We start from the raw sequence: 47,433 nt of genomic DNA, 5'->3' as shown, positions 1-47,433 counted from the left end.
CGCGATGATAAAAGCGTTGAACAAGCTCACTGGGTTAGGTATGCCTGAAACTTGCCGTATTGACTAAGAAACGCACGAAATGGGGCTGCTCTGTCTCTAAACTGAATTACGCAACAAAGCCGCTCTGCGCCGACATTCTCGTATGATTGGAATAAGGATCAGGCGGAAATTCCGTTGAATATAAGCGTAAGCAAGACTACTGTGTTGAACGGACGTCCTTGGAAGTTTGGCATTGAAGCGAACTATTACCTTGAGAAAGACGAAGAAACGCGTCCAGATTTTATGTTGAGCTTTAATATCAGCCCAGTTGTTGAAAATAAGCTGGCGTCTTTGTTCGATTAAGCCGTTATTTGAAATACAGTTTTAGAAACGAAAAAGGCTGAACGATCATCGTTCAGCCTTTTGTGTTATTGGATTGAAGCGATTCTATTAACCCGCAGCAGCCTGCATGATGAGACCACAGATGTAAGCGCCGTATGTACCTAGCGCGTAACCCAATACTGCCATTAGGATACCTACTGGCGCCAGTGCTGGGTGGAATGCAGCTGCTACGATAGGAGCCGATGCTGCGCCGCCAACGTTAGCTTGGCTACCGACAGCCATGAAGAACAGTGGTGCACGGATAAGCTTCGCCATCACAATCATTAGAATGGCATGGATAGTTAGCCATGTGATACCAATGAAGAAGTAGCCTGGATTGTCTAAGATAGCCGTCACATCCATTTGCATACCGATGGTTGCAACTAGGATGTAGATGAACGCTGAACCAACTTTAGACGCGCCGCTGTGCTCAAGGCTGCGTGTAGATTTGAAGCATGAAGCGATGAGCGCGAACGTTGTCACCATTACGATTAACCAGAAGAAGCCTGATGTAAGGCTGTATTTCGCGAGTTCTGGAGCGTTGGTCGAGATCCAAGGTGCGATTAGGTCACTGAATAAGTGAGCTAGACCGGTAAGACCGAACGCAATTCCCGTGATCTTCATTAAATCTGTTGTGGTTGTTGGGCGAGCGTTCTCTTCTTGGTATTTAGAAACCGTCTCTTTTAGCTCTTCAATAGATGAAGTATCAGCTTTTAACCATGCATCAATCTTCTTCTGACGGCCTGCCATGATAAGCAATACAGCCATCCAAATGTTCGCACAGATAACATCAACCGTAATCATTGCAGAGAATAATTGGTCATCAACCTCGAACACTTCTTTCATTGCTGCTTGATTTGCACCGCCGCCAATCCAAGAGCCAGCCACTGTTGTAAGGCCGCGCCATACATCGCCAGATACAAGGTCAGGGTTAACTTGGCCGATAATTAGAATCGCTAAAGGCCCGCCAATGATAATGCCGACAGTACCGGTTAGGAACATGATGACGGCTTTAGAACCAAGACCAAATATTTTACGAAGGTCTGCTGAGATGATCAGAAGAACGAGTGCACTCGGTAATAGGTAGCGACTTGCAACGAAGTATAGCTTTGAGTTTGACGCATCGATGATGCCTAAACTATTCAATAGAGAAGGAACAAAGTAACAGAGCAATAGACCCGGAACGAACGAGTAGAATTTTTTCAGTGCGCTATTTTGGCTACTTTCCGTGATAAAAACACCGCCAAGAATAACAGCTAACATGCCCATTATTACTGCATCATTAGTAATCATTATTATATCTCCTTTAAGGTGAGCGCAACCGCCTCACTTTTTGAAGTGCAGGACTATACCGACAACTGGCATTCGTTACAAATTGTAACGATAGACATACTTTGAAATGTTTGTGTTAATTTTTATGGTTTGAATTTGTGAGTGCGGAGCGTTAATTATTGGCGATGTGAATGCTTTAGTGGCGACTTGTGGGGCGTGTTTAGATATATGCAATGTAACTCAAACGTTAGAGGATGGTCGCTACGAATTAGAACGACGACTGAAGGGCTTAAAAGAATGCATATATACCCCATTGACGGTATGGTTTATGTGGAGAGGTAATGTTTTATAAATGTAAAAAGTGAATTCATTTTTTACGGGTAGCTTGAGATTGAAAATTATAACTGGATCACATAAATGTCGTGGTTCATCTGATTTAGGTTCCGTGTTTTGGCTTCATCGGTCGTGCTATTCGTATTTAGAGAATGAAAAAGCGACCCGAAAGCCGCTTTTTGAGTGGTTGTTAACCTCGAATTTGAGCTCTGCTTAGGTTTGTTCTTCCTCAAAGCCACCTGCATAGCCTTTCGGTGGCGGTGTCCAACCTCGTTCTGAGCGAGAGTGCTTGTCTGAACGGTCTTTTTTCATGTCTTCTTTCATTGCTTCTTCAAGGTGAATGAAGATTTGTCGGTAGTTGTTGTCGTAACGTGGGTTCTCTTCCGCTTCAGACCAAGCTTGGTATAGTTTTTCAGACTTACGGCTTTCAACACGTTGATACGTTGATTTTTGCTGTTCAACGAAGAATGGATGGTGCCCTAAAGAACGTAGAGCTTCTGCGCCCATTTCGAGTGCCGAGTGGTACGTTTCTGAGACTACAGAATCTGCACCAGCTTCTCGTAGGCGGTAACTGTGACCACGGTCGAACGCACGCGCTAAAATTTTCACTTTAGGGTAGGTGTGTTTAACGTATTTTACTAATTCAACGCTTGAGTCTTGGTTATCGATAGCGACGACAAACATTGCGGCTTCTTCGATCCCTGCTGTATGCAATAAGTCATGACGAGTCGCATCACCAAAGTAAGATTTGATGTTGATAGAGCGAAGTAAATCGACTTGGTTGGCTTGGTGATCCAAAACCACAGTCTTGACATCATTCGACACCAATAAGCGGTTAACGATTTGACCGAATCGGCCAATACCAGCAATGATCACCGTACCTTTCTCTTCGATAGTATCGGCTTCTCGGTCGTTAGACTTTTGCTCGTAACGAGGAAGTATCACTTTATCAAATAGAATGAATAAGCCTGGTGTTAGGAACATTGAAAGAGCAACAACCAGCGACAGAGTTTGGACTATATCAGCAGGCAATACGTGGTTTTGAGCCGAGAAGCTCAGTAGTACAAAACCAAATTCACCGGCTTGCGCCAAGCTCAACGTAAACAACCAACGGTCGCTATTTCTAATTTTGAAGATCAACGCCAATGTAAACAACACCAAGGCTTTAAGTAGCATAACGCCAAGAGTGAGGCCAATGATCAAACCAAAGTCGTTGAATAGAACATCAAAGTTGATGCCCGCACCTACCGTAATGAAGAACAAGCCAAGTAGCAGCCCTTTAAACGGGTCTATATTAGACTCAAGCTCGTGGCGGAATTCACTGTTCGCCAATACCACACCTGCAAGGAAGGTTCCTAAAGCTGGTGAGAGGCCGACTAGGCTCATTAGTGCAGCAATACCAATAACCAACATCAGTGCGGTTGCAGCAAAGATTTCTCGCAAGCCTGAGCTCGCCACAAAGCGGAACAGTGGACGACTCAAGAAGTGCCCGCCGACCACAACAATCGCAATAGATGCTGTGATCACAAGGCCATAAGCCCAGCCGGGTAGGCCAGCAACAAGACTCAACTCTTCATGGTGATCAGAAGTCGAAGCGACCGCGCTTTGTGCAGCTTCGATTAATTCTGGCAATGCCAATAGAGGGATAAATGCCAGCATCGGAATGACAGCGATATCTTGGAACAGTAAGACCGAGAAAGCATTCTTGCCGCCTTCTGTCTTGGAGAGCCCTTTCTCATTAAAGGTTTGGAGAACAATCGCGGTAGATGACAGTGCGAAGATCAAACCGATAGTCAGCGCGATCGTCCAAGGTTGCCCGAAGAACAGAGCAATCCCCATGACTATGGCCGTTGTGCCACCGACTTGTAGGCCGCCGAGCCCCATCAGGCGGTTTCTCATTGCCCAAAGCATCTTCGGCTCAAGCTCAAGCCCGACCAAGAACAGCATCATTACTACACCGAATTCGGCAAAGTGTTGAATGGTCGTGGTCTCTTCACCCACTAAGCCGATGATTGGGCCAATCACCACACCGGCAATCAGGTAACCAAGCACAGAGCCGAGGCCAAGCCTTTTGGCGATAGGGACGGCGATGACTGCCGCGAGCAAATAGATAAATGCTTGTAGAAAATATCCTGTCATGATCTAACCTCTGCTCATCATTTCATCGACATAATGGTTTAGCTTTTCAGCCTTGCTTGCCTTTTTAAGATCGACTTCGCCCGCAACAAAAGCCTCCAAAAGCGATTTGTAGCTATTTACATGATCTTGAATTCGGCCTTCTTCTAACGCAGTACGTGAACCAAACAAAGCCAATGGAGCCAAGTAGTTCATGCCGCACAAAGACGCCGTTTGTTCGATTGGGTGAAGCAGTTCACGGATGGTGAAGTGGTTATAACCGTCAGTTTGATAAGCCTCTTTTTTGCCGCCAGCGGTGATACTGCATAACAAGCTCTTACCTTGCAGTTCATTACCGTCGGTGCCGTAAGCAAATCCGTATTCTAGGACGAGGTCTTGCCATTCTTTAAGAATCGCGGGTGTTGAGTACCAATATAGTGGGAACTGAAAAATGATGATGTCATGGTCCAACAGGCGTTTCTGTTCACGATCGATATTGATCTTGAAGGTCGGGTATTCAGCATAAAGATCGACACAGGTGACGCCTTCAATACGCTTGGCTTGCTCAAATAAGGGTTTGTTCGCTTCAGAGCGATGCTGAGAAGGGTGGGCGAATAGCACCAAGACTCGATTTTTCGACATATAGCCCTCTTTGTCCATTAACGAATAATATTTATTGGAATTATAGATATACAATAATAGAAGAATGGTTGAACAACAACGAATTAACCCATACTTATCTAGTTAGATGCGCGTGTTTTTAGGGACTTAATTATATAAAACACCCGTCAATTTGAGTATTTCCGGCACACGCAGCCGATGACTGCGCAAAACTAATTATTCGCTAATAATAAAAGCGAAGAGGTGCACTTTATGTCACCGTTGAAGGCTAACGTAAATAATTCAATCACCCTACATAGAACGACAATGAATAAAGGAAAAGGTATGAGCACGGACTTGCGTCAACAATGTAATTTGCTGCTTTCTGGTCACTTCGATCCAACACCAGCACAAACCTTCGCGCAAATGGCTGAATGGTGCGAAACACATGATGTGGCGCACGACACCTACGGTGATGGCGATTTTATTGAGAGTTTTGAAAGCAAAGTGGCTGATTTGCTCGGCTATGAAGCCGCCGTGTTTGTGATTACTGGCACAATGAATCAACCGACAGCGTTAGAGATTGCTTGCCAAGAAAAAAGAAATCCTTTGGTGGCGATGCACGAATCCAGCCATATTATGCGCCATGAACGCCAAGGGTATCAGCTCCAGAACCGTTTCAATATACTTCCGGTTGGTAATGTATTTCGCACTTGGAATGTCGACGATTTAAAGGCTTGGCCTGATGAGATTGCCGCGGCATTGTATGAACTACCGATGCGAGAGATTGGTGGTCAGCTGCCTGAGTGGGAAGAGCTTGAAGCGATAAAGCAGTACTGCAAAGAACAATCGATTCATCTGCATATGGATGGTGCTCGTTTGTGGGAGTGTGGCGCGTATTATCAAAAGCCATATAGCGAGATTGCTAAGGGGTTCGATACAGCTTATGTTTCGCTCTATAAAGGATTAAATGGTCTTGGGGGGTCACTCCTACTAGGTGATAAGGCTTTCGTAGCAAAAGCTTCAGCATGGATGAAGCGTCAGGGCGGAAATGTTTATCATCGCACGCCTTACGTGGTTTCGGCAGCAATGCAGTTTGATCAACGGATCGAGTTGATGCCAGCATTGTATGAGCGTACCAAGCAAATCTATCAAATCTTACAAGATTACCCGCAGTTCAAAGTGAACCCGCAGCAACCCCAAGTAAACATGCTTCACCTCTATTTACCGGTGAGTTTTGAGGGTGGCATTATCCTGCGCGACAATATAGCTAAGAAGCACAAGGTTTGGATAGGAAACCCAGCGATCAGCGAACTGCCTACCCAATGTAAGATTGAATGGTATGTGGGTGATAACTTACTAAACTTGCCAGATCATGAGCTGATCGACATTCTAGACTTTATTAACGAAGAGCTGATTTAATTAACTAAGAGTTGATTTGATCGCAGAAGAATTGAATTAATTACAGTAGAAGTGATTTAACTGAGATGAATACAGGACATGTTTCCTGTATTCATTTTTACGCCGATAGGATGGCGGGGTCTTGTTACATGTATTGGTTGATGTACACGTCGACTAAAAACATGAATACAGGCACCGTGCTGAGAAGTCCGAAGAAGACGATTGGCACCCAGTTTTTCATTTTCTTTTTAGGTTGCTCAGTGTTGCTCATAAATTCGGCCTTAAATTAGTTGTTGTAGTTGTTGTAGTTGTTTAGCTTTGTGATACTAAAAATCTACGAACATGGTATCAAATAAAATCGATGATCCCTATGCGGATTTGGCGTTTCGTGGTGTGTATCAATCACAGGAAATGTAGGCGATTCATAAGCGGTTCATAAAGACTCAATAATAATGAACCTATTAGAACAAGTATTGCCTTACTCGGCATATGAAATAAACAGTATTCAAAGGTTTGGAGAAGACAACATGAGAACAATAGGAAACATCATTTGGTTTCTGTTTGGTGGCGTATTTATGGGGTTGGCATGGTGGTTCTTCGGACTGCTCGCATTCCTCACCATCGTTGGTATTCCATGGGGTAGAGCGTGTTTTGTAATGGGTAACTTCTCATTCTTCCCATTTGGTCAAGAAGCGATTTCACGTGATGAATTGACCAATGAAACTGACATCGGGACCAGCCCACTTGGTATGATTGGTAACATCATTTGGTTCTTATTTGCTGGAATCTGGTTGGCGATTGGTCACATCATGTCAGCAGTAGCGTGTTTCATTACTATTATCGGTATTCCGTTTGCGATTCAGCACCTTAAGCTCGCGGTTATCTCATTGGCGCCAATCGGTAAAACCGTGGTCGACAAGCGTGAAGCAGAAGCGGCACGAGTAAGAAACTACAAGGGTTAAGACTACAGCTTAAGCCTTATATAGAACTGAAAAAGCACATCACATGATGTGCTTTTTTGTATCCATGTTTTTATCTCACGATGCCCGCATGTCACAAACACTCACTCACTAGATATTGTTCGACTAGACATTGTTGAACAAGACTTCAAGCCTAAGGGTGATGTTGGCTTCTTCGGTATGTTCCTCATAGGGCTTTCGTTCCCATTGATAGCGCGGAATCAATTCGTAGAACAGCCACTCTTTCCAAACGTTTTCTCGGTAGGTTATCGACACTTGTGAATATTCGTAGTGGTTATACGGCTCGCTGGTTGCTGTAATCGTCGCGCTGTATTGCAGAGCTTGGTCTTGAGAAAGGTAGTGATACAAAGTCAGCCCCGTACCGTACTCCCAGCCTTTAAGGTCGTCGTTATAACCTGCAAAGTTCGACCATCGCGCTAAGAAGTCATCACTCAAAGAAAGATCAAAATCGATATCGGTGATCTCGCCAGTTTCTTGCTTTTCTTGATACACACGTTGGGTCAGCCTGAATACGGCATCGGTAGTGAGAGGGTAGGTAAAGCGATAACGAGCTTCAATACGCGGACGCAGTGTCGCTTTAATATTGAAGCTACTGTAACCCTTCGCATAAGCATCGTAACGAAGGCCGAGTGCGCTCTCTAATTCCTCTGAATCTTGTGGAAAGAAATCAAAGAACTCTTCATCGCTGACAGATTCGTAGATTAATTTTAGGCGCTTACTCGCAAAGGGAAGATGTAAACGTGCGTTGAGCTTGGTTGAGTAGTCGACGTCACCACCTTCTGAGTAAATAAAATCGTTGTACCAACGCACAGACGTGCCCGCTCGAGCATCTTCGGTAATGCGGTCATCGACAAAGAAACTGTCAAACCATAATGCGGGTTGGCAAAATTTACTGTTGAGGTAGTGGTAGGCTTTTTCAACAGGGGCGTCTTCTAGCGGCTGACTGTGACACTCATTTTGATCCTCTGCTTGAGCGGAGTGGGCAACGAGTGAAGCTAATAATGAGGTGCTAACTATCCAACGACTCAATGGAACCTGTTTGTCATTCTATATATCAATAGTTTGACTATAACCAAGCGATCGCAACAATGCGACTTTTTAGTGGTGAGTAGCTAGTGATTCGTCGTTCTTGGTTGGCTATGAAGGCAAAGAATTGAAAGAGACAGGAAGAAAAAAAACGGGCTCAGAAGGTGAGCCCGTTTGTGTTAGCTATTTGTTTTTAGCAAGAGCCGCGTGTTTCTAGCTCGAATAAATTGTCGCTAGATTACATTGCCGCTTCGAAGATCGCTGAGATTTCTTCGTGAGTCGCTTGTTTAGGGTTAGTGAAACCACAAGCGTCTTTAAGAGCGTTGTCAGACAGAGTCGGGATGTCTTCCAATTTAGCACCCAGTTGAGCAATACCTGTTGGGATGTTCACGTCATTTGCTAGTTGAACAATCGCGTTGATAGCTGCTTCTGCGCCTTGCTCTGCTGTCATACCTTCAACATTCACACCCATCGCTTTTGCAACATCACGTAGACGATCAGACCTTTTTTGAAGCCTTGAGACTGAATGCTATCAGCAGCATCTTTCAAACAGCCAGTACCCATGAAGTTGATTGTAGGGATGTAAAATGCAGTAGACATTGGAAAACTCCGTTAATTATGATTTTTTAATTTCCTACATGTTGTCGGCAATCAACTGGTCGACCATTGATCTGGAACAACTTTGATTCCGAACTACCACTTTGTGATTATGTGTTGTGATAGGGCTCATATAGCAATCGTTTTTATGGTTTTCTTATGTGTTTATTGTCAGTAATGGAAAGCGAACTATTGATTGATTTAATAACAGAATTGCGTTCCATGACCATGAAAGTAAAGGCTATTCACTCAACGTCGGTTCAAGTTCAGTTTGTGTCGATGGTTTGCGTGAGTCATCGTTAGCTTCAATTTGAGGTTGCTGAGACTCATCGGTATCTAAGGCGTCAGAGGTGTCTTCTGGTTGTTCATCATAATACTTAACAAGGAATGGGGTGAGCATGACGGATGACGGTAAGAAGTGCTTCATGGTACCTCCCGGTACTTAAGTGTATTTCTTGTATGGTATTGGTTTAATATGTGGCAAAATTTGCGATATATCATGACTTGTTGCTTGTTTTCTATAAATTCTTAGAACTATATTCAGGCTCACAAAATTGATAGTAGAATGCACATCTGGCCTTTGAGGCAACGAGAAAATAAATACAAGCACTGCTCAACCGCGCGAATAATAGGACATAAAATGAAGTACGATTGGATATTCTTTGATGCAGATGAAACTTTGTTCCACTTTGATGCTTTTCAAGGAATGAAGCTGATGTTCTCCCGTTTTGGCGTGGACTTTAGCGAACAGGATTATTCAGTTTATCAAGAGGTTAATTTGCCGTTATGGGTCGATTACCAAGATGGCCGTATTACGGCTGCACAACTGAAGCACACGCGTTTTGAAAGCTGGGCAACAAAGTTAGAGACAACCACGGCAGCACTAAACAGTGCGTTTTTAGCCGCAATGGCAGACATCTGTTCTCTGCTTCCTGGTGCAAAAGAGTTGATGGAGTCGTTAAAAGGCAAAGTGAACATGGGCATCATCACCAATGGTTTCACAGAGCTGCAGTCAATCCGTTTGGAACGAACAGGAATGACAGACTACTTTGATCATGTGATCATTTCTGAAGAAGTCGGTGTCGCTAAACCAGACGCGAAAATTTTTGAACATGCACACAAGCTGATTGGGTTGCCATCAAAGCAAAGAGTATTGATGGTCGGGGACAACCCACACTCTGATATTTTAGGTGGCTTGGATTTTGGTATTGAGACCTGTTGGTTGAACAGCCAAGAGAAAGCGACGCCAGCAGGAATTAACCCTCATTATCAGGTTAAGTCTCTGGCTGACCTGCAAGCACTTTTGTTGGCATAATTGCTAATTGCTAATTGCTAATTGCTTTTAGATTTTTGAGTAAATGATTGATAGCCGAGTACAGTTATGTGCTCGGCTACTTATTTTTACTTACTGCAACTTATCGATAGTGGTGTTTAAGCCTACCTTTGCTTAAGCTCGCTTTGATTACCTAATTACAATAAAAAGAAGGAAGAGGCGTGCTGAAATCTCATCGCCATAGCTGCTACGGCATTGCTGCCATTTTACTATGGAGCTGCTTAATTGCATTGTCTCGTAGTGTGTCAGAACAACTGGGCCCAATTGGTGGTGCTGCCAGTCTTTATACAGTGAGCTCACTGTTGTTAGTCTGTGTTATGGGGTTACCTAAGCTGTCGCGCTTCTCTAAATCGTATTTGATGATCGGTGGTGCCTTATTCGTTTGCTACGAAATCTTCTTGGCTCTGGCTTTAGGAATGGCAAATAGCCGACATCAAGCCTTAGAAATGGCCGTTATCAACTACCTATGGCCTGCACTAACGGTGTTGTTTGCGGTGCTGTTGAGTGACAAAAAGATAAACTGGTTGGTTTATCCAAGTATCGTCTTAGCGTTTTTTGGCGTGGCTTGGAGTATCAGCGGCGATCAGGGGCTTTCTGTCGATCAAATCGCGGCTAATATTGCAACCAACCCTAAAACCTATTCGATGGCATTCTTCGGCGCGATTATTTGGGCGGTATATTGCAATTACACCCAACGCGTTGCTAAAGGACAGAATGCGATTGTGCTTTTCTTTATCGCTACGGCGATCACTTTGTGGATCAAATACGCATTGAGTGATGAAACCGGCATGGTGATGACTTCAAGTGCTGCGATTGACTTAGTGCTTGCTGGGGCATGTATGGGGGCTGGTTACGCGCTTTGGAACACAGCGATTCTGGGGGGGAATATGGTGTTTCTTGCAACCATGTCTTACTTTACGCCAATCTTCGCGACGTTACTTTCCTCGATGATTTTGGGCTTGTCATTGACCATGACGTTTTGGCAGGGCGTATGTATGGTAACTGTTGGTTCACTGGCTTGCTGGTGGGTAACCAGAGACAAAAAGACGACGGTTAACGCGTCGGCTTCTGAAGAGGTTCAGTCTTGAACTTAAGAGAGAATGCTCTTAGCTCGCGATATTGAGGTTCAATTGAAGCTCATAAGGCATCTTAGATAGGCGTCGCTTAAGTTGGCGGCGCGTACGTTCAATATCATCGACCGCAATCGCTTGTTGGTCGTTGGTATGAATATCAACATTGATTCTTAATTCAGGACCAACCTTAGTCACACCCATTAGCTCCAAATCTTGGTCCGCATCTTTGTCCACAGCGACAACATTCTTATCTACCGCGTCACAAATATCTTTGGTTGCCGACATCATTAGCAGTTCACGCATTGCTTCACGCAACATGTCGAACGGCACTTTGATGAAGTAGAAAGACATCAGCAACATCATCATTGGATCGGCATATACCGCGTATTCAGCAAACGGAGAGTAAGCCACCAACCAAGCAACAACGAAACCTGCCGTAACTGCCACACTCAACAGCGTATCCATTTGCCACTGTTTAGACTCAGCTTGAATCAAACCTGAAGAAATACGTTTGCTCTTGTTAGCGATGTACCACCAAGCGTAACCACAACCCAATACGTTGAAAATACCAAACAGAGTTGCGATAGAAGCATCAACTTCACGACCACCTGTCATCAGAGCACCAATCGCAGAGTAAAGCGAATAACCGACCACAAGCAGAATCACAATCGCTTTAATGGCGATTACGATTGGCTCAATGATTGCTCGACCGAACGGGAACTCCCTGTCTGATGGGCGATTAATGTATTTCGAAGCAGCTAGTGACAATAAAGTTAACAGTAAACTGATAAGAGAATAGACACCGTCAAATACTATGACTAGAGAGCCAACGAGAAGACCCAACACCAATCCGCCAATCGCGAAGCCTGATGCTAAAAGGGCTGAGAACAATAGTACTCGGTTTTCGTTTTGGCTTTTCCTGTCACACATAATATTTTCCAGATGTTTTTGATAACTTCATTGTTCTAATATTGAGCTAGCTTTACAAACTTTATCTGATGACGTTTATATGTCGGTAACTCGTTTTATACTCAAGTTATTATAATTCAATAGCTTAGTGATAGACTCGGGTGTCAGTAAAGTTGACGATGACTGTTTTCTAGAGATGGTGTGCAAGTAAAATAAGATCGCTTATGATTAATAAAACCGATTGGTTGCAAGCGTTTTATCGAATTGTGTTATTTGGCTGCAGTTTCAAAGGAATGGATGAAGATGAAATTTGATGATCTCAACGATAGCGAGTTGTGGGCGATTGCTAACCCGATCATGGACAATTTGATGGACGGTTCAACCAAGGTTGACCATGCTCAACACTGCCGAGACTTTACGCAGCGCATGAAGGATATTGTGACGCCTGAGTATCTGGAAAAGGTGTGTCATCATTATCAGCACAGTAATGGCTTTTTTGCTGAACGTGAGCCTGTGGCGCTATTCAGACGCTCCGATTCCATCGCCTTTGTTTGGAAGCAAGCGTATACCATTGCGAAAGGCGAATTTGTGGCAGAAATGGTGTTAGTTGAAGAAGACGGACGTTATTTAGTGGATCACGTGATGGTCTTCTAAAGAGAGGGCTTTCTATTTGTTAGACGATTTTAAGTGTCGAGATAGAACATTATCTGACACTTTAGAAATCAAACAAGTAATCGCTGATCTGATCCGCTAACCAATTCATACCTGGGTGTTCTGCCATACCTGCCGCGGTAAACATACAGTAGTCTTCTTGAGTCAGGCCATATGTGTGCTTGATCACTGCCAGTTCTTGTTCACGCAATAAATGGCGTATTAATGGCTCAGGCATTACGCCCCATGCATCTTCTCTTAGAATCGTATCCAACATAAAATCGAAGCTAGAAAAACCAATGTATCGGCGAGAGAAGGGCTCAAGCTCAGGGTTATCTTTTTCATTGAGATAAACCATGGTCGCTTGCATCGAATTTCTTAGTACTTCATCCGACACTCTTCGCATCGCACTCAAATCATGCCCTTTCTTACATACCGACATCATTCGGATCTTGCCGAGTGGGTTGTAGATAATTCTTGGGTCGTCGACACGCTCGTAATCGACACCAAACGCAAAATCAACTTGCTGAGTTTCGACAAGATTAGCCAAGTCGCCACTAGACGCGAGAACGAAGTTGAAAGAAGTGGAAGGGTATTTGTTGTTTAGGGCGTGCGACAAACTTTGCCACATTTCATCGGGAAGGGAATCGTCGCGTGCGATCCAAATCTCGGCGTTGAATTCACCCGAAACATGTAAGCAGGTTTGCTTAATGCGTGCTGCCGTTACCAACATGCCTTCGCAATCTTTGTAGATGGCTTTGCCTGCTTCAGACAGTTCGACATGGTTACCGCTGCGAACAAACAGTTCGACATCTAACTCTTTTTCCAAGGCTTTGATCGACATGCTCAGTTTGGTTCGGTTGCATTCAAGCTGTCGAGCAGCTTCAGAGACGGATCCTAAATCAGCAACAGAACAAAAGGCTTGGACTTGAGAAAGGTTCATTTCATTTCCATATTGAGCGGGTGGCGGTGCATATTATCTGAATATTGTGCTGACTATCTTAGAAATAGTCCATCTTTGCATGATAACTCTATGACGAATTGACTAATTTGGTTTATTCTGGGGGCGTTCCGAACCTACAAGAAGTAAAGATGGAGGCCATGATGGCGAAACAATGGGACGAGTACGCACCTGATTGGGATAACGACCCCGCTACTGCTGTATTCGCACAGTCCGCATTTGACCAGTTAACACAGATCGTTGATTTGAACGGAACCCGTGTCCTTGATTTTGGTTGTGGTACAGGATTACTCAGCCAGAAAATATCTCCTTTTGCAAAAGAGATCATCGCTCTCGATATCTCAGAAGGGATGATTGAAGAGTTAGATAAAAAAGAGCTGTCTAATGTAGAGCCCGTCGTTGATATCTTATCGCGCGGACTTGCAGCCCAACACCCAGCATTCAGAAATCAGTTTGACTTAGTGGTAGCCTCTTCGGTATGTGGCTTTATTCCGAACCTACAAGATACGGTCAGCCTTATTTATACTCTGTTAGAAAACGATGGGGTTTTTGTACACTGGGATTGGTACTTAGAAAACGACAGCGAAGATTTTGGGGTCAGCGAACAGCGCTCCCAGAATGTATTGAGCGCAGCAGGTTTTTCGATTGTTGAAGTCTCAACACCGTTTTCAATCGACACCCCACAAGGTACTTTGAAGGTTCTGATGGGTGTAGGCCGTAAACAAGTGGTTCCTCACCTATAGGTTACTTGTCTGTAGTTGACGTATCTGGAGTTGACGTATAGATAACTCCAGATAACTGCACTCACGCTTAATTGACTAAACCCACATCAACGATCTTTGGATCCGTTATGTGGGTTTTCTATTTATACGCACTTGCGTTTTAAACTAAACGGTTCAATTAAGCGGCCTAATCTCTTCTGCTCATTCTTTCCCTTCCCCAACGACAATCATCGATAAACAACCATCGTTAATTGGCAAATGGCCAATTTAAAAACTGTCTATTCACAAAATTTATAAGCTATCTATTCATAAATTACTAAGTTACAAATGGTGTTTTCCATTTTGGAAATGTAGGCTTGCATACATTTCATTAGTGGAAATGTAAGTGTGAGATATAAAATAAGCCCATAAGAATATTAAGGGTTTAATCATGAGCCACCAATCTGCGTCATCTACTTCTTCAACACTTTCAGAACAACAACAATGCTTTAGCAATATCATTTCAGATGCCAACCTGTCCCCAAAACAGAAGTCGAGCTATCTTGCCTTAGAAGCTGAAGCCAGTCTGCCGTATATGCCGGTAAGCAATGAAGTAGAGCAAGCCTTACAACAAGGTGTGCTGTGTGACATGTTTGAAGGTCACGCCCCATTTAAGCCGCGCTATGTGCTTCCTGATTATTCTAAATACTTACATCAAGGCTCCAAGTATTTAGAGCTTAGCGCGGCTACTAATTTCGACGAAGCATTGAACATGCTCACCATCCTTTATCATCACGTTCCATCAGTGACTTCAATTCCGGTTTACTTAGGCCAGTTGGACGATGTGTTGATGCCTTTTGTTGGCGGTTTGACGGATGAGCAGGTATACCAAAAGCTGAAGCTGTTCTGGGTCATGCTGGATCGCACGCTGCCAGATGCCTTCATGCACGTTAATATTGGCCCTAGTGACAACATTGTATGTCGCACTATTTTACGTGTGGATGCTGAACTCAAGCAGATCGCACCTAACTTAACCTTTATGTACGACCCTGCAGTCACATCTGATGACCTGCTTCGTCATGCTGCGAGCAATATCTGTGAATGCAGCAAGCCGCACATTGCCAATTATCCTGCACACGCCGCTGCGTACGGAGATAAGCGTTTTGGCATCGTGAGTTGCTACAACTCTTTGCCTCTGGCGGGTGGTTCAAACACGCTAGTACGTATGAACCTCAAGCAAGTGGCTCTGAAATCTGAAGACAGCGTAGACTTCTTACAGCAAGTACTACCTAACTACAGCAGCATCATGATCGAATTGATGAATGCACGTAGTCGCTTCTTACATGAAGAGTCTAACTTCTTTGAAGGCTTCTTAACCAAAGAAGGCTTGATTGAAGAAGATCGCTTTGCGCCAATGTTTGGTATTTATGGTATGGCAGAAGCGGTCAACACCTTAATGGAAAAAGAAGGCAAAGCAGGGCGCTATGGTCGCGATGAGTCGGCAAACCAGCTCGGTCATCGTATTTCCGAAAAGTTGGCTGAAATCGTTGAAAGCTCGGAAGTGAAATATGGGCTGGAAGGTAAGGCTCTGTTACACGCTCAAGGTGGTATCAGCCTAGATGAAGATGTGACGCCGGGTGTACGCATCCCTTATGGAACAGAACCGGATCCAGTGTCTTACGTACGTGCGACGGCTGGTCACCACAAGTTCTACACGTCGGGTATCAGCGACATTCTGACCATCGACGAAACGGTGAAGTCCAATCCAGAAGCGATGTTCAACCTGTGCAAAGGGGCGATTCAAGCGGGTTACCGTGAGTTCACCGCTAACGTAGCATCGAACGATTTGGTTCGTGTGACAGGTTATATGATTAAGCTGTCTGACATTGCCAAATATGACGAGCAAGGTTCACGCACCAATACCACTTTCCTTGGTGCTGAAGCTGCAAAAAATACGGGCATACTAGAGCGTAAACCACGCGTAGCGAGCTTAGAGATGTCGCCGACATACGAATAGCTTTAACGTACGCATGTTATGTGTTTCTCGAATACGAACAATGTGAATTATGAAAATTTCTGATCTAACAACTCAAATGGCTAGGGTTAAAAATAATAAGACAGAAAAACAAGCGAAGGTCAGCCGTGTGCTGACCTTTTCTTGTGTTGATGGACCAGGAAATCGCTTGGTGCTGTTCCTACAGGGGTGTAATTTCGATTGCATCACTTGTCATAATCCACACACCATCAATCACTGTAACCATTGTGGAGACTGCGTGAGTGGCTGCCCGAGCAGTGCTCTGAGTCTTATTGAAGGCAAAGTGAAGTGGGATCCGTTAGCGTGTACCAACTGCGATCAGTGCGTCGATATCTGTGATCATAAGTCTAGCCCCAAAATCACCACGATGACGGTATCAGATGTGCTTGAACTGGTTAGGCACAATCAATTCTTCCTGAGCGGTATTACCGTTTCGGGTGGCGAGGCGACCATGCAATTGCCGTTTATCATCGAGCTATTTCAGGCGATCAAAAGCGATCCGCAATTGGCACACTTAACGTGTTTTATTGATAGTAATGGCTCGTTGACACAGCAAGGTTGGGATAAGGTATTACCTTACCTTGATGGTGCGATGATCGACCTAAAATCATGGCAATCTGAAACGCATCAATGGTTAGTGGGTAGAGGGAACCATCGAGTGTTTGAAACCATTAACTACTTAGCTGATAAAGGCAAATTACATGAAGTTCGGTTACTGCATATTCCTAATAAAAGTGACCTAGATATCGAGGTAGAGCAGGTCGGGTATTACTTGAAGGGTTTGCCAAGTGATGTTCGAATTCGGTTAAATGCGTTTCAACATCATGGGGTAATTGGCGAAGCTTTAGAGTGGCCTAAATGCACCGAACAACAAATGCAGAGCTTTCACGATAAGCTCTACTCAATTGTTCAAAGAGCAATGCAAACCCCTGAGGTATATACTTAGTCTCTTATCAAATTTCAGTCTTTATAAAACCAGTCTTGTTAGTTCAATCTGCTTCTAACAAAGGTCTAGGCTTCTAAAAACAAGTCACACAACCATTTGATCGCCTGATCATTCATGTTTGGCTTGTTCCATACCAAACTATACGCTACTTTTCCGTAATCAAAAGGAAGCGGCTTACTTACCAAACCTTGTGCTTGTTTGGCATGCTCAGCCCATTGTTTTGAGCAAGTGAACAAGAAAGGTGTGTGGTGACATAGCACCGCAGCCGCGCCAAAGTCCGCTACCGATATCGCCATATCTCTAGGCTTATGACATTGCACTAAGTTTTGCTCAAAGTAAGGCTTAGACAGTTCGTTATCTAAGATTCCAATGTGTTTGTAATCTAAATAGCCTTCAACCGTTAGTTCTTGCTGAGCGAGAGGGTGGTGTGCACCCATCAAACAAACCATTTCATCAGGAAGAATCGTTTCCCACACCAGCTCTTTATTATCCGTTGGGGGTTGAGAGATATCGTGTGGCAACAGGATCAAGTTGACCTTACCACTGAGCAAAGCATCGAACCCAAGTTCTTGTTTCGAATAGATATTAAGTTTGGCTTTTGGTGCAAGTTCAGTGGTGATTTTGCTGATCTTCGAGGCAAACACTTCGAAGGTACTTTCACGCATCGAAAGTGAAAAGCTGCCTTGATACTCCTGAGGAGTAAAACTCTTTTGGTGAAGTAACCCGTTCATGCTGGAAAGAATCGCGTGAACAGTGGGCGCTATTTTCAGGGCAAAGGGAGTCGGGATCAGCTTGGTGCCGTCTCGATAGAAAAGTTCGTCATTAAGGATGTCACGCAGCTGAGACAATGTCTTACTCACACTCGAAGGGCTGACAAAGAGTTGCTCTGACGTTTGAGTGACGCTGTGGGTGTTCAGCATAATATGAAGCGCAGTGAGGTGTTTAAGGCTCACTCGCGATAAATGTAAGTAATCCATACACAACTCACTCAATGCGTGACAACGGTCGGTTTAAGGTTTTATAACAGAAACTAGCGCGCTAACTTGTGATGAGCGCGCGAAAAGTGACCCGCACAGAATGCGCCTACAATCGATAGCTCACCCGCCAAACATAAAGCCGCACAAACCTCAGCTAAGGCTTGTGATTTACCGTTGCCGTGTAGCCCTAGTAAATCGAGACACGCTTTTTGGCTTGGTAGGCCAGTACCGCCACCGACTGTTCCTAACATCAAGTTAGGCAGCGTTACACTCGCGTACAAACCACCTTCTTTGTTGAGCTCCATACGAGTCATACCAATCGCAGACTCAGCAACACACGCCGCGTCTTGACCGCAAGCAATGTAGAGTGCAGCAAGTGCATTGGCATAATGAGCATTGATACCAATCGTACCGCTTAGAGCGCCACCGACTGTGGTCATTTGTCCGAACTGCACCATCTTCTCTGGTGTGGTGTGGAGGTACTTAGCGACAAGTTCAGCAGAGATATTGACCTCGGCTGTGACTTTTTTACCACGAACGCTGCGCAAGGTTTGTGTATTGGCTTTCTTATCGCCTGATAAGTTGCCATCAAGGAAAGCATGATCGGGCTTAACCGGCGTATTTTCTATGATGTACTCAAATACAGCGTTGGTCGCGATAGTTACCATATTCTGACCAGAAGCGTCTCCGGTTAGAAATTCAAACACCAAGTAAACATGGTTACCTTCGATGTTGATATTGATGTCGGTAAGTTTGCCGTGCGACGTTGTTGATTCAGCTAAGGTTTTAAATTGGTCATACTGGGTCACTGCCCATGCCACAAACTGTCCTGCTTCAACTAATCCTTGGAATGCGAAACCAGGAGTGCGTGTTACGCCTTCATTGAGCAACATTGCACTTGCACCACCACAAGCTGTGATCAGCTTTGAACCACGGTTATACGACGCGACAAGCGCCGCTTCAGTGGTTGCAAGTGGGACTAGGTAGTCGCCTTTAGCAAACAGGCCATTGACTCTTAAAGGGCCAGATATACCAACAGGGACTTTTACCGTGCCAATAAAGTGCTCTATGTTTTTCTCATAAGCCTGAATCTGGCTTTGAGTATGAGGGTCGAGCAGTTCTTGCTGCGAGTCTGCATTATCGAGAGCCGCCCAGCGACGTGTAAGGTTTTTTTCAGTCAGGTAAGGGCTCGGAGTCAGTTTATTCACTGGCTTATCAAAATGAGGCTGGAGCTTCTTTTCTAATTCGTCTGCGGAGATGTCGCCTCCTAAAATAGAAACATAGTCACGGCGATGCAGATTTAGTTTTGGCATAAATAGTATGAAGTAAAGTTTGTGCAGCAAAATTGATTTGCGCTGATTCTACCGAGTAATAAACCAGAAACAAGTGCCTGATATAATGAGTTACAGTTTGTATGGATTTAGAGCCATTTGTTAGTCAAAAAGAGGGTAACCATCAAATCGATAAATAGTAGCTCGAATCAGATATGGATATCGAGAAGGCTACCAATGGCTTCGTTTTGACGATCAACCACACTCGCACCAACACGGTTGTAATTTGCGCTCTGTGTCAGCTTTAATAACGCTTCAGTAGAGGAAGAAGCTGGTTCAGGCTCTTTCTCTTTAAACGAAATGGGTTGTTCAGGTTCTATTTGATTGAAGCTCAAATCGCTAGTTTGGAAAGTGTCGTTGGTTTTTGGAGAGTGTTTGGAGTTTTGGTTAAGCTCGATAGCGGCTTCTTCAGCCATGTTGGTTGACTGCTGAATGATGGCGTAACCAGATTGAATACCAGATATCGACATAGCAGAACCTTTTATTGACGTATGAAATGAGTCTAGGCGGACGATATTTTGAGTGCAATGGAGAACGGCTACAAATTACTAAGATCAGGTGGATTTAAGCTAAAATAGTGACATTAGTCTATTAATTGAACAACTCATTCAGTACGTTTAACTCTTCATCTGTCAAAAGAGAAGGTTGATCTGTTTCAAGGTTTTCGTCTATTTCACCTTGAAGTGCTTTCAATTGCTGCGGGTTAAGGAGCTGTATTTTCTGCTTAAATGCTTCAAATTGCTGTGTATTCATAATGAGACCTTAGTTCAAATCCATATGCTCAATAGAGCATAGCTTACTGATTCAATAAATCAAACAAGATTAAGTGAATATTAAATGAAGTTTGAAGTTTCCTAAAACTAAGACAACTATAGATCCCTTTGGTTGTTTTTTGTCCGAGGAATGTTAGGCAAAGTTATGGATGAGTCAATCAAAGTCAGCAAGTTTACATGCGTGTAAGATTTGAACGGCCCTTGTAGATAAAGGGTAGGCAAGTGGTTGCTCTACCTAGATGAGCCTTTTGGTAGAGCAATGTATAAACACACGGAGTGTTCAAAAAATGAGCAGTTTCGTTATCTTTTTGTTTTTACTGTTGTTTTGTTTTTCATCTTGAAACTTCTTTTTCAAGCGGCTTTTCAATCTTAACTTTAACTGCAAATTTTGTGGCTAAGGTATGCAGTTCTGGAAGCATTCGATAAATCAAATGTAGCTGTTGTAGAACCATTCTAACAGAGCTCTCATCCTCTTCTCTCCATTCACTTAAACGCTTATCAAGTTCAGGATCGTAAGCGTTTTTTACTTCGCATTGTTCTTGATGACAAAACAGCTGGTCGTTGAGAGCGTCGAGATGCTCGTGTATTACTCTGTGTGCGTCCAGTACCAGTTTGTGTGTTGCTTCGTCATCGATACGTGTTCTATGAGCTCCCAGAGCAGAGATATAGCTGAGTAGTGCATGATTGAGTGTTAGGAATCGGAAGCTCTCATCTTCAGATGTACGATACTTACCCGGCTCAACCAGCATGCTACTAACAGCGGCAGTCAGATTTGCATCATTGTTATGTGCACTGCGGCGTGCAATACGATAGCTAAGGCTGTCTTTTTTGCCTACACGGTATTGGCCAATGATCTGAGCGAGATAATCTTTATTGGAATCAAGCGCATCTGCCATCACCTTGTGAAGTCGTTTTGATTGCCAGTCCGGTAAGATATAGCTAACCGCTAAAACAGCGAGCGCGCTGCCAATGAAGGTATCTGCTAGTCTGGGCAATACAACTGCGTAGCCTTCCCCTAATTGATTGAAGCAAAAGAGCACAAGCAGTGTGATAAAGGCGGTCGCGAAACCGTAGTTATTGATACGGAAAGCGAAGAACATCACGCCACTGACCACAATGAATACCAGCTGACTCTCTTGAGATGGGAAAAAGGTCAACAACGGTACTCCAATCAACAAGCCTGCGACGGTGCCAATGACACGAGCCGTCAGCTTTTGTCGCGTTGCACTGTAGTTTGGTTGGCACACAAACAGTGTTGTTAGCAAAATCCAATAACCTCTTTCAATCTCAAAACCTTGAATGATCCCGTAGCCGAGCGTCAATGTGATTGCCATACGAATTGCATGACGAAACAGCATCGAGTCGGTATTCAGGTTGGCTTTGATCTTGTGCCACATTGCCGTCAAAGTATGAGGGTTGGTATCGTCCAATACGTCTTCTTCCAACTTTTCCGCATCCGGGTTACTGATATTCGAGAGCTGCTTTTCGACGGTAGCTAGGTTATTGAATAAGTAATCCAGTTGGTTGAGCAGTGATTTCCACTCGGGCTTGTTCTGTTGGTTAAGATGGTTAAGCGAAGACATTAACTCATCAAGTGCTAATACAGACTTATCGCCATGTTGGTATTCAGCTCCGACTTTCAATGAGCTTGCCACTTCTTTACAAGCTTTAGCTTGGGCTTCGAGCAGGTACTTGAATCGAAATAAAACGTCTGATCGCTCAAAGTGTTTTGCCAGTTCTTGATAACGGTAGTGGCTGGAGCTCACGCGTTCATGAATATCTTGCGCGATGAAGTAGGTGTTTAGGAATCGGTCACTCGGTCCGTCAATGTGTCCGCGCTTAGAGCGGTTGAGTAGCGTCGCTTTGCACATGTTGAGCGCGTTAACAGTGCTAGCATTGAGTTTGGCTTCAATAATGCGATGTGGTTGGGGAATCAAATCTGAAACTGGATAGAAGAGCTCTGCTTTAGAGCCGATGTAATTGCCGATTTGATCGAATACTGTTGCTAGGTTTTGCTGCACTGGTTGCATTGGCCATACGATCTGCCAAATCATCGACATGAAGTAGTACCAAGCGGCGCCCGTTAACAGTAATAGAGGTTGAAACCAAAGGTTAGTGCTCTCGTGAGCCCCAAGCATGGCGTAGATAGCCACAAGTAATGATCCAAATGCGATACTGGCATATTTAGGACCAATTGCCCCAAGTATAATAAAAGAGAAGGTTGAAACGAAAAGCCCTATCGCGAACAGCCAAGGGGTGTCGAAGAGAATTTCAATAGAGAAGGCTGCAACGGCAAAACAGATAAAGGTTAGCGTGAGTGCTTTCAAACGTCCGGTAAAGCTATCATCACTTTCAGCAAGAGCCGCAGCAATAACCCCTAAAATTAATGGTGTGATCAGTGTGTTTTGACCATAATACCAAGCAGGTACTACAACACCGAGCAGAGTGATGAGAATTAATACGCTGTAATTTATGGTTTTATTCGCCCAATAAAGGCGTAGTTTTGCTGAGAAGTCCACAGTCGCTCACTTGACACACTAAAACCATAATCCTAACAGAAATCAAGCACAAGAATTTGATACTTATCCATAATTGCCCCTAGGTGGTCATGAAAGCGTCGATAAGCAGTGAGACATTATTAATTCTCACTGCATCATGATATAAATTCAATATTCCCAATTAAAGAGCACGCTCCAATGCAGCTAAGCGCTAATAAGACTGCACAGTTTTTTATTCAAAATGAATATCATCAAGTTGAGCTTGATGGTCCACGCCTGCTGTTATCTTCAGTAGGCAGTGAAGAACGTATCCCTTTCACTATTTGGAGTGGCAAGATCGCGATAAAGCGCGGATTGTTTTGGGGATCGTTGCAGTTTTTTGCTAATCAACAAGATGGCAAACAGCGAAGCTGGTTAGTCCAAGGCCTTCCATGGGAACAATGTCGTCAATTTGCGCGCGCATCGGTTGCTGCTTATCAGAAGTGGCATGACAGACAATGTGAACAGTTGGCAGAGCACGTTCCTCAATGGGAAGCTGAATTGACACGTCTTGAGCAACTTCCTGCTTTCCTACCGCATTCTAAAGTGAAGACTTGGGTCGACATGGTCAACGCAGGTCTGGGAAATATGACGATGACTCTAGAGGAAGCGGCACAGCGCATGCCAAACCGCATCGCTCGAATGCAGCCATGGTTGTCTGAAACGGAAATTAAGCAAGCCGAGAGGAATCAACAGTGGTTAGAGACAGAAAGACAAAACTGGGAAGTATTGTTTGCTCAATGTGAGTCGTCACCCCTGAACTTATCGCAACAATATGCGGTCTTGATGAATGATGATCACAACCTTATTTTAGCGGGCGCAGGCTCAGGTAAAACCAGTGTTCTCACCGCTCGCGTCGCGTATTTATTGCAAAGCCACCAAGCTCAAGCTGAAGAGTTGTTACTGCTCGCCTTTGGTCGTGAAGCCGCGGAAGAGATGAAGCAGCGCCTTAACAGCAAAATTGGCATAGCAGCCGAGAAGGTGCAAGTCAGTACTTTCCACCAGTTGGGTCTAAAGATACTGAATCAAGTTGAACCCGAACGCGTGGTTATTTCTCCGCTCGCACTCGATGACAACCAACGCCAAGCATGGTGCATTGATTGGTTGAAGAAGCACTGGATGACGCCGACCAACTTTAAACGTTGGCAAAAGCACTTGTCTAAATGGCCAATTGCTTATTTAACCGGTGATGATGAGCTAGGTAGTCATGTTTCAAATCTTAAATTGATTGGTTGGCTTGAAAAGCAACTTGAACAGTTGAATGCATCGGGTTTAACGAAAAAAGAAGTACAGCAACAACTGATTGATCACCGTGACTATACGCGCCTCAATAGCGAGCTTTCACTGTGTTGGCCATGCGTAACTGCTTGGCAAAAGGAATTGAAAGAACAGAATCATATCGACTTCTCAATCATGATCAGCCGAGCGACACAGTATGTCGAGAAGGGGAAATTCATTTCGCCTTGGAAGTTCATCATGATCGATGAATATCAAGATATCTCACCAGATCGTTTAGCCTTGGTTGAAGCCTTGTGCAATCAATCGAAAGCGCAGCACCAAGCTTCTATTTTTGCCGTAGGTGATGACTGGCAGTCAATTTACCAGTTCGCGGGTGCAGATGTTGATCTAACGACGGGCTTTAAAGATCGTTTTGAGAGCTCGACAATTCATCATCTAGATACGACTTATCGATTTAACAATCAGTTAGGTTCGGTTGCCAATCGCTTTGTGCAGGAAAACCCGATTCAACTACCAAAAGAGCTCAACAGCTTCAAACAACAGAAGCATAAGTCGGTTTATAGTGCGCCAAGCAAAGAAGTTGAGAAGATCCTCGATCAGATAAACAGGCAAGCAAAAGGTAAAGCGAATAAATCAGTTATGTTGCTTGGGCGAAATCATTACCACAAACCAGAGCTGTTGGAAGACTGGAAAAAGATCTATAACTCAATTGATATCAGCTTCATGACTTGTCACGCGAGTAAGGGTAAAGAAGCGGATTTCGTGATTATTCTTTGCGTTGATGAAGGACAGTTCCCCGCGAAGAAGAAACAATTGCACATTGATGGCGCGTTGACTGAATCTTCGGATGTGTTCCCTTATGCGGAAGAGCGTCGTTTGTTTTACGTGGCAATGACGCGAGCAAAAGAAAAAGTATGGATCACGCACAGTGGCGATGGTTCTGGCTTTGTGCAAGAACTGCATGGCTCTGATTACCCTGTCGTTCGTAAAAAGTGATGTCACTTGGCGTAATTGTCTAAGATTAGATCTTCAAGCCCTGCCTTAATATCACAAGGCAAACGTATAAAGCAGAAGGAATCCGCTATGGAACACGGCTCTATTAACTACATTGAATTTGCTGCGAAAGACATCGCCGCAACTAAGGCGTTTTTCAGCCAAGTGTTTGGTTGGAGCTTCGAAGACTATGGCCCTGAGTATTCTGCTTTTGAAGGTAAAGGCTTAATGGGTGGCTTCTATTTAGCGGATCTGGCGTCGAATGCTGAAAGTGGCGCAGCGTTGATGGTTTTCTATAGCGAAGATCTTGAGCAAACCAAGCGTGATGTGACTGATGCTGGTGGAGAGATAAACCGTGAGATATTCAGTTTTCCCGGCGGCAGACGTTTCCATTTCAGAGAGCCAAGTGGCAACGAGATGGCAGTGTGGAGTGATAAGTAGAGAGTTAAGATTCTGGTAAACAAAAAGCCAGCTATGTGCAATGATCCTGTAACGTTGGACATTTCTGTTAAGCGGTGATCAAGGCCTGACTATCGAAGTCAGGCCTTTTAGTTTCACTTTATACGTTTGTTATTGTAGAACTAATTATGCATCACCCCATTTAAGGGCGAGGCAATTTAATCAAGACTAAGCAAGAATCTCTTTCGCTGTGTTTACTACGTTTTCTGTAGTGAAACCAAACATCTTGAATAGTTCGCCTGCTGGTGCAGATTCGCCGAACGTTGTCATACCGATGATCTTGCCACCGAAACCAACGTACTTGTACCAGAAGTCAGCGATGCCAGCTTCTACAGCGATACGTGCTGTAACGTCAGATGGAAGTACAGACTCACGGTATTCAGCATCTTGCTTATCAAACGCGTCAGTTGCAGGCATAGATACTACGCGTACCGCTTTGCCTTCAGCTGTTAGTTCAGCAGCAGCGCTAACCGCTAGCTCAACTTCAGAACCAGTTGCGATAATGATTAGCTCTGGCTTGCCAGCGCAATCTTTCAGGATGTAACCACCCTTAGCGATGTTTGCTACTTGCTCAGCGTCACGATCTTGTTGTGTAAGGTTTTGACGAGAGAAGATAAGTGCAGAAGGGCCATCTTTGCGTTCGATTGCCAGTTTCCAAGCGACAGCAGACTCAACTTGGTCACATGGGCGCCATGTGCTCATGTTTGGAGTTAGACGTAGAGACGCGATCTGCTCAACTGGTTGGTGAGTTGGACCATCTTCGCCAAGACCTATAGAGTCATGCGTGTAAACTTGGATGTTCTGAGTTTTCATCAGAGCAGCCATACGCATCGCGTTACGAGCGTATTCCATGAACATTAGGAACGTTGCGCCGTATGGTACGAAACCACCGTGCAGAGCGATACCGTTCATGATAGCCGTCATACCGAATTCACGCACACCGTAGTGGATGTAGTTACCAGAGAAGTCATTTGCTTCAAGAGACTTAGAACCAGACCACATAGTCAGGTTAGAAGGCGCAAGGTCAGCAGAGCCGCCCATGAATTCAGGTAGCATAGCACCGAACGCTTCTAGTGCATTTTGAGATGCTTTACGTGATGCGATGTTTGCAGGGTTAGCTTGAAGATCAGCGATGATTGCCGATGCTTTCTCTTCCCATTCAGCAGGAAGATCACCGTTTACGCGGCGTTTGAATTCAGCTGCCAGCTCAGGGTATGCTGCTTCATAAGCTGCAAGTTTCTCGTTCCACGCTGCTTCCTTAGCTGCGCCTGCTTCTTTCGCATCCCACTCTGAGTAAACTTCCGACGGAATTTCAAAAGGACCGTGCTCCCAACCTAGTTGTTTACGAGTTGCTGCGATTTCGTCAGCGCCTAATGGTGCACCGTGACAGTCGTGCGTGCCTGCTTTGTTTGGAGAACCAAAGCCGATTACTGTTTTAGTACAAATTAGAGTCGGACGAGGATCCGCTTTAGCTGCTTCAATAGCCGCGTTGATAGCGTCAGCATCGTGACCATCAACTGCTGGAATTACGTGCCAGCCGTAAGCTTCGAAACGCTTAGGAGTATCGTCAGAGAACCAACCTTCAACTTCGCCATCAATAGAGATACCGTTGTCATCCCAGAAAGCAACCAGCTTACCAAGACCTAGCGTACCCGCTAGAGAGCATGCTTCGTGAGATATACCTTCCATCAGACAGCCATCACCCATGAATGCATAAGTGTAGTGGTCTACGATGTCGTGGCCTTCTTTGTTGAACTGTGCTGCTAGCGCTTTCTCTGCCATAGCCATACCAACAGCGTTGGTGATGCCTTGACCTAGAGGACCTGTAGTTGTCTCGATACCGGGTGCGTAGCCGTACTCTGGGTGACCTGGAGTCTTAGAGTGCAGTTGACGGAAGTTCTTAAGATCTTCAATTGAAAGCTCGTAACCTGCTAGGTGAAGCAGAGAGTAGATCAGCATTGAGCCGTGGCCGTTAGACAGGATAAAACGGTCGCGGTCAGCCCATTCTGGGTTTGACGGGTTGTGGTTTAGGTGAGAGCGCCAAAGTACTTCAGCGATGTCAGCCATACCCATAGGTGCGCCAGGGTGACCAGAGTTTGCTTGTTGTACGCCGTCCATGCTTAGAGCACGAATAGCGTTAGCTAGATGTTTGCGGTTCATAATTGCTTCCAAAATTGATTCGAAATTAAAAATTCGTGGATAGATGTAAAAGAGGAACGAAATTCGTTCCTCTTATTTATTCGGTAGTGATTACAGCTTAGCTGCGATCATGTCTTCTAGTTTGCCTTGGTCTACGGCGAAGTTGCGGATGCCTTCAGCTAGCTTCTCTACAGCCATTGGGTCTTGGTTGTGATCCCATAGGAACTCAGCGTGAGTCATTGCAGCAGGACGCTCTTTAGTACCGTTAGAGTCGATTAGCTTCTCTACTACTTCGCCTTCAGCTGCTTCTAGGTCAGCTAGAAGTTGAGGAGCGATAGTTAGACGGTCACAGCCAGCAAGTTCAAGGATCTCGCCGATGTTACGGAAGCTTGCGCCCATAACAACAGTCTTGTAACCGTGCTCTTTGTAGTAGTTGTAGATGTCTGAAACAGAGATTACGCCTGGATCTTCTGAAGCTTCGAAATCACGACCTTCTTTCGCTTTGTACCAGTCCATGATGCGACCAACGAAAGGAGAGATTAGGAATACGCCAGCTTCAGCACAAGCACGAGCTTGAGCGAAAGAGAATAGAAGCGTTAGGTTACAGTTGATGCCTTCTTTCTCTAGGATTTCAGCAGCACGGATGCCTTCCCAAGTAGAAGCCAGTTTGATAAGGATGCGGTCGTTAGTGATGCCAGCGTCGTTGTACATTTTGATAAGTTGACGAGCTTTAGCAACGCTGCCTTCCATGTCGTAAGAAAGACGAGCATCTACTTCAGTAGAGATGCGGCCAGGTACAACGTTAAGGATTTCTTTACCGATGTTCACGTTAAGCATGTCACAAGTGTCTTGAACTTGTTGTGCTTTGTCGCCACTTTGCGCTTTAGCGTATTCGATAGAAGCATCGATTAGAGGTGCGTACTCAGCAATTTGAGCGGCTTTAAGAATTAGAGATGGGTTAGTTGTTGCATCTTCAGGAGTGTACTTGCTGATAGCTTCGATATCGCCAGTGTCAGCTACAACAGTTGTTAGTTTACGAAGTTGCTCTAATTTATTGCTCATTTTGATCATCCTATGTATCGCAGAACACCCCTTTAATGGGAGAGGTGTGGGCATTTGCAAGCGAACTAATGAAGTTCCTCATGGTTGTACCAGTGAGTCAAACTTACATTAATTTAAATTTTTCTTCGAACGAACATTTGCACAGAACATTTGATCGCTCGATGAGTAAATGATGTAGCCATATTTATCCGATCTAGCCCCAAAGTCAACGGTAAATAGTGCTGTATGGTGACTTCAGTCAAATATATTTCGCTCTAGTAATCATGGGGTATGCAAGCAAACGTTTAACGAACAAAGTGAGGTGAATTAATCAACACCAAAACTATGGTTATGATACTGAGCAAATGCTCCTTGATGTTACATATGTTCGGGGTGTAAGCTTGTGTATCACTTACTGAGCTCTCCTTTATTAGGAAGTGCAGCAGGTAAAATAATTGTTAAATATTGGTTGAGTGGTATATGAGTAACAATATCCAAGATGTTTCCGAAGAAAACACTGATCTCCTAACCGAAGTCGCCGTTGCCTACTATCAAGATGGTGCGACTCAAGAAGAGATCTCTAAAAAATTCTCTATCTCTCGTGCAAAGGTTGGTCGAATGCTCAAACAAGCCCGCGATGAAGGGATTGTCGAGATCACCGTGAAATACCACCCAGTATTCAGCGCGAAGATCGAACAACGTTTGATCGAACGATTTGGTGTTAAGCGTGCACTGGTTGCATTAGACCGACCGAATGAAGAGAAGCAGCGGTTACAGGTTGCGGGCTTGGTGTCGAACTACTTAACGAGCACCCTAAAAAACGGCATGGTAGTCACGGTTGGCCAAGGTCGAAACGTATCGTCGGTTGCTCACCATACTGGCGTAATTACCCCACGTGACTGTAAATTCGTATGTGGTATCGGCGGCATTCACCCAAGAGGCGGTATGTTTAATGCCGACCATATATGTAGACAACTCGCCAAGAAATACGGTGGATCTTCTGAAACCTTGTATGCGCCTGCTTATGCAGAGAACAAAGCACAAAAATCCGCGTTCATGGAAAACAGTACTGTTAAGCAAACACTCGATCTAGCTCGTAAGGCAGATGTTGCATTAGTGGGTATTGGTGACATGAGTGAAAACAGCTATATGGTCGACCTAGGTTGGTTTACGGCGGGAGAGGTCGTTCAATCTCGTTTACTACAAGGCGTGGTGGGTGACTTTGCGGGTTATGACTTTTTCGACGTGCATGGTAAAGCGGCAAACACAGTAATGAGTGACCGAGTCATCGGCTTAGGTTTGGAAGAGTTCCGTCCTATCGCTGAAGTAATCGCCATTGCTGCCGAGAACAGTAAGCCATTAGCTCTGTTAGGTGCATTAAGAACCGGCGTAGTAGACGTGATTGCAACCAGCGTAAGTAATGCTTTGACGGTACTTAACTTGGATGAGCAGTTGAAACATGCTGAGTTAGATGATTAGCAAAATATAAACCAGGGGAGCCCGTTTTGGCTCCCTTTTGCTCTCGCTAAAGAATAGGTTTTGACTCTTTACTCGTGATTTTAGGGATTGAAGAGAGGTACGTGCACAGTTCACCATAAGGAATAGGACGAGAGAAGTAGTAACCTTGCATTAAGTCACATCCACATGCTTTTAGAATCGCGAAGTGTTCGTTTGATTCTACGCCTTCTGCCAGCACCACCATACCGAAGTTTTTACCGATAGCGATGATGTTCTGGACCATTGTTAGTGACTGTTGATCGACTGCTATGTTTTCAATGAAACTCTTATCAATCTTAAGTTCGTCGATAGGGAGTGCTTTTAACATGCTCAATGACGAGTAGCCCGTACCGAAGTCATCTAGAGAGATCTTAATATCGTTTTCTTTGAGGGCTTCAAACAGTGGTTTCACTATAGCCACATCTTCAATGAACAAGCTTTCAGTAATCTCGAGCGTTAAACAGCTTGGTGAGAACTGATATTTCTCAAGCGTAGCGAATAGGTGTTCTGAGAACGACTTATGTGAAAACTGACGTACGGATATATTGATCGAAAGACCGATCTTTTGTTCTATCGTTCGGTGTAAATGAGCGATCTGCATAACGCTGGATTCAATAATAAAGGTGCCGAGTTTTTGCATTAAACCTGTACTTTCAGCAATAGGAATAAATACGTCTGGCGGGACAAAACCCAGTTCATCATCTACCCAACGCACAAGCGCTTCTACACCGTGAGTACTTTCATCGGCACGAACCAATGGTTGAAAAACCATAAATAAAGCTTGTTTATCGATAGCGATACGAAGCCTTTGTTCTACTCTCATTTTGTAGAGGTGGGCGTCTTGCATCTCAGTCGTAAAAATACTGTATGAGTTTTGCTGCTGTTTCGCTTTGTACATCGAAATATCGGCAGAGCGTAACAGGCTATCTAAATCTCTTCCGTGGTCTGGGAAGCGGGCAATACCTACACTGCAACTCAACAAAAATTGAGCGCTTTCAACTTCATAAGGTTGAGAAAGTACTTCAATAATTCGTTCTGATAGTCGCTTAATTTCAGATTCACTATTCAGCGTTGTTAAAAACAAGAACTCATCACTGGATTCTCGTACCAATAGGCTGACTCTGGAGCGAAACCGCATCAAACGTAATGCAATTTGTTTGAGCACCTTGTCTCCGAAGTCATGTCCATGGGTATCATTAACACATTTGAAGTTATCGATGTCGATAAACAGCAGTGAGAATGGCTCTGACTCATCTTCAATCCACTTGCCAATGTTTTTACGCATATAGGAGCGGTTGGGGAGAGAGGTTAATGGATCGTGATTGGCTTGGTAAATCAATTGGCTGCGAGTTCGTTGCTCGTTCTTCGCAATCGATTTTACTAAAAAATAGAAACCAAACTGAAGAACAACAAAAACAAAGAAAAGAGTACCGAACTCTTTTGCGAATATACCATCAACGTGTTCTAGGTCTGTACGGCCGACAACCCAAAGCTTGTAGCCTGGAATGTATTTAGCGCTAACGAGCGATGGGAAAGCGCTATCATCGATACAGAAAGAATATGTGTATTTTCCTGTTTTCGCTTCTTTGACGCTGACAGTCACTTGCTCAGAAAAGCTTTTGGTAATGCGATCCATTAGATCGTTATCAACTGGTTTTAAATAAGCGTCTAGCGACTCGATATCGCTAGAAAAAAACTGACGATAGTTGTCGGTTCTAAGTAGAGTTAACGTGTTGTAATTGCCTGCGTGCGCATTGTTTTCAAACAATATTGTGCTGTCTAAGCGTAAACCTGCGGTCATGACTGCATCAACGTTCTTGCCATCGAGAGAAATGGATTTTCTCATTGGGATCACGAGGCTGTTAAGAGAATCATGGAAATAAGTGCGCCCCAAAACCATTTTATTACTAGATACAGCCTCTAGAAATGAGTCTTTGGTGTATAGGAGATCCAGTAAGTTAAATTGGTCAGACAGCTGTAGGTTTGAGCTGATTGACAGGTAATCCCCTTGAGGATTTAGTAACCCGAAAGCGGCTATTGCAGGATGACTATCAAGCAGTTTATCTAATATTGGTCGAATTTGAATCGAAGCCGTTCGGGTAAAGTCGGACTGCTGAGCAAGTTGATGCCCAACCACTTCAAGCAGTGCTTCTTGGCTAGTTAATAGAGAGTTTACTGAGCTAGAGAAGATCTCGACTTGGATATGTTGTTGCTTGGTAAAGTCATCTCTGTTTGATTGCCACTTGGTTATGCCAAAGGCGCTGAAAAGTATCAGGGTAAGCAGCACGATCAGAGCGTACAGCGACCAGATATTTTTCTTAAATAGAGCCATGAGATGCCTTTTGTTGGTGACTACTTTTAACAGACTGCAAGTGACAACGTTTATATCGCCAGTGTGATTAATACAACGAGGCATAAAACATCAGAGATGAATATATCAATGATTAAATAGTGTAACGGCTACGAACAGAGATTCTTGAATGAAATATTAACACTCATAAACGTGCTGACAATTAACTCATGATTAATCACAGTTTTTGTTAGAAACCGGATGGCTCTACACATAGGTAGTGTTAACTCTGTCACTACCTAGGTGTCTTCAAGTGACTACGTCTTCAAGTTACAACCGTGTTAAACGCTTGAGTTAATAAGTGCCTAGCTGATTGAGCAATAAGATGCTTAAGTGTCATGGGCTTCAGCCATAACCTTTAGTAAGCTCCGTATGCATGCGCAGTATATTCTAACAGTATCATTAAGCGAAGCTGAATTACTTTTTAGTTACGGCAATAGGTAGTTTTTCATTTGCGCCCCATTCAGTCCATGAGCCATCGTAAACGCCCATATCACTTGAATAACCAGCCAGTTTAGCGGCTAATAAAATGATGCAAGCCGTCACACCAGAGCCACAGCTAAAGAACATAGGTTGAGAGGGGGTTAAGTTCAGAGTCGAGAAAATGTCAACTAACTCTTCTTGAGGTTTCAATTTACCTGCATTTAAGACTTGTGCGAACGGCAAGCAAACTGAGTTTGGGATGTGGCCACTACGTAAGCCTTCACGTGGTTCTGGAACTTCTGAATCGAAGCGAGCTTGAGAACGTGCATCCAGAATGTTTGCACTTTTGTCATCGGAGTAGTTTTGGATTTGCTGAGCATTTACAAAGTGGTTGTCTTGAATTTGGCCTTCAAAATTGCCCGCTTTGACTTCGGTGCGATAGTCAGTCTCTGTCGCGTAACCGGCTTTTATCCAAGCAGGTAAACCGCCATCTAAGATGTATACGTTGTTATGTCCCATTGCCATAAACATCCACCATGCGCGAGGCGAGGCAAAAGTTCCTGAGTTATCGTAAACCACTATCGTACTGTCTTGATTGATACCAATTTCTTGTGCGCGTGTATTGAAGTGTTTTTCGGTCGGGAACATGTGAGGGAGTAGAGTGTGCTTGTTACAAAAGTTTTTGTCGTAGTCGAAACGAATCGCACTAGGTATCATTTGTCCTTTGATCTTTTCTGACTCACTTGGGATCTGAAATTCGATACTGGCGTCGAGGATTACAATGTTGTCTTCTTCTAGCAAACGTTGTTGAAGTTGTTCTGGTGAAATGAGTGGCTGATTCATTCTTCTTATATCCATTCTTGTTGTTATATCGGCGACTAAGGCGCAGCCCAGCAGTGGATGAACTGATAGCTGCTTTGTCCGGTTATTTGATTGTTTAATGTATCAAGCACGACCACAGAATCAAGAGGGCAGTCTGTTGTTGGTGGAATGGAAACGCGAAATATTTCGTTGTCTTGAGTTTCAACCGTGAGGTAGCGCCTATGTCCGTCTAGGGATTGAGTGAGCGTATTGGAGATGACTCTGGCTTCAATGCGTTCTCCGGTAGAAGATGTCATCGGGAAATAGGTGAGAAATAAAAGTAGCCCAATACCAATCGATAATATAACGAATCCCATTTTCAACTGTTTCATAAAGTAAGCCTTTGAAAGTCATCTTTAAAAGATAAGACAGGCTTTCGATAAAGTGAACATAACCAGTACTGAAAATTGAAATAGCGCCCAAATAAAAAGGTGAGCCTCATTGCTCACCTTTATGCATTGTTATTCGACTTTCGACTTTCGACTTCGAGACTGCTGTCTAACTCCAACTAAATTTAGCTATTGTTAAACTGAACTCAGCGCTTTTCATTCCTTTAAGTTTACCAAGTGATTTGTGATCCGTCACTTGCAACGACTTGTTGCAGCGGCGCTTGACCATCATAAAACCAGATCTCAATTAACAGAATATCTTCGCTTAGCGGCGCCGAAAAGTTGGACGTAAATGTACCGTTGTCTAAAGGGCCTCCAATGACCTTACTTGAATAATCAGGCTTGTAAGTTAAGTCTGTCCTTGTGGTAAATCGACTATATACGGATACGAACGAACGATCGGTTGAGATGTGGCTGATATCAATATTGAGGTCGAATTGATCTACAGAGTTATAATCGAAACCATCAGGTATTACGAGCTCATCCATTTTGTACGCTTGCGGGCCGTTGGAGATAACCGCATTAACTGGTGTCGGTGCCGGATTTATAGCGACGGTGGCTGGTGATGAGACCACTGATGGTGATGTAACTGGCGCTGACGCCACTGGTGTTGACGTCGCTGGTGTTGACGTCGCTGGTGTTGACGTCGCTGGTGTTGACGTCGCTGGTGTTGACGTCGCTGGTGTTGAAGGCGATGGGTTAGGAGTTGATGCTCCTCCATCGCCGCCTCCGCCACCACACCCTACCAACGTTAGTGATGCGATTAGTAATGGAATACGTATTGACTGCGACTGAGCCGTATTTTTCTTAAGTGCAGCATTCGACAGACTAGATAAGATAGCATTGTTAAAGTTCCGGCGACCGTTTGTTACTGTCTGTTTAATTGGCATATTCATAATCATTCTCCTAAGGCAAGTAACATTGGTCAGCGGCAGGTGTTTGGAACCAATCGGTGGATTGAGTACCGCCGGATTCAGCAAAGTTCGCAAAGTTTGGATAGGCGGTGACGATATCTACATATTCCAGTGGCCATTGCCATTCCGTGTCTGAAGTAATCAGCAGTGCCCACGGGTGGTTGTCTGCAGTTTTGAAATATTTGCCTGTTGATGGATTGCTGTCATCAACGCCTAGTCCTGCTTCAAAGAGATTAGCGGTATCAAACGCCTCGGTTGGAGCTTGGTCTGGCAAGTGCACCTCCCAGCTGCGCCCTGGATGTAGAGGTAGGTTTTCACCATGATAATACCCAGGCGTCGCGAAAATAAATGGGTCGTAAGGCATGTCAGTCCAACTGCCAGTACTCACTCCATCGCCAGCTAAAGTAATCCCGATTTGGAAAGCGAATTGCTCATCTTCTTTACAAGAGCTGATGGTGCGGTAGAAGGTACAACTAGTACTGATTTTCTCTGTAAGGTCGTTAGCAATAACAAAGATTGCCTCGCTACGTCCTTGCTCCAAGTCTAAATCAGTGAACACACCATTGTGCTTCATGTAAGAGCTTCCGCTACTCACTAAGCTTGGGTCTAGATTAGGAAGTCGAACCGCAAAACCATTTCTGTACGAAGCACCTACTGCAGCAAGACGTCCATCGATGGTTGATTTAACGACTTTTCCATCTTTAAGGATCTCGGTAATGCGATACATAATCACAGCATCATTCATGTCGTAATCAGCTTTATAAGGCCAGTTATCTTCATACGCCAAGGTTGCGTAACCAGAAGCACTTGGGAAGTAACGGGCTGTAGCGCCGTCGTTAAGAACATCAACTTGAATATCAACTACCTCACCAGATGTCGAACCACCAAAGTAGCTCAGGTTGGTTTGTTGGCTGAATCTGAAGCGAGCCCAAGTAGTCCCCGTTAGTGCGTTGATATCGACATTTAGGAACAGATCGTTTTCACCAGCATCCAGTTGGTAGTCGGTAAATACTTGCTCGTTAGCACCATCGAAGCTGCCATCTTGGTTCCAGTCAATCCACGCCGAAAGGTAACCGGTTGTTGAAGCTTCAATCACCACTTTTGAATCAAGCCCGGCTTCAAGCGCCGTAACAAAACCGATACCACCGTTTGCCCACTCGTCATCAATGCCAACACTTTCATCCGATTGTGGAGTTACGTAGCCATCAAGGTCGGCATCGGGTGCATCAGTGCCTAACCAAGTCACACCATCAAGTTCATGTCGAGGACCATTGCTGGCGAGTAGGGTTAGGTAGCTGTCTGGCGCATCACCAAAGTCGATGTTGGAATCTTCATCCACAACTGGCGCATTCGCACAACGAGCGCCATCATTTTGATTAGAAGAAGGCCCATTCGATACAAATTCAACGGCTGGAACAATTCCTGCTGCGATATTGCTCGCGTTGTCTGGAGACAGATTGATACGGTAGATTTTCCCGTCTTGATTTCGAGATACGTAGTAGTAGCCGTTGACATCAAAATAACCCGCTCCGAATGTACCTAACTCACCAGTATCACCGATGTAAGTTTCGGCACCGGTTGTAGGATTGAAGCTGTATAAGCCTCCGGAGTTATTATCGATACCATATAAAGAACCATCACTTGGGTGGAAAGCGAAATCAGTCAGTTTTACGGTTGCCGGGCTACCAGCTACTTTGTTAACTGTAACAGTCGCGTTTGGGTCGGCGTCTAACGGCGATAGATCAACGGTGAACAAGCCTTTTCCTGTACGGTAAAGGTAATACACATGGTCATAGACATCGCCGACATAGAAAGTGTGATCGGTTGGTAATCCACTGGTATTGATCACTTCTGCTTGGAAATCCTGTCCAAGGCGCACCAAGCGTTTGTTGGTAGTGTCATAGCCATAAATATATCTGTCTTGAAAGTCGAAACCAACACCATTGATATTGGCGTTCATGCCCGTATCGTCTTCTAACAGGGTGGTTGAGCCTGTCACTAGGTTCACGCCCCAAACTTGTACGGGTGTCGATTGGAATAGGTAAGCCTGGCTCGGACAGGTATCGAATGGCGCTGCGTTGGCGACCAAAGGCGCACTTAATAGCAAACTTAACGTTGTAATTCTCATATCTACATCCTTGTCATAGAAGGTCTAGATACTTTTACAAGTTACGTGCCAATTTTAAGTTGTTGATTTTTATTGTTTATATTCTAAATTGCTGAGATGTGCAATATATTCTCAAAATGAGAATTCAAATGAAACTAATCTTTTATAGATCATTTCAAATTGATAAATCGATTTGAGAAGCTGATGTTGAGACCTAAAAAAGCCCTGACTTTTAGTCAAGGCTTAGGTTGTCGATTAGAGGGGGATATGCTTAGTCTACCCGCACACCGAGCAATTAGGCATCTTCATTAAATTCATTTCACGCCAGCTGTGAGACATGGCATCGAGAATTAAAAGTTTGCCTTGCTTTGGTTGTCCAAACTGAGCAATAACCTTGATAGCTTCCAAAGCTTGAGCTGCGCCCACCATGCCAACTACCGGTGCCATCACACCCGCTTCAACACAGCTTAGTGCAGCGTTGCCGAATAGAGCACTCAAGCATTGATAACACGGTGCGTCAGTATCTTGATAAGTGAATACGCTGATCTGGCCTTCCATACGAATAGCAGCACCAGAAACTAATGGTGTTTTCGATGCGTAGCACAAGCGGTTCAACTGATTACGTGTTTCTACGTTGTCACTTGCGTCGAGAATAAGCGAGTGAGTTTCAATCAACTTGCCAAGAGCTTGGTCATCAAGCCTGTGGTCGACAGTTTCAATTGTCAGATGAGGGTTCAATACCTGCAGCGACTCAGCGGCAGAATTGACTTTCTTCTTACCAATGTCAGCATCGGTGTGAAGGACTTGTCGTTGCAAGTTAGAAAGCTCGACAATATCATCATCGATCAGTGTTAGCTTACCAATGCCCGCAGTCGCAAGGTATTGAGCGGAGGCACAACCTAAGCCTCCAGCCCCTAATACTAAGATTGAGCTCTGCTTTAGTGCTTCTTGGCCTTCAAAATCAAACTGCTTAAGAATGATTTGACGGTTGTAGCGAAGCATCTCTACGTCAGACAGTATTTCCATCAGTAAGCCTCGTTAGTAAAGCGTCGAGTTAAACAGTTGGATCTGAACCGTTTCACCGACTTCAACACGGCCGCGTTCGCGCTCTAGTACCACAAAGCAGTTTGCTAAACTCATTGAGCGGAAAGCGCCAGAGCTTTGGTTACCCGTTGTTTCTACCACAAATTGACCGTTTTCAATCGAGTAAATGCCACGCTGGTAATCAGTACGGCCTGGGCCTTTTTTGAATGCAGACTTGGTGATAGCAGGAATAGATTCCGGAGCTGTCCACGCTGTGTGACCAGCCAATTTAGCAAGCATAGGTTGAACCAAAACATACATGGTCATCATCGCCGATACTGGGTTACCCGGTAGGCCGCAGAACCACGCGTTATCCAACTCACCAAATGCGAACGGTTTACCGGGTTTGATAGCTAGCTTCCAAAAACCGATTTGCCCCAGTTCTTCAAGAATGTCTTTCGTGTAATCAGCTTCGCCAACGCTTACGCCGCCAGAAGTCACAACCACGTCTGCTATTTGCTGTGCTTTCTCGAACGTCTCTTTAAGCGTTGCAGTGCAATCTGGGATGATGCCTAGGTCTATAGCTTCACAACCAAACGCTTCAATTAGTGGTTTAATGCCGTAGCGGTTGCTGTCGTAGATCTGACCGTCTTCAAGAGGTTGACCTAGTGGCTTTAGCTCATCGCCGGTAGAAAAGAACGCGACTTTAGGCTTCTGTAACACTGTCACGTGGCTCACACCTAGCGAAGCAATCATTGGAATGTCACGAGGTGTTAAACGTTCACCGCGGCTAAGAACGATATCACCTTGTTTGATGTCATCACCAGTAGGGCGAATGTTATTGTTCAGCTTGATGTCGTCTTGTTGAATCTCAATACCAGCCTCAGTTTCGGCCGTATTTTCTTGCATGATTACGGCGTCACAACCCTCAGGGATCTTTGCGCCAGTCATAATGCGAATACAGGTGTTGCTTGGCCATTCACCTTCGAACGGTTGGCCTGCAAAAGATTTGCCTGCTAATGGTAGTACTTTACCGTTCTCTAGGTCTGCTAAGCGCAGTGCATAGCCATCCATTGCTGAGTTATCAAAAGGAGGTACGAAAATAGGGGAAAGAATATCTTCAGCAAGGACATAACCTAATGCTTCAGCAAGAGGTAGAGATAAAGTCGTTTGGATTGGTTTGATTGGTGATAGCAGCTTATCTAGTGCTTCTTCAATTGGCATTAAGCCCGGAGCGTCGCAACAGCCCATAATTGAAATCCTTTGGTCGTTATTATTTTGATTTAGTGGTTGGCAATAGTGGCTCCATAATTATCAAATCACAGATGTTCGCCAACGAAATTGCAGCCACTTTAGCATAGTTTAAGCCCCGTAAATAATGACCTCCCTTAAAATATGGGTGTATTTAATCAAAATTCCGAGTATCCTTGTTTGCCATCCAGAAGGGGTATTAAAAGAGGAAGTTCAATGTCAGGTCTTAGCGAATCAGCGAAGTTGGTTAAAGATGCGCTAGCAAGCCGCGGATTAGAGACACCAATGCGTCCTAACCAGGTTAGCCGAGAAGAGAAAAAGGAACGAATCGAACACCATATGCGTGAGATTCTAACTCTCCTTGAACTTGATCTTGCAGATGACAGTCTGGAAGAAACGCCGCAACGTATTGCAAAAATGTATGTGGATGAGATTTTCTCTGGTTTGGATTACGCCAATTTCCCTAAAATCACCGTGATCGAAAACAAGATGGGTGTTCGTGAAATGGTTCGTGTAAAAGACATTACCGTCACCAGCACATGTGAGCATCACTTAGTCACCATTGATGGTAAAACCGCAGTCGCTTACATTCCTCAAGGTAAGATCATTGGTCTTTCGAAGATCAACCGAATCGTTCGTTTCTTTGCTCAACGTCCTCAAGTTCAAGAACGTATGACGCAGCAAATCCTTGTAGCATTACAAACGCTGCTAGAAACGGATGATGTTGCTGTAACCATGGATGCGGTTCACTACTGCGTGAAATCTCGTGGTGTAATGGACGCAACCAGCGAAACAACAACAACAGCTCTGGGGGGTATTTTTAGATCAAACCCAGCAACGCGCCATGAGTTCTTACACGGCCTGCGTTAGAACTAAACCTATTCAGATAAAAAAACGGAGCATTATGCTCCGTTTTTATTGGTTGCTTCATAAGCCTACAGATTTACTATTTTCTTAAACTCTTCCTCTGAGTATTTCTTCTCTGTGCTTTTAGTCAAATCTGTAATCATTTTGTATCTAAGCTCAGTTGCCATATCTAAGGTACGCTTAAGCTGTCCGTATGAGTAGTCGGCAGCCATGTTCAGAGCCGCTTGTTTATCTACTTTATACATGTCTGTTAACGTTTTATCTAAGTGTGCGACCTGCTTGTATAGTTGAGTTTCTTCTTTGTCCCAAGTTGCTTTTAGTACTGGTAAATACTTATCTGGGTTTGTAGAAGCGAGGGCGGTTAGGCTACGGAACTGCCAATAAGCTGAATCATCACTGTAGTTATCATCGCCTACTTGGTACGCTTTTGGGTAATCTTGTAGGGTTGAGTATAACGGCACTAAAACAGATTCTGGTAACACGCCGAAGCTTTGCCAAATAATACCTTGAAGCTCTTCTGGCATCTCAGGGCGAAGCTGAATAATATGCGACTCTAGTTGACGCTCAACTCTAATTGGTCGTTTCGATTTTCCTTCCAAAACCGTGTCTTTATAAGTCGCGCTAAGTACCTCTGCCACATTTTCAACTGAGATTTTTGTATCAGGTTTCATAAACAAAGGGTATTGCGTCATGCGACTTTGTTGATGCAGCGAAGGTGTCAGTATTTTTTGGCCTAACCATTCACGATCGATATTATACTCATCACCAATAACCCCGAATGCTTTTGCAAAATTGAAAGATTTTTTATCTGCGTTATCAAGCAGTTTGTGTTGTTCTACAAACTCGAATATGTCTTTTGAATGCAGTACCTCTTTGTTTGCCAAGTTCACACCATGTACACGCAAGCCATTTGCAATCATGGCGTAACTGTCATCAGGCACTTTTACAGCAATCCAATGGTGACCTGAACCAATTTCAAATAACCACGCCTCATTGGTGTCTGCAATATAGAGACTGTTTCCTTCACCAGCACCATAGGTTTCGATGTAATGACCGAGTAACTCTACGGCTTGTTTTGCGTTTTCTGCCTGAGGAAGGATTAACGTAGGTATAATGGCTTCGATTACGCCATTGTCGATTAAAGGATCGACCTTGGCGACTTTGTCGTTTATTTCTGCGCTGGTTGTTGCTGAAATGGCAACGTTGTGTTCATTAATCCCACGTTCTTCATAGAATTTTCCGTCGCGATTAACGGTATCCGCATCCCAGTCTGGTATCGCAGAGTAAGCAAAGAAGTGCTTTGGCATCGGAACAATTAACCCGTTACCTAACTGCCAGTCACCTTCTTGGTTATCTTGCGCAGGTCGATACTTTAGGTGTTTGTTCCAGTTGTTAATGCTAAAATCTTCATTACGAGCAATCATAATGCTACCGTCGTTCGACGCTTCTTTGCCAACAATAAGCCCAGTACAAGCTATCGCATTACTGCTTAGAGCGACAGCTACTGCAGTTGCAAGAAAGGATACAGACCATATTTTCATTTTAATTCTCCGCTTATAAAACAAGATAATTTAAAGTTAACGTTAGTTGTATTTGCAGGTTTTTTATTATCATTTTATAAAATTAAGTGTACTTATCATCACAAGAGATAATGCTTCTGCTCGTCACATAACTGATATTTCCATTTGAGAATAATTATCTGAAAAATATGCACTTTTTGAATAAATTGATAAGTTATAGTTGTAAAGTAACCTTGCCATATACGTAGCTTTAATTCGTCGTGTTATGAGAAGTATCATTATCACAACAAGACTTTGTTCGTTTCTAACGTATGGTTTTTGGGTTGCAATCGGATAAACAACAGTGCTGAAGCGCGGTATCTTGTGGGGGCTTTTTTGTGCTTGCAATGAAGTAAACTGCAATGACTGAGAATGTCGTCATTCTCTAAAGCGAGGAACGAGTGTAATAGGGAATCTGTTTGTCTGTGTAGTTTCTGACTTGGTATGAGATCCTCAACTCAGTCGTTCCTCCTTCTCGAGGATGACGGCGAGTGAGGTAAAATACGAGGGTGGGGGTTCAGAGTGTATTCTACGCCAGCCTCTGATCTTGCAGAATGGGCGACTTAGTCACTTTTGTCATTCCCTAAAGTGAGGAACGAGCGTAATAGGGAATCTGCATGTTCGATGGGGGTTGGTTGGACCGGAAATTAGATGCGCTCTACAGAATCTATAAAGCGCAAATTTGGGTACAGCGGCTGGTGGAATGCTTAAGAAAGATTAAATAAACGCTTAAAGTAATGAACAAAACCGGACGGCTTATTCTCAGCTTGATAGATATTCAAGCCATCATAAAAACTTGCCATGAACTCTACGCGAATCTCATCATCACTGCTTCTCGATATACGAGACAACAGCGTAGCGGCTACAGCAGCATGATCATTAGCAAGGCTGTAATCCATTCCTAGTCGTCCCTGAACGAACAACCACAAATGAGTGATTAACTTTAACTGCTGAGCGTTAGAGTTTTGAAACTTGTCGCTGTGCTCAGTGCCCACTGTAGTATCGAATACATTTTGCATTGCCTCATTCGCTTCTTTATTGCTTTCAAAGCGATAGCTTGCATCGACATGCACCTTGGTTAACAGGCCGAGCAACGTCTGACGTGCAGAGTTGTCCGGCTTGTTCTCGCAAGCGTGTCTAAACAGAGCATGGTTTTCATCAATAAATGACTTTAACTCTTTTTCATAGCCAGTCGTCAGCGCTTTGACTGAATCGAGACCTGCGAGCTGCAAACACGCTTCGAGCTTAGTTTGGCGCTGAGGTTCTGTCTGAGTTTGGATCTCAGTCATTACTCTGTAGCTCTTCCCACGTTACTTCTGCAGATTGCGTGTCGCTGTTTACGAACGCAGAGTTACCCGACAGCATTACTGAAAGGTCCATAGTACGTTGTGTCATCGCTGCTAGCTGCTCAATACCATCGTTGTCTAGACGAACGATCTGAGCTTTCAGGTAACCAAATTTACCTTTGTTCTGCTCCCACCAAACGTTCGACTTAGTGTTGAAGCTGAACACGCTCACAGACTTAGATAAGCGAGTCGCCTTCTTAACGCGTTCTGGATCGGGTTCGCCAACATCAATCCACTCTAAGATTTGGTCATCTAACGACTTCTGCCATAAATCGGGTTCTTCAATGCTAGACAACCCTTTAGTGAACTCAAGTTCAGGAGATGCATTGATACAGAAAGCAATGATACGAGCCATCATGCGCTGTTCTGTTTCAGAAGGGTGTTGTGCAACCGTTAGATTAAAAGAGTCGTAATAGTCGCGATTCATATCGGTTAAAGAGATGCGAAACTTAAAGATTGTTGGTTTGAGAGCCATTGATAGGGTGTCTTAGATAGAAATAGTGGGGGGATGTTACCTTAAATCTCTGAATAGCGGGTAAAAAAATAGCCAGCAGAGGCTGGCTATTTTTAGAAAGATGTTTACCACTCTGTTCGCTTCTGTTTTTTACGAATCGAAACAGTGTTCAGTGTGCTTTTAGCGGCATTTATTCTGGCTGTGATTGCTGTGAGCTTAATTCTCAAATATTGCTTAGAGAGCTAAAATATTGAAAATTAAATGCAGCGTCTAACACATGTCTAATATTCAAAGGCTTAGCATCATATCCACCACAGTAATGGCGTGTTATAGTTCTTAGCGGTTTGCAGTTTATCGCAGGTAGTCATATACAATACCGATCTTAAACTGCGGCTATAGTTTGTTATGCGATGACTTCGTTACTAGGGTAATACGCTTTAATGTGCGCTTTAGTCTCTTTAAGGAGACTGGGTTGTGAGTTTGTGGAGACAGGCTATTGCTAAGTCCATTTTCTGTTGGAATGATAAAACCATGAGAAACAATTGGTTAAGTAAATCTCATCACATCACCGATGACAATGTCACAGAAATTTCGAATGTTAAGTCTGTGAAAGCCACTTCTCAAATAGGCGATATGTGCGCTGTGCCCGTGTACAACGTTTATGCATCTTGTGGGTTTGGTGCTCAAAACGATACCGAGTACCAACTTAGAACTGAATTCCTACCTTGCTTATGGTTAAAACGTTTCGGCCTGACAGAAGAAGATGCTCGTATCATCATTTGCCACGGTGACTCAATGGAAGATACTTTGAGCGACGGCGATGAAGTATTAGTCGATACCCGAGAACTCGATCACCCCGTAAAGCACGGCGTTTATGTTGTTCGCATTGGTAAGCACGTTTACATAAAACGCCTGAAGTACGACATCATGGCCGAGGGCTATAACGTCATCTCAGACAACAAAGAAGAATATGATTCGTTTATCGTGAATGAGGAGAAACTCGACGAGTTCGCGGTAATCGGGAAAGTTGTTACCACCGTCATGAAGGCGGTGATTTAGAAAAGCGAAGGCGACCTCAGGGTCGCCTTTTTTATTGTTGAAATTGATAATAGTGAATATCACAACGTTGGCTTGCAATGATTCAGATAGTTATTTTTCAGATACCTATCTGAAGCTCGCTAATGGCGTTCAAGTTGTCAATTCTTATAGTATTGCTGGTAGTTAACCTCGTTAGATATTTCGGGGATAAATTCCACCAAAATACTCTTGGAAAGTGAGATTACTAAATGAAAGGTTTGACCAAAGATTTTTATCAGTTGTTCCTAGAAGCCAAAGGCAGTTTCGTTGAATCAGAAGTAATCAAAGAGTTCGATGGTGATATATCGGGCCATAAAGATATATACGAAAAAATATCATTACTGCTTCAAGATCCCTCAGGTATAGGGATAGACTCCTTGCCAATAAGAAAGCAACTAATTATTGAAGCTAAGTTAACTCCCGAACTCGCCGAAAGCATTAACCAATCACTTGACTCGTTCATGGCCATAAGAGAAGCCACAAGAGATAAAGTCACGAAGTTCAGCAATCAAACAGCATGGATAAAAGCTATACACTTTTCGTTTATTTATTTCTTACATAGAAAAGTGCCCGTTAACTTTGGCTATCCTGACGAGTACGATTTTATCGCGAATTCATTAAGTTATCTAAAAATGAAGGGATTCAATATAGAATGCAAAGACGGATTGATAAGGTCAGATGATTCTGAGTTTGTTCGCCTTTCTCAAGCTATTGATATCAGAGCAAAAAAACTTGGAAAGGTCGGCTTTAGAGCCGTTACATTAGTATTAAATAACCATTTTTCAAAAGATGAACAACGATTCTTTTTTTATAGAGAAAGACCAACATTACCTAAAGCACAGAAGCCTCATCCACCTCATGGATATATATATAATTTGGTTTGTAAGTACATAGATTTACCTTGTAAACTGAAAAAAAATCAACAAGCTAAATTACTCAATGAAATTCAGGAATTATCAACTCATTTAGCCACTATTCTCGATATAGATAAAATGTCTCCTTGGTCGAGCATAAATACAAGCTCTGAAAACATTTTAGAGAAGCTTCAAGAGTGGGTGTTATATCCAGAAATTTTTTATATCCCTCAAATATCACCTATTCATGGTAAGGATATTTTTCCGAGACTTTTTGAATTAATTGATAACAATACTACTGACACATTGTCTGAAATTGGTAAAGCGTCGAAAGTAATGAGTCGAATAGAAGACGCAATACTCAAAGGTGGTTATATATGTGGAGATTTTGAAGAAAAAGACATTTATCGATTATGTGCTGATATCGACTCGCCTGAAAACATTAAAAGAATCGTCGAATCCTTATCAAAGCCATCATGTGAAATCAATAAACGCTATATAACACCTCTTCATGCTGTAAAGTCAAACCTTAGAGAGTTTCCATTTATCAGAACAAAAACTGGCTATGTAGTAGCTAACATAGCTACCTATAATGTTGCAAAATATTGGGCTTTATTAAGAATTGCAGAGAAACATAATTCAAAAGCTGAACAAAGACTCGGGTATGCATTAGAGGATTTTGTTAAAGAGAGTTTTGACAACGCAACCATTATGTATCATCACAGTTTTAAATTTCTATCTCCAGACTATATTAAACAAATAGCCAAGACGAACAGAGATAATGGAGAATGTGATTTCATCATCGAGTCCAAAGATTATATCTACCTAATTGAGGTGAAAAAGAAAGGTTTAACGAAAGAATCTCAAGCAGGAAGCAGTCTTCACATGCTTTTCGATGCGTCATTAAGCTTCTTCAAATCAATAAATCAATTAACTGTTGCTGAATTGATACTGCTTAACGATGGTGAAATTTGCAATTCTGAGAATGGCGAGAAAATAGAATTAAAAGATAGAGCGATCTATAAATTGGTCATTTCACTTGAAGATATGGCGTCTCTACAATGTGACAATATAAAAAACGCTCTCTTGCAAAGCCTCTATGGCACACAAATTAATGTACCAGATAGCACTTACAGCAATATCACGAATAAAATAAATAAGACGCTTGAAGAATTTACGTTTTTACACGAAGAATTGATAACTAAAGGAGAACGATATCAACATGTACCTTTTCATTGTATTTCTTACTTAAGTACTCCTCAATTGCTAACCCTTTTAGACGATGTGAACAGTAATGATGATTTTAGTAACCATATAAAACGCTCAAACACTATAGTTTATAGTCTTATGGATTGGTACGCATCTTATAAAGCGTCTAAGAGAAACAAACTAATAAAAGATAATCAAGAATTTTTTAAAAACAAGGTCCTTATCAACTGAATATATCAATTAATATGTTATGTACTAATTGACCAGTTCATTTATCGCAACGGTTTAGATTAGCCATCTCTAAACCGTTTGGATCCTTTATTAATTCTGGGAGATTGAGCTCTAACTTCACGAAAATACCATTAGACTTATTTTTTGTAATACTAGTAATATCTTGATAGAAGCAAGACAGCTTCGGTGTTTTTCAAGGTAGTTGTCATCATTTGCTTGCTTATTAAGCAGCTTCTCTT

General features: G+C 43.6%; 40 protein-coding genes and 2 pseudogenes. 15 read left to right on the top strand and 27 right to left on the bottom strand.

Annotation, left to right across the window (positions count from 1 at the left end; all coding sequences use genetic code 11):
• Nucleotides 1-123: 123 nt before the first annotated feature.
• Nucleotides 124-342: pseudogene (locus AB6D80_RS11715) on the top strand (hypothetical protein); the annotation flags it as partial.
• Nucleotides 343-429: 87 nt separating this feature from the next.
• Here the strand turns inward: AB6D80_RS11715 and AB6D80_RS11710 are convergent.
• The 3 genes from AB6D80_RS11710 to AB6D80_RS11700 form a co-directional block, all read right to left on the bottom strand.
• On the bottom strand, nucleotides 430-1,653 hold the full coding sequence (locus AB6D80_RS11710; RefSeq protein WP_372188565.1) for a DUF819 domain-containing protein: 1,224 nt from the start codon (nucleotides 1,651-1,653) through the stop codon (nucleotides 430-432).
• Between the two features lie 525 nt (nucleotides 1,654-2,178).
• Entirely contained in the window at nucleotides 2,179-4,104 is a 1,926-nt protein-coding gene (locus AB6D80_RS11705; RefSeq protein WP_372188563.1) for a monovalent cation:proton antiporter-2 (CPA2) family protein, read from the bottom strand.
• Between the two features lie 3 nt (nucleotides 4,105-4,107).
• The gene (locus AB6D80_RS11700; RefSeq protein WP_009845593.1) at nucleotides 4,108-4,722 is read right to left on the bottom strand and encodes an NAD(P)H-dependent oxidoreductase; all 615 of its coding nucleotides are present in this window, start codon (nucleotides 4,720-4,722) and stop codon (nucleotides 4,108-4,110) included.
• Between the two features lie 303 nt (nucleotides 4,723-5,025).
• On the opposite strand from AB6D80_RS11700, the gene AB6D80_RS11695 reads away from it, so the two are divergent.
• A complete protein-coding gene (locus AB6D80_RS11695) occupies nucleotides 5,026-6,102 on the top strand; it encodes a low specificity L-threonine aldolase (RefSeq protein WP_372066776.1) in 1,077 nt (358 codons plus the stop codon).
• Nucleotides 6,103-6,226: 124 nt separating this feature from the next.
• Here the strand turns inward: AB6D80_RS11695 and AB6D80_RS11690 are convergent, their stop codons facing one another.
• Nucleotides 6,227-6,352, bottom strand: coding sequence for a hypothetical protein (locus AB6D80_RS11690; protein WP_017098479.1), 126 nt, complete (start codon nucleotides 6,350-6,352; stop codon nucleotides 6,227-6,229).
• 256 nt (nucleotides 6,353-6,608) lie between these two features.
• Between AB6D80_RS11690 and AB6D80_RS11685 the strand changes: the two genes are divergently transcribed.
• A complete protein-coding gene (locus tag AB6D80_RS11685; RefSeq protein ID WP_017075771.1) occupies nucleotides 6,609-7,043 on the top strand; it encodes a YccF domain-containing protein in 435 nt (144 codons plus the stop codon).
• A 123-nt stretch (nucleotides 7,044-7,166) separates the two neighbouring features.
• Here the strand turns inward: AB6D80_RS11685 and AB6D80_RS11680 are convergent, their stop codons facing one another.
• The 4 genes and pseudogenes from AB6D80_RS11680 to AB6D80_RS11665 all read right to left on the bottom strand — a co-directional run bounded on the left by AB6D80_RS11680 (nucleotide 7,167) and on the right by AB6D80_RS11665 (nucleotide 9,111).
• Nucleotides 7,167-8,090: a hypothetical protein gene (locus AB6D80_RS11680; protein WP_372188562.1), complete on the bottom strand. Its 924-nt coding sequence runs from the start codon at nucleotides 8,088-8,090 to the stop codon at nucleotides 7,167-7,169.
• 235 nt (nucleotides 8,091-8,325) lie between these two features.
• Nucleotides 8,326-8,586 (bottom strand): annotated as a pseudogene (locus AB6D80_RS11675) (iron-containing alcohol dehydrogenase); the annotation flags it as partial.
• Nucleotides 8,550-8,687, bottom strand: coding sequence for a hypothetical protein (locus AB6D80_RS11670; protein ID WP_017101730.1), 138 nt, complete (start codon nucleotides 8,685-8,687; stop codon nucleotides 8,550-8,552). The gene AB6D80_RS11670 and the pseudogene AB6D80_RS11675, both read right to left, overlap by 37 nt.
• 238 nt (nucleotides 8,688-8,925) lie before the next feature.
• Nucleotides 8,926-9,111 (bottom strand): hypothetical protein, encoded by a 186-nt coding sequence (locus tag AB6D80_RS11665; RefSeq protein WP_009845588.1) that lies wholly within the window; start codon nucleotides 9,109-9,111, stop codon nucleotides 8,926-8,928.
• 213 nt (nucleotides 9,112-9,324) lie between these two features.
• Here AB6D80_RS11665 and yjjG point away from each other — a divergent pair, with 213 nt between their 5' ends.
• Together yjjG and yddG are read left to right on the top strand one after the other, a co-directional pair.
• Complete coding sequence (gene yjjG, locus AB6D80_RS11660; RefSeq protein ID WP_372188561.1) at nucleotides 9,325-9,999, top strand: pyrimidine 5'-nucleotidase; 675 nt, start codon at nucleotides 9,325-9,327, stop codon at nucleotides 9,997-9,999.
• Nucleotides 10,000-10,178: 179 nt separating this feature from the next.
• Nucleotides 10,179-11,105, top strand: coding sequence for an aromatic amino acid DMT transporter YddG (gene yddG, locus AB6D80_RS11655; RefSeq protein ID WP_017101727.1), 927 nt, complete (start codon nucleotides 10,179-10,181; stop codon nucleotides 11,103-11,105).
• Nucleotides 11,106-11,123: 18 nt separating this feature from the next.
• Here yddG and AB6D80_RS11650 read toward each other — a convergent pair whose 3' ends face one another.
• Nucleotides 11,124-12,020 (bottom strand): cation diffusion facilitator family transporter, encoded by an 897-nt coding sequence (locus tag AB6D80_RS11650; RefSeq protein ID WP_065105429.1) that lies wholly within the window; start codon nucleotides 12,018-12,020, stop codon nucleotides 11,124-11,126.
• Nucleotides 12,021-12,302: 282 nt separating this feature from the next.
• Here AB6D80_RS11650 and AB6D80_RS11645 point away from each other — a divergent pair, with 282 nt between their 5' ends.
• On the top strand, nucleotides 12,303-12,653 hold the full coding sequence (locus AB6D80_RS11645) for a hypothetical protein (RefSeq protein WP_009845584.1): 351 nt from the start codon (nucleotides 12,303-12,305) through the stop codon (nucleotides 12,651-12,653).
• A gap of 61 nt (nucleotides 12,654-12,714) precedes the next feature.
• Here AB6D80_RS11645 and AB6D80_RS11640 read toward each other — a convergent pair whose 3' ends face one another.
• The gene (locus AB6D80_RS11640) at nucleotides 12,715-13,593 is read right to left on the bottom strand and encodes a LysR family transcriptional regulator (RefSeq protein WP_009845583.1); all 879 of its coding nucleotides are present in this window, start codon (nucleotides 13,591-13,593) and stop codon (nucleotides 12,715-12,717) included.
• A gap of 161 nt (nucleotides 13,594-13,754) precedes the next feature.
• On the opposite strand from AB6D80_RS11640, the gene AB6D80_RS11635 reads away from it, so the two are divergent.
• From AB6D80_RS11635 to AB6D80_RS11625, 3 genes are all read left to right on the top strand, one after another.
• Entirely contained in the window at nucleotides 13,755-14,354 is a 600-nt protein-coding gene (locus tag AB6D80_RS11635) for a class I SAM-dependent methyltransferase (RefSeq protein WP_371708307.1), read from the top strand.
• A 409-nt stretch (nucleotides 14,355-14,763) separates the two neighbouring features.
• Nucleotides 14,764-16,329, top strand: a complete 1,566-nt coding sequence (locus AB6D80_RS11630; RefSeq protein ID WP_372188559.1) for a YjjI family glycine radical enzyme — start codon at nucleotides 14,764-14,766, stop codon at nucleotides 16,327-16,329.
• Nucleotides 16,330-16,378: 49 nt separating this feature from the next.
• Complete coding sequence (locus AB6D80_RS11625; protein WP_371708305.1) at nucleotides 16,379-17,293, top strand: YjjW family glycine radical enzyme activase; 915 nt, start codon at nucleotides 16,379-16,381, stop codon at nucleotides 17,291-17,293.
• A 65-nt stretch (nucleotides 17,294-17,358) separates the two neighbouring features.
• Here AB6D80_RS11625 and AB6D80_RS11620 read toward each other — a convergent pair whose 3' ends face one another.
• From AB6D80_RS11620 to yccS, 5 genes are all read right to left on the bottom strand, one after another.
• Nucleotides 17,359-18,270: a LysR family transcriptional regulator gene (locus tag AB6D80_RS11620; protein ID WP_009845579.1), complete on the bottom strand. Its 912-nt coding sequence runs from the start codon at nucleotides 18,268-18,270 to the stop codon at nucleotides 17,359-17,361.
• Nucleotides 18,271-18,323: 53 nt separating this feature from the next.
• Entirely contained in the window at nucleotides 18,324-19,583 is a 1,260-nt protein-coding gene (locus AB6D80_RS11615) for a hydroxymethylglutaryl-CoA reductase (RefSeq protein WP_029223050.1), read from the bottom strand.
• Nucleotides 19,584-19,750: 167 nt separating this feature from the next.
• Complete coding sequence (locus AB6D80_RS11610) at nucleotides 19,751-20,071, bottom strand: hypothetical protein (RefSeq protein WP_009845577.1); 321 nt, start codon at nucleotides 20,069-20,071, stop codon at nucleotides 19,751-19,753.
• Nucleotides 20,072-20,192: 121 nt separating this feature from the next.
• Nucleotides 20,193-20,354: a hypothetical protein gene (locus tag AB6D80_RS11605; protein WP_009845576.1), complete on the bottom strand. Its 162-nt coding sequence runs from the start codon at nucleotides 20,352-20,354 to the stop codon at nucleotides 20,193-20,195.
• Between the two features lie 352 nt (nucleotides 20,355-20,706).
• The gene (gene yccS / locus AB6D80_RS11600) at nucleotides 20,707-22,893 is read right to left on the bottom strand and encodes a YccS family putative transporter (RefSeq protein WP_371708304.1); all 2,187 of its coding nucleotides are present in this window, start codon (nucleotides 22,891-22,893) and stop codon (nucleotides 20,707-20,709) included.
• A gap of 177 nt (nucleotides 22,894-23,070) precedes the next feature.
• On the opposite strand from yccS, the gene helD reads away from it, so the two are divergent.
• Nucleotides 23,071-25,146: a DNA helicase IV gene (gene helD, locus AB6D80_RS11595; protein ID WP_017101717.1), complete on the top strand. Its 2,076-nt coding sequence runs from the start codon at nucleotides 23,071-23,073 to the stop codon at nucleotides 25,144-25,146.
• A gap of 87 nt (nucleotides 25,147-25,233) precedes the next feature.
• Nucleotides 25,234-25,584 carry a VOC family protein gene (locus AB6D80_RS11590; RefSeq protein WP_017101716.1) on the top strand — a complete coding sequence of 117 codons (351 nt, stop codon included), beginning with the start codon at nucleotides 25,234-25,236 and terminating at the stop codon, nucleotides 25,582-25,584.
• 186 nt (nucleotides 25,585-25,770) lie between these two features.
• On the opposite strand, the gene tkt is transcribed toward AB6D80_RS11590, so the two are convergent.
• Complete coding sequence (gene tkt / locus AB6D80_RS11585) at nucleotides 25,771-27,762, bottom strand: transketolase (RefSeq protein WP_029225583.1); 1,992 nt, start codon at nucleotides 27,760-27,762, stop codon at nucleotides 25,771-25,773.
• A 90-nt stretch (nucleotides 27,763-27,852) separates the two neighbouring features.
• A complete protein-coding gene (tal, locus tag AB6D80_RS11580) occupies nucleotides 27,853-28,803 on the bottom strand; it encodes a transaldolase (RefSeq protein WP_029223051.1) in 951 nt (316 codons plus the stop codon).
• Between the two features lie 459 nt (nucleotides 28,804-29,262).
• Here tal and AB6D80_RS11575 point away from each other — a divergent pair, with 459 nt between their 5' ends.
• Nucleotides 29,263-30,261, top strand: coding sequence for a sugar-binding transcriptional regulator (locus tag AB6D80_RS11575; protein ID WP_017101714.1), 999 nt, complete (start codon nucleotides 29,263-29,265; stop codon nucleotides 30,259-30,261).
• Between the two features lie 46 nt (nucleotides 30,262-30,307).
• Here AB6D80_RS11575 and AB6D80_RS11570 read toward each other — a convergent pair whose 3' ends face one another.
• The 7 genes from AB6D80_RS11570 to moeA form a co-directional block, all read right to left on the bottom strand.
• On the bottom strand, nucleotides 30,308-32,611 hold the full coding sequence (locus AB6D80_RS11570) for a bifunctional diguanylate cyclase/phosphodiesterase (RefSeq protein ID WP_029225582.1): 2,304 nt from the start codon (nucleotides 32,609-32,611) through the stop codon (nucleotides 30,308-30,310).
• Between the two features lie 435 nt (nucleotides 32,612-33,046).
• Nucleotides 33,047-33,895, bottom strand: coding sequence for a sulfurtransferase (locus AB6D80_RS11565; protein WP_032499412.1), 849 nt, complete (start codon nucleotides 33,893-33,895; stop codon nucleotides 33,047-33,049).
• Nucleotides 33,896-33,930: 35 nt separating this feature from the next.
• Nucleotides 33,931-34,245 carry a hypothetical protein gene (locus AB6D80_RS11560; protein WP_017101711.1) on the bottom strand — a complete coding sequence of 105 codons (315 nt, stop codon included), beginning with the start codon at nucleotides 34,243-34,245 and terminating at the stop codon, nucleotides 33,931-33,933.
• Between the two features lie 227 nt (nucleotides 34,246-34,472).
• Entirely contained in the window at nucleotides 34,473-35,192 is a 720-nt protein-coding gene (locus tag AB6D80_RS11555; protein ID WP_408063606.1) for a hypothetical protein, read from the bottom strand.
• A gap of 16 nt (nucleotides 35,193-35,208) precedes the next feature.
• On the bottom strand, nucleotides 35,209-37,344 hold the full coding sequence (locus tag AB6D80_RS11550; RefSeq protein WP_017101709.1) for an LruC domain-containing protein: 2,136 nt from the start codon (nucleotides 37,342-37,344) through the stop codon (nucleotides 35,209-35,211).
• A 255-nt stretch (nucleotides 37,345-37,599) separates the two neighbouring features.
• Nucleotides 37,600-38,349 (bottom strand): molybdopterin-synthase adenylyltransferase MoeB, encoded by a 750-nt coding sequence (moeB, locus tag AB6D80_RS11545; RefSeq protein ID WP_017101708.1) that lies wholly within the window; start codon nucleotides 38,347-38,349, stop codon nucleotides 37,600-37,602.
• A 12-nt stretch (nucleotides 38,350-38,361) separates the two neighbouring features.
• The gene (gene moeA / locus AB6D80_RS11540; RefSeq protein WP_012600434.1) at nucleotides 38,362-39,597 is read right to left on the bottom strand and encodes a molybdopterin molybdotransferase MoeA; all 1,236 of its coding nucleotides are present in this window, start codon (nucleotides 39,595-39,597) and stop codon (nucleotides 38,362-38,364) included.
• Nucleotides 39,598-39,813: 216 nt separating this feature from the next.
• Here moeA and folE point away from each other — a divergent pair, with 216 nt between their 5' ends.
• Entirely contained in the window at nucleotides 39,814-40,467 is a 654-nt protein-coding gene (gene folE, locus AB6D80_RS11535) for a GTP cyclohydrolase I FolE (protein WP_004731548.1), read from the top strand.
• Between the two features lie 65 nt (nucleotides 40,468-40,532).
• Here folE and AB6D80_RS11530 read toward each other — a convergent pair whose 3' ends face one another.
• The 3 genes from AB6D80_RS11530 to AB6D80_RS11520 all read right to left on the bottom strand — a co-directional run bounded on the left by AB6D80_RS11530 (nucleotide 40,533) and on the right by AB6D80_RS11520 (nucleotide 43,844).
• Entirely contained in the window at nucleotides 40,533-42,005 is a 1,473-nt protein-coding gene (locus AB6D80_RS11530; protein WP_372188555.1) for a C69 family dipeptidase, read from the bottom strand.
• A gap of 725 nt (nucleotides 42,006-42,730) precedes the next feature.
• Nucleotides 42,731-43,312, bottom strand: a complete 582-nt coding sequence (locus AB6D80_RS11525) for a hypothetical protein (protein WP_017101706.1) — start codon at nucleotides 43,310-43,312, stop codon at nucleotides 42,731-42,733.
• Nucleotides 43,305-43,844 (bottom strand): YaeQ family protein, encoded by a 540-nt coding sequence (locus AB6D80_RS11520; RefSeq protein WP_017101705.1) that lies wholly within the window; start codon nucleotides 43,842-43,844, stop codon nucleotides 43,305-43,307. Before AB6D80_RS11520 ends, AB6D80_RS11525 begins: the two co-directional genes overlap by 8 nt.
• 453 nt (nucleotides 43,845-44,297) lie before the next feature.
• Here AB6D80_RS11520 and AB6D80_RS11515 point away from each other — a divergent pair, with 453 nt between their 5' ends.
• Nucleotides 44,298-44,882 (top strand): S24 family peptidase, encoded by a 585-nt coding sequence (locus AB6D80_RS11515; protein WP_241816667.1) that lies wholly within the window; start codon nucleotides 44,298-44,300, stop codon nucleotides 44,880-44,882.
• Nucleotides 44,883-45,109: 227 nt separating this feature from the next.
• Nucleotides 45,110-47,194: a hypothetical protein gene (locus tag AB6D80_RS11510; protein ID WP_372188554.1), complete on the top strand. Its 2,085-nt coding sequence runs from the start codon at nucleotides 45,110-45,112 to the stop codon at nucleotides 47,192-47,194.
• The last annotated feature ends 239 nt before the right edge of the window (nucleotides 47,195-47,433 follow it).

Source organism: Vibrio sp. 10N.247.310.17 (assembly GCF_041466605.1).
In the GTDB taxonomy this organism is placed as follows: domain Bacteria; phylum Pseudomonadota; class Gammaproteobacteria; order Enterobacterales; family Vibrionaceae; genus Vibrio; species Vibrio tasmaniensis_A.
This window is presented reverse-complemented; position numbering and strand designations above follow the sequence as displayed.

Coding starts and splice junctions, on each gene's coding strand:
- tal (WP_029223051.1), bottom strand. CDS start 28,803: ATGAGCAATAAATTAGAGCAACTTCGTAAACTAACAACTGTTGTAGCT.
- AB6D80_RS11560 (WP_017101711.1), bottom strand. CDS start 34,245: ATGAAACAGTTGAAAATGGGATTCGTTATATTATCGATTGGTATTGGG.
- AB6D80_RS11525 (WP_017101706.1), bottom strand. CDS start 43,312: ATGACTGAGATCCAAACTCAGACAGAACCTCAGCGCCAAACTAAGCTC.
- helD (WP_017101717.1), top strand. CDS start 23,071: ATGCAGCTAAGCGCTAATAAGACTGCACAGTTTTTTATTCAAAATGAA.
- AB6D80_RS11590 (WP_017101716.1), top strand. CDS start 25,234: ATGGAACACGGCTCTATTAACTACATTGAATTTGCTGCGAAAGACATC.
- AB6D80_RS11670 (WP_017101730.1), bottom strand. CDS start 8,687: ATGTCTACTGCATTTTACATCCCTACAATCAACTTCATGGGTACTGGC.
- AB6D80_RS11550 (WP_017101709.1), bottom strand. CDS start 37,344: ATGAGAATTACAACGTTAAGTTTGCTATTAAGTGCGCCTTTGGTCGCC.
- AB6D80_RS11685 (WP_017075771.1), top strand. CDS start 6,609: ATGAGAACAATAGGAAACATCATTTGGTTTCTGTTTGGTGGCGTATTT.
- AB6D80_RS11695 (WP_372066776.1), top strand. CDS start 5,026: ATGAGCACGGACTTGCGTCAACAATGTAATTTGCTGCTTTCTGGTCAC.
- AB6D80_RS11575 (WP_017101714.1), top strand. CDS start 29,263: ATGAGTAACAATATCCAAGATGTTTCCGAAGAAAACACTGATCTCCTA.
- AB6D80_RS11690 (WP_017098479.1), bottom strand. CDS start 6,352: ATGAGCAACACTGAGCAACCTAAAAAGAAAATGAAAAACTGGGTGCCA.
- AB6D80_RS11555 (WP_408063606.1), bottom strand. CDS start 35,192: ATGCCAATTAAACAGACAGTAACAAACGGTCGCCGGAACTTTAACAAT.
- AB6D80_RS11605 (WP_009845576.1), bottom strand. CDS start 20,354: ATGAATACACAGCAATTTGAAGCATTTAAGCAGAAAATACAGCTCCTT.
- AB6D80_RS11625 (WP_371708305.1), top strand. CDS start 16,379: ATGAAAATTTCTGATCTAACAACTCAAATGGCTAGGGTTAAAAATAAT.
- AB6D80_RS11620 (WP_009845579.1), bottom strand. CDS start 18,270: ATGGATTACTTACATTTATCGCGAGTGAGCCTTAAACACCTCACTGCG.
- AB6D80_RS11650 (WP_065105429.1), bottom strand. CDS start 12,020: ATGTGTGACAGGAAAAGCCAAAACGAAAACCGAGTACTATTGTTCTCA.
- folE (WP_004731548.1), top strand. CDS start 39,814: ATGTCAGGTCTTAGCGAATCAGCGAAGTTGGTTAAAGATGCGCTAGCA.
- AB6D80_RS11710 (WP_372188565.1), bottom strand. CDS start 1,653: ATGATTACTAATGATGCAGTAATAATGGGCATGTTAGCTGTTATTCTT.
- AB6D80_RS11615 (WP_029223050.1), bottom strand. CDS start 19,583: ATGCCAAAACTAAATCTGCATCGCCGTGACTATGTTTCTATTTTAGGA.
- AB6D80_RS11665 (WP_009845588.1), bottom strand. CDS start 9,111: ATGAAGCACTTCTTACCGTCATCCGTCATGCTCACCCCATTCCTTGTT.
- tkt (WP_029225583.1), bottom strand. CDS start 27,762: ATGAACCGCAAACATCTAGCTAACGCTATTCGTGCTCTAAGCATGGAC.
- AB6D80_RS11530 (WP_372188555.1), bottom strand. CDS start 42,005: ATGAAAATATGGTCTGTATCCTTTCTTGCAACTGCAGTAGCTGTCGCT.
- AB6D80_RS11645 (WP_009845584.1), top strand. CDS start 12,303: ATGAAATTTGATGATCTCAACGATAGCGAGTTGTGGGCGATTGCTAAC.
- AB6D80_RS11705 (WP_372188563.1), bottom strand. CDS start 4,104: ATGACAGGATATTTTCTACAAGCATTTATCTATTTGCTCGCGGCAGTC.
- AB6D80_RS11700 (WP_009845593.1), bottom strand. CDS start 4,722: ATGTCGAAAAATCGAGTCTTGGTGCTATTCGCCCACCCTTCTCAGCAT.
- moeA (WP_012600434.1), bottom strand. CDS start 39,597: ATGGGCTGTTGCGACGCTCCGGGCTTAATGCCAATTGAAGAAGCACTA.
- AB6D80_RS11565 (WP_032499412.1), bottom strand. CDS start 33,895: ATGAATCAGCCACTCATTTCACCAGAACAACTTCAACAACGTTTGCTA.
- moeB (WP_017101708.1), bottom strand. CDS start 38,349: ATGGAAATACTGTCTGACGTAGAGATGCTTCGCTACAACCGTCAAATC.
- AB6D80_RS11640 (WP_009845583.1), bottom strand. CDS start 13,593: ATGAACCTTTCTCAAGTCCAAGCCTTTTGTTCTGTTGCTGATTTAGGA.
- AB6D80_RS11510 (WP_372188554.1), top strand. CDS start 45,110: ATGAAAGGTTTGACCAAAGATTTTTATCAGTTGTTCCTAGAAGCCAAA.
- AB6D80_RS11610 (WP_009845577.1), bottom strand. CDS start 20,071: ATGTCGATATCTGGTATTCAATCTGGTTACGCCATCATTCAGCAGTCA.
- AB6D80_RS11635 (WP_371708307.1), top strand. CDS start 13,755: ATGGCGAAACAATGGGACGAGTACGCACCTGATTGGGATAACGACCCC.
- AB6D80_RS11570 (WP_029225582.1), bottom strand. CDS start 32,611: ATGGCTCTATTTAAGAAAAATATCTGGTCGCTGTACGCTCTGATCGTG.
- AB6D80_RS11630 (WP_372188559.1), top strand. CDS start 14,764: ATGAGCCACCAATCTGCGTCATCTACTTCTTCAACACTTTCAGAACAA.
- AB6D80_RS11520 (WP_017101705.1), bottom strand. CDS start 43,844: ATGGCTCTCAAACCAACAATCTTTAAGTTTCGCATCTCTTTAACCGAT.
- yjjG (WP_372188561.1), top strand. CDS start 9,325: ATGAAGTACGATTGGATATTCTTTGATGCAGATGAAACTTTGTTCCAC.